At 59.3% G+C, this 57,671-nt stretch carries 44 protein-coding genes and 1 riboswitch; of the genes, 25 read left to right on the top strand and 19 right to left on the bottom strand.

Going from position 1 to position 57,671, the window contains the following annotated elements:
• Window positions 1–17: 17 nt before the first annotated feature.
• On the bottom strand, window positions 18–698 hold the full coding sequence (gene minC, locus EYB53_RS06805) for a septum site-determining protein MinC (RefSeq protein ID WP_135477454.1): 681 nt from the start codon (window positions 696–698) through the stop codon (window positions 18–20).
• Window positions 699–835: 137 nt separating this feature from the next.
• On the opposite strand from minC, the gene EYB53_RS06800 reads away from it, so the two are divergent.
• Window positions 836–1,285, top strand: a complete 450-nt coding sequence (locus EYB53_RS06800; RefSeq protein ID WP_097654635.1) for a hypothetical protein — start codon at window positions 836–838, stop codon at window positions 1,283–1,285.
• Window positions 1,286–1,298: 13 nt separating this feature from the next.
• Here EYB53_RS06800 and EYB53_RS06795 read toward each other — a convergent pair whose 3' ends face one another.
• Entirely contained in the window at window positions 1,299–1,757 is a 459-nt protein-coding gene (locus EYB53_RS06795) for a MarR family winged helix-turn-helix transcriptional regulator (RefSeq protein ID WP_135477453.1), read from the bottom strand.
• Between the two features lie 85 nt (window positions 1,758–1,842).
• Between EYB53_RS06795 and EYB53_RS06790 the strand changes: the two genes are divergently transcribed.
• Window positions 1,843–2,415, top strand: a complete 573-nt coding sequence (locus EYB53_RS06790; RefSeq protein WP_135477452.1) for a 5-formyltetrahydrofolate cyclo-ligase — start codon at window positions 1,843–1,845, stop codon at window positions 2,413–2,415.
• 339 nt (window positions 2,416–2,754) lie between these two features.
• Here the strand turns inward: EYB53_RS06790 and EYB53_RS06785 are convergent, their stop codons facing one another.
• The gene (locus tag EYB53_RS06785) at window positions 2,755–3,777 is read right to left on the bottom strand and encodes a TolB family protein (protein ID WP_135477451.1); all 1,023 of its coding nucleotides are present in this window, start codon (window positions 3,775–3,777) and stop codon (window positions 2,755–2,757) included.
• A 10-nt stretch (window positions 3,778–3,787) separates the two neighbouring features.
• Entirely contained in the window at window positions 3,788–4,753 is a 966-nt protein-coding gene (locus EYB53_RS06780) for a diacylglycerol/lipid kinase family protein (RefSeq protein ID WP_135477450.1), read from the bottom strand.
• A 164-nt stretch (window positions 4,754–4,917) separates the two neighbouring features.
• On the opposite strand from EYB53_RS06780, the gene EYB53_RS06775 reads away from it, so the two are divergent.
• The 4 genes from EYB53_RS06775 to EYB53_RS06760 are packed head-to-tail and all read left to right on the top strand — an operon-like array spanning window position 4,918 to window position 8,658.
• Complete coding sequence (locus EYB53_RS06775) at window positions 4,918–5,859, top strand: tyrosine recombinase (RefSeq protein ID WP_135477449.1); 942 nt, start codon at window positions 4,918–4,920, stop codon at window positions 5,857–5,859.
• A 3-nt stretch (window positions 5,860–5,862) separates the two neighbouring features.
• The gene (locus EYB53_RS06770) at window positions 5,863–7,506 is read left to right on the top strand and encodes a glycine--tRNA ligase (protein ID WP_135477448.1); all 1,644 of its coding nucleotides are present in this window, start codon (window positions 5,863–5,865) and stop codon (window positions 7,504–7,506) included.
• Between the two features lie 12 nt (window positions 7,507–7,518).
• Window positions 7,519–7,863: a hypothetical protein gene (locus EYB53_RS06765; RefSeq protein WP_135477447.1), complete on the top strand. Its 345-nt coding sequence runs from the start codon at window positions 7,519–7,521 to the stop codon at window positions 7,861–7,863.
• Between the two features lie 6 nt (window positions 7,864–7,869).
• A complete protein-coding gene (locus tag EYB53_RS06760; RefSeq protein WP_135477446.1) occupies window positions 7,870–8,658 on the top strand; it encodes a TlyA family RNA methyltransferase in 789 nt (262 codons plus the stop codon).
• Window positions 8,659–8,777: 119 nt separating this feature from the next.
• On the opposite strand, the gene EYB53_RS06755 is transcribed toward EYB53_RS06760, so the two are convergent.
• Together EYB53_RS06755 and EYB53_RS06750 are read right to left on the bottom strand one after the other, a co-directional pair.
• Window positions 8,778–9,368 carry a zinc ribbon domain-containing protein gene (locus EYB53_RS06755; RefSeq protein ID WP_135477445.1) on the bottom strand — a complete coding sequence of 197 codons (591 nt, stop codon included), beginning with the start codon at window positions 9,366–9,368 and terminating at the stop codon, window positions 8,778–8,780.
• Window positions 9,369–9,630: 262 nt separating this feature from the next.
• Entirely contained in the window at window positions 9,631–10,956 is a 1,326-nt protein-coding gene (locus EYB53_RS06750; protein ID WP_205712597.1) for a sugar ABC transporter substrate-binding protein, read from the bottom strand.
• 401 nt (window positions 10,957–11,357) lie between these two features.
• Here EYB53_RS06750 and EYB53_RS06745 point away from each other — a divergent pair, with 401 nt between their 5' ends.
• From EYB53_RS06745 to EYB53_RS06710, 8 genes are all read left to right on the top strand, one after another.
• Window positions 11,358–12,515, top strand: a complete 1,158-nt coding sequence (locus EYB53_RS06745) for a 6-phosphofructokinase (protein ID WP_135477443.1) — start codon at window positions 11,358–11,360, stop codon at window positions 12,513–12,515.
• A gap of 286 nt (window positions 12,516–12,801) precedes the next feature.
• Complete coding sequence (locus EYB53_RS06740) at window positions 12,802–13,641, top strand: ABC transporter permease (RefSeq protein ID WP_167857292.1); 840 nt, start codon at window positions 12,802–12,804, stop codon at window positions 13,639–13,641.
• Window positions 13,642–13,645: 4 nt separating this feature from the next.
• Complete coding sequence (locus EYB53_RS06735; protein ID WP_135477441.1) at window positions 13,646–14,431, top strand: ABC transporter ATP-binding protein; 786 nt, start codon at window positions 13,646–13,648, stop codon at window positions 14,429–14,431.
• A 4-nt stretch (window positions 14,432–14,435) separates the two neighbouring features.
• Window positions 14,436–15,254, top strand: coding sequence for an ABC transporter permease (locus EYB53_RS06730; RefSeq protein WP_135477440.1), 819 nt, complete (start codon window positions 14,436–14,438; stop codon window positions 15,252–15,254).
• A 121-nt stretch (window positions 15,255–15,375) separates the two neighbouring features.
• The gene (locus EYB53_RS06725; RefSeq protein WP_135477439.1) at window positions 15,376–16,443 is read left to right on the top strand and encodes an ABC transporter substrate-binding protein; all 1,068 of its coding nucleotides are present in this window, start codon (window positions 15,376–15,378) and stop codon (window positions 16,441–16,443) included.
• 131 nt (window positions 16,444–16,574) lie between these two features.
• Window positions 16,575–17,633, top strand: coding sequence for a TIGR03842 family LLM class F420-dependent oxidoreductase (locus EYB53_RS06720; protein ID WP_135477438.1), 1,059 nt, complete (start codon window positions 16,575–16,577; stop codon window positions 17,631–17,633).
• A 21-nt stretch (window positions 17,634–17,654) separates the two neighbouring features.
• Complete coding sequence (gene hydA, locus EYB53_RS06715; protein WP_135477437.1) at window positions 17,655–19,055, top strand: dihydropyrimidinase; 1,401 nt, start codon at window positions 17,655–17,657, stop codon at window positions 19,053–19,055.
• A gap of 16 nt (window positions 19,056–19,071) precedes the next feature.
• The gene (locus EYB53_RS06710) at window positions 19,072–20,328 is read left to right on the top strand and encodes a Zn-dependent hydrolase (RefSeq protein ID WP_135477436.1); all 1,257 of its coding nucleotides are present in this window, start codon (window positions 19,072–19,074) and stop codon (window positions 20,326–20,328) included.
• A gap of 319 nt (window positions 20,329–20,647) precedes the next feature.
• Here the strand turns inward: EYB53_RS06710 and EYB53_RS06705 are convergent, their stop codons facing one another.
• The 8 genes from EYB53_RS06705 to clpB form a co-directional block, all read right to left on the bottom strand.
• A complete protein-coding gene (locus EYB53_RS06705) occupies window positions 20,648–21,514 on the bottom strand; it encodes an LLM class F420-dependent oxidoreductase (RefSeq protein WP_135477435.1) in 867 nt (288 codons plus the stop codon).
• Window positions 21,515–21,526: 12 nt separating this feature from the next.
• Window positions 21,527–21,889: a hypothetical protein gene (locus tag EYB53_RS06700; RefSeq protein ID WP_135477434.1), complete on the bottom strand. Its 363-nt coding sequence runs from the start codon at window positions 21,887–21,889 to the stop codon at window positions 21,527–21,529.
• Window positions 21,890–21,902: 13 nt separating this feature from the next.
• On the bottom strand, window positions 21,903–22,517 hold the full coding sequence (gene recR, locus EYB53_RS06695) for a recombination mediator RecR (protein WP_135477433.1): 615 nt from the start codon (window positions 22,515–22,517) through the stop codon (window positions 21,903–21,905).
• A gap of 145 nt (window positions 22,518–22,662) precedes the next feature.
• The gene (locus tag EYB53_RS06690; RefSeq protein ID WP_135477432.1) at window positions 22,663–22,974 is read right to left on the bottom strand and encodes a YbaB/EbfC family nucleoid-associated protein; all 312 of its coding nucleotides are present in this window, start codon (window positions 22,972–22,974) and stop codon (window positions 22,663–22,665) included.
• Window positions 22,975–23,052: 78 nt separating this feature from the next.
• Window positions 23,053–24,135, bottom strand: a complete 1,083-nt coding sequence (locus EYB53_RS06685; RefSeq protein ID WP_135477431.1) for an ABC transporter substrate-binding protein — start codon at window positions 24,133–24,135, stop codon at window positions 23,053–23,055.
• Window positions 24,136–24,180: 45 nt separating this feature from the next.
• Window positions 24,181–24,996 carry an ABC transporter permease gene (locus EYB53_RS06680; RefSeq protein WP_254150939.1) on the bottom strand — a complete coding sequence of 272 codons (816 nt, stop codon included), beginning with the start codon at window positions 24,994–24,996 and terminating at the stop codon, window positions 24,181–24,183.
• Between the two features lie 314 nt (window positions 24,997–25,310).
• Window positions 25,311–25,435: riboswitch (FMN riboswitch) on the bottom strand.
• A gap of 268 nt (window positions 25,436–25,703) precedes the next feature.
• Window positions 25,704–26,363 carry a phosphate signaling complex protein PhoU gene (phoU, locus tag EYB53_RS06675; RefSeq protein WP_135477430.1) on the bottom strand — a complete coding sequence of 220 codons (660 nt, stop codon included), beginning with the start codon at window positions 26,361–26,363 and terminating at the stop codon, window positions 25,704–25,706.
• An 11-nt stretch (window positions 26,364–26,374) separates the two neighbouring features.
• Window positions 26,375–28,963 (bottom strand): ATP-dependent chaperone ClpB, encoded by a 2,589-nt coding sequence (gene clpB / locus EYB53_RS06670; protein ID WP_135477429.1) that lies wholly within the window; start codon window positions 28,961–28,963, stop codon window positions 26,375–26,377.
• Window positions 28,964–29,981: 1,018 nt separating this feature from the next.
• Here clpB and EYB53_RS06665 point away from each other — a divergent pair.
• Window positions 29,982–33,137, top strand: a complete 3,156-nt coding sequence (locus tag EYB53_RS06665; RefSeq protein ID WP_135477428.1) for an NACHT domain-containing protein — start codon at window positions 29,982–29,984, stop codon at window positions 33,135–33,137.
• Window positions 33,138–34,186: 1,049 nt separating this feature from the next.
• Here the strand turns inward: EYB53_RS06665 and EYB53_RS06660 are convergent.
• The 3 genes from EYB53_RS06660 to EYB53_RS06650 form a co-directional block, all read right to left on the bottom strand.
• Entirely contained in the window at window positions 34,187–34,393 is a 207-nt protein-coding gene (locus EYB53_RS06660) for a hypothetical protein (protein WP_135477427.1), read from the bottom strand.
• A gap of 119 nt (window positions 34,394–34,512) precedes the next feature.
• Complete coding sequence (locus EYB53_RS06655; RefSeq protein WP_135477426.1) at window positions 34,513–34,779, bottom strand: hypothetical protein; 267 nt, start codon at window positions 34,777–34,779, stop codon at window positions 34,513–34,515.
• A 749-nt stretch (window positions 34,780–35,528) separates the two neighbouring features.
• A complete protein-coding gene (locus tag EYB53_RS06650) occupies window positions 35,529–38,891 on the bottom strand; it encodes a type ISP restriction/modification enzyme (protein WP_135477425.1) in 3,363 nt (1,120 codons plus the stop codon).
• A gap of 229 nt (window positions 38,892–39,120) precedes the next feature.
• Here EYB53_RS06650 and bcp point away from each other — a divergent pair, with 229 nt between their 5' ends.
• From bcp to EYB53_RS06635, 3 genes are all read left to right on the top strand, one after another.
• Window positions 39,121–39,588, top strand: a complete 468-nt coding sequence (gene bcp / locus EYB53_RS06645; RefSeq protein WP_135477424.1) for a thioredoxin-dependent thiol peroxidase — start codon at window positions 39,121–39,123, stop codon at window positions 39,586–39,588.
• A gap of 174 nt (window positions 39,589–39,762) precedes the next feature.
• The gene (locus tag EYB53_RS06640) at window positions 39,763–40,422 is read left to right on the top strand and encodes a hypothetical protein (RefSeq protein WP_135477423.1); all 660 of its coding nucleotides are present in this window, start codon (window positions 39,763–39,765) and stop codon (window positions 40,420–40,422) included.
• A gap of 8 nt (window positions 40,423–40,430) precedes the next feature.
• Window positions 40,431–41,588 carry a glycosyltransferase gene (locus EYB53_RS06635; RefSeq protein ID WP_371879076.1) on the top strand — a complete coding sequence of 386 codons (1,158 nt, stop codon included), beginning with the start codon at window positions 40,431–40,433 and terminating at the stop codon, window positions 41,586–41,588.
• Between the two features lie 56 nt (window positions 41,589–41,644).
• Here the strand turns inward: EYB53_RS06635 and EYB53_RS06630 are convergent, their stop codons facing one another.
• Window positions 41,645–42,283, bottom strand: a complete 639-nt coding sequence (locus tag EYB53_RS06630; protein WP_135477421.1) for a 50S ribosomal protein L25 — start codon at window positions 42,281–42,283, stop codon at window positions 41,645–41,647.
• A gap of 197 nt (window positions 42,284–42,480) precedes the next feature.
• Between EYB53_RS06630 and pepF (EYB53_RS06625) the strand changes: the two genes are divergently transcribed.
• From pepF (EYB53_RS06625) to EYB53_RS06600, 6 genes are all read left to right on the top strand, one after another.
• Window positions 42,481–44,280, top strand: a complete 1,800-nt coding sequence (pepF, locus tag EYB53_RS06625; protein ID WP_135477420.1) for an oligoendopeptidase F — start codon at window positions 42,481–42,483, stop codon at window positions 44,278–44,280.
• 482 nt (window positions 44,281–44,762) lie between these two features.
• A complete protein-coding gene (pepF, locus tag EYB53_RS06620; protein ID WP_135477419.1) occupies window positions 44,763–46,574 on the top strand; it encodes an oligoendopeptidase F in 1,812 nt (603 codons plus the stop codon).
• Between the two features lie 54 nt (window positions 46,575–46,628).
• Window positions 46,629–47,531: a DMT family transporter gene (locus EYB53_RS06615; protein WP_135477418.1), complete on the top strand. Its 903-nt coding sequence runs from the start codon at window positions 46,629–46,631 to the stop codon at window positions 47,529–47,531.
• Window positions 47,532–47,630: 99 nt separating this feature from the next.
• Window positions 47,631–49,235 carry an acetate--CoA ligase gene (locus EYB53_RS06610; RefSeq protein WP_205712596.1) on the top strand — a complete coding sequence of 535 codons (1,605 nt, stop codon included), beginning with the start codon at window positions 47,631–47,633 and terminating at the stop codon, window positions 49,233–49,235.
• Between the two features lie 122 nt (window positions 49,236–49,357).
• Window positions 49,358–49,816, top strand: a complete 459-nt coding sequence (locus EYB53_RS06605; protein ID WP_135477416.1) for an FAS1-like dehydratase domain-containing protein — start codon at window positions 49,358–49,360, stop codon at window positions 49,814–49,816.
• Window positions 49,817–49,836: 20 nt separating this feature from the next.
• Window positions 49,837–50,250 carry a MaoC/PaaZ C-terminal domain-containing protein gene (locus EYB53_RS06600; protein WP_167857291.1) on the top strand — a complete coding sequence of 138 codons (414 nt, stop codon included), beginning with the start codon at window positions 49,837–49,839 and terminating at the stop codon, window positions 50,248–50,250.
• A 73-nt stretch (window positions 50,251–50,323) separates the two neighbouring features.
• Here the strand turns inward: EYB53_RS06600 and EYB53_RS06595 are convergent, their stop codons facing one another.
• Window positions 50,324–53,851 (bottom strand): galactose-binding domain-containing protein, encoded by a 3,528-nt coding sequence (locus tag EYB53_RS06595; RefSeq protein WP_135477414.1) that lies wholly within the window; start codon window positions 53,849–53,851, stop codon window positions 50,324–50,326.
• A 346-nt stretch (window positions 53,852–54,197) separates the two neighbouring features.
• On the opposite strand from EYB53_RS06595, the gene EYB53_RS06590 reads away from it, so the two are divergent.
• Window positions 54,198–57,599, top strand: a complete 3,402-nt coding sequence (locus EYB53_RS06590; RefSeq protein WP_135477413.1) for an ATP-binding protein — start codon at window positions 54,198–54,200, stop codon at window positions 57,597–57,599.
• Window positions 57,600–57,671 lie beyond the last annotated feature (72 nt).

The following is a 57,671-nucleotide window of genomic DNA, read 5'->3' as shown; positions in this document are numbered from 1 at the left end:
TCCTTCGACCTGACCCATTAGCGCTTATAGTTTTCCCACGACTCAACGACAATCTGATTATGCTCAATCCGTGCAACCTCGGGCACATGCGGCCCATTGCCCCGCGGAGGCGTTGTTGCGATCTGATCGGCGATGCGCAACTGAGTTGGTGACAACTCGAGGCCGCAGATGACCGCCTCGGCATTGCCGAGGGCTCCAGCGTGAACGAATCCGCGCAACCGCCCCCAGACGATCACGCTGCCCCCGGCAATCAATTCACCGCCGGGGTTGAGATCGCCAATCAGCGTAATATGCCCACTATGACGGAGCACCTGCCCCGAGCGCACCGTCCGGGTCAGCAGCAAGGCTTCGCTTTCGGGGGCAACGGAAGGGGTCCCTGGGGGCGGATCGGCATAGCGAGGCAAGGGACGGGCCGTGATCCCAATGGCACGAGCAGCATTGCGTGCTTCACGCGCATTGGCACTGAGCGCATCAGCGACGACACCATGATGTTGTAATAGGTTCAACAATTCACTCAACTGGATCTCATCAAGGGATCGTTCACCAAGTTCGAGGGTCAGGCGTGCGCCATTAAAAAAGGCCTGGTTCTGCGTCAACTGCTGTTCAAGCTGAACCAGCAGAGCAGGCCAATCAGCAGTGTCATCGAAGCGCATCCGTAAACCGTCGCGCCCACCTTTGATGCTAATCAGGTCGCTCATGAGCCCATTGCCTAATTTGAACGAAAGAAATTCTCTAAATTATAGCACAGATACCTACGCGATGATCTGCTAGCGTAATACCTCTGAACGCGCTATACTGTTAAGATACGCCGCGAGCAACCATCAGGAGGATACGCGTGTTACAGCCAGAGGATCTATCTCCGACGCTTGAGGGGTTTACCCAGCGCGAATATGATTTGTTGCGCCGTGAGCTTGCCGAAGCGCAACAGGCCGTGCGCGGGTTACGCCGTCAGCTCGACAAAGCTATTGCGGCGTTTGGTGAAGCGCAACGTGCTCACGCCAAGATGGTAGCGACCTTGACCGAGACGATGCGTGAAAATACGACGCTCACGAACGAACGCGACCTCTGGCGGGCACGTGCCCAGCGCCTGGCCTCGGGGGTAGCGCATGAGGCCGATTACGGCAAGCCGGTGATTGATATTACCGCGCTGGCAGGTCAAATCACAGAAGATGAAGTGAATGCTATCCGCAAAGCGATGGCGCGCCTCCATCATCCCGATGTTGGCGGCAATCCCGATCGTATGAAGGCATGGAACGCCGCCCTTGATCGCATTGGCAAGCTGTGATCGTCAGTCATTGCTAGGCGTTGTCGCTCAGATCACGATGCAAGTTCGTGCGTAGCTTCTCGAGCAACGACGCAAGCACCTCTTGTTCAGCCGGCTCCAGCAACCCCATCCGGCGCTCGACCGCTGTATTATGCAATGCCGAGGCCTTTGTACACAGCGCATGCCCTTCACTGGTCAAAAGAAGCCGCTGGGCACGGCGGTCGTCAGGGTCAGGGGTGCGCTGAACGAGGCCACTTGCCTCGAGGCGATCAACCAGACGCGTAATCGTGCTCTTGACACACAGCAACTCAGCGCCGATATCCGTCAGACGTCGACCCTGTTCGAGATCAAGCCGTTGCAGAACCGCAAATTCGAGTGGGGTAAGCCGGGTTACGGCGAGAACCCGCCGGTCACCGTCGTCAAGGAGAACATAGATATCGTGGATGAGGCGATGCTGCTGCAGGGCCAGCGACGCAAGGCTCAGTGGGGCCATAAGTAACCCTCTCATGTGCAATAGTTGCAAGTGCAAGTAAGTATAGAAGCGGAACGTGACAACGTCAAGAGATGATGTGTAAACCATGTACACAGACATTTCGGTGCAGAAACAACAACTTCGCCGCGTGATGCGCCAGCGTCGCGATGCGCTGGCGGCGCGTGACGTGCATACGCAGGCGCTCTGTGCGCACCTGGAACGCCTCCCTGCCTATCACGATGCCGCGACCTTGCATACCTTTCTCCCGATGCAGAGTGAACCTGACCTGCGCCCGCTGTTGCGGCAGGCGCTGGCCCAGGGCAAACGCGTTGCGGTCCCCGTCGTTGAGCCTGATGGCACCCTGACCAATAGTTGGCTCAGCAGCCTCGATCCCACGGCTTTTATCACTGGGCGTTTTGGGACACTCTACCCGACCATGCGGGAACCTGCCGAACCCGGGACATGGCAGCTCACCTTCGTGCCATTGCTTGCCTTTGATGCACAGGGTTACCGTCTCGGCTATGGCAAAGGTTATTATGATCGTCTGCTGGCGATGAGTCCTGGGTTGCATATCGGCATTGCTTTTGCCTGCCAGCAGGTGACGCAGGTACCCCGTGAACCCCACGATGTGCCAGTTGACCTGATCGTCACCGAAGCAGGGGTTTTTTCTCTGCTTTGACGCAAAGGCGCAAAGGGTGTTTAGAGCCAATACCTTGCAAAGAAGGCGGCTCTTTTGACGCAAAGGCGCAAAGGCGCAAAGGTTTTTGCGTAGGTGAGCGTAACCCTTCGCGTCTTCGCGCCTTCGCGTGAGCTTCTTTGAAAAGTATTGTGTTTAGAGCGCATCTAGACGCAATACCTTGCAAAGAAGGCGGCTCTTTTGACGCAAAGGCGCAAAGGCGCAAAGGTTTTTGCGTAGGTGAGCGTAACCCTTCGCGTCTTCGCGTCTTCGCGTGAGCTTCTTTGAAAAGTATTGCATCTAGACGCCAAACGGGCGATGGATAGCTGTTGGCAGGGGCGCTTATGGTGCCCAGGCGACGCCTGAGTCGACATCGAGGTGCATGCCTGTTGTAAGGCGCCGGGGCTCGCTGGCGACGAGCGCCCCCAGTTCCGAGAGACTGAGATCAGCGACCCAGAGGTCAAAGCCTGTTTCGCCGGGGGCGATGGCAAGAAAGGCGAGTTGGGTGCCCTCGGGAGCAAAGGCAGGGCTACGGGCGGTGCCAAGACTGGTGAGGCGTTGAGGAACGCCAACCCCGCCCGAGGGCAAGCCAAAGAGATCGGTGCCACCACCATCACGGGCGGTGAAGGCGAGCCAGAAGCCATCAGGGGAAAAAGCAGGATCATAGCTTGGCACCGGCGCCCCTGGCACGACGCGGGCTTCGCGGGTGGCGAGATCAAGCCGATAGAGTTGCTGCGCCCCCTGCGGCCCGAGGCCAGCCCGGGTAAAGACGAGCACCGCCCCATCAGGGCTAAAGGCACTGCGTCCAACATGGGCATTGCTATCGGCATAAAGGCTGGTGATTGGCCCGGGGCTAGCCGCAAGTAACGCGAGACTCAGGTTATAGTCGGCCGGCGGGTCACCCACGGGTGGGGCGGCCTGGGCTGCCACGACGATTTGCATTCCATTGGGGTGCCAGGCAGGATACCAGACCCACCGGCTTGCATAGACACGCCTGAGGCTGTTGGGTGGCTCGGTGGTGCCAAATTCGGTTAACTGGGCGAGCGGGCCGCCTTCGGCATCGATCAGCAGGAGATCGCTAAAGCTGTTGTGACGAACAACATAAGCGATGCGATCACCGTTGGGTGACCAGGCCGGATGCACGGCCTCACCTGACCCAAAGAGGGGCTGAGCCTCGTTGCCCTTCCACTGCCAGATGACCCCATCACGCACAAAAAGCAACCGTCCGGCCAACGTTTCGCCGCGCACCACACGCTCAGACGCCTCGCGGTTGGATCCGGCTGGCTCTGATGGTTGCGGATTATCGCCACAAGCGGTCAAGAGCAAGGCCAGTATGAGCAGAAGGAAGAAACTGTATCGTCGCATAGACGCAACCCTACCGTCGCACAAACCAACTGATAATCCAGGGCAACAGCCGACGGGCCTCACGATTCGTCAGGGGCGCAACCAGATCCTCGGGCAAATTGGGCGGCAAGAGGGCCATGAGTGCGCCAGGAACAACTTCAAAGGTCATCGGAGTCATCCCGATGGAATCGCCATCAACCTGTACCGGCATCCGCGGGCGCGAGGTTACCTCAATCGTACGGGCACGGTAATAGGCAATATCAGGATCCTGGCTATAGCTACGCAACAGAATCGCCCCCAGACGACGGAGGGCGCTCAGGCCATTGTAGCCTTTAATCACACAGACATCAAGCAGACCATCGTCAATACTAGCCCGATGGGTGATTTTGACCAGGCCGCCATAGAGTTGCGAATTGCCAATAACGATCATCAAGACCCGAGCCTTGAACGGGCGACCATCAAGATAGAGTTGGGTGCGCGCACCCCGGATACGAAAAGCCTCTTCGATGCCACGCACCACATAGGCCAGTGCGCCAAAGCGACGTTTTTCATCGGGCTTGACACCCGCAGTAATCGCGGCATCAAAGCCAATCCCGGCCATCAACAGAAAATAGTGTTCACCGGCACGTCCGAGGTCAATCGGGCGGGGCTTCCAACTCAACAGGGCCGTTGCGGCAGCCCGGGGTTGCAACGGCAACCCGAGTTCACGCGCCCAGACATTCATCGTGCCGAGCGGCAACGTCGCCAGCGCAGTCTGCGAACCAACGAGCCCATTGATTACCTCGTTGATGGTGCCATCACCACCGGCGGCGATCACCAGATGATAGCCCTGCTCTGCAGCCAGACGGGCCAAACGGCGACCATCCCCGGCCGCACGAGTTGGTTCAAGCACGACCCGCCAGCCTTGCTCACGCCAGACACTCGCCGCAACTTCCAGTTCGCGCTCGAGCGTTTCAGCCTGGCCAGCCGTCGGATTGAACACAAGCATTGTTTGCATAATACCATTAATGATAGAGGGCTTGAGACTCTGGCAGTATACCACACCCGGCGGTTGACACCCCATAGCCTTTGCGTTACCATACGCTCTACCCGCCTCCTCAAAGAACACCACGCATGTCCTGTATGGCTTTGTAGCAAATCTGACCAGCGGAAACAAGATGTATGCAAGCGTTGATTGATCAATTTCTCGCGTATCTGGCGACTGAGCGAGGCAAAGCTCCAAATACGATTTCGGCCTATCGCATTGATCTCGATCAACTTGTCGCGTATTTACAGGAACAAGACGTGAGGGCCTGGACTGACGTTACCCCTGATCATGTGATGGGATTTTCGATCTTTTTGCGTGAGCGTCGGTATGCCAACAGTACGGTGGCTCGACGTACCGCAGCAGTGAAAGCGTTTTTTGCGTATCTCGTGAGTCAGCACGTGATCGAGGTTGACCCCTCAACGGCAATTGACTCGCCAAAGGTTGATCGGTATACGCCAAAATCGCTCACCCTGTTCCAGGTTGATGAACTGCTCGAGTTGCCCCTGCGCTCGTCATCGTCTGAGGGGTTGCGTGATAAAGCCATGCTTGAGTTGCTTTATGCTACCGGGATGCGTGTGGGCGAACTGGTGGCGCTTGAGCTGCATGATCTGTCACTCGAAGCGCACACCGTACGCTGCGCGGGCCGTGGCGGGCGCGAGCGGGTCTTGCCCCTCAATGATACGGCCTTTGTTGCTGTCGAGGAGTACCTCGATAATGCGCGTTCGCAGTTGACGCGGTCAGACGGTGTGCGTGCGACGGCGCTCTTTGTGAATCACCGTGGCAAGCGGTTGACCCGTCAGGGCTTCTGGCTGATCCTCAAGGGGTATGCCGAAGAAATTGGGCTCTACGATCTGACTCCGCATATGCTGCGCCATTCGTTTGCCAGCCATATGCTTGCCAATGGGGCCGATCTGCGTGAAGTACAAGAGCGCCTGGGCCATGCATCACTTGCAACCACCCAGATCTATGCAATCATGCAGAGTGAGCAAGCTTCGTTGTCGCCGACGTTTGCTCAACTCAACGCGGCCTATCCCGCAGCCGAAGTTAAGGCAGATGCCGTTCAGGATGAGGATTAGTTTATGCCTGCTCTTTCGATGGATCAGATCGTCTCGCTCTGTAAGCGCCGGGGTTTTATTTTTCCGGGGAGCGAGATCTATGGCGGTCTCCAGGGAACTTATGATTTTGGGCCGCTGGGGGTTGAACTCAAGAATAATCTGATCGCTGACTGGTGGCGCACCAATGTCTATGCCCGCGATGATATGGAGGGGCTCGATGCGTCGATTCTGATGAATCGGCTGGTCTGGAAGTATTCCGGCCACGAGCAGACCTTCAATGATCCACTGGTTGATTGTCTGGTCTGCAAGGGTCGCTTTCGTGCCGATAAGCTTGCCGATGCGCGCTGTCTGTTGCACCCTGATCAGCGTCCTGGAACCTGCGAGGGCCGCTTTACCGAGCCACGCGATTTCAATATGATGTTCAAGACGGCTATCGGGCCGGTCGCTGATGATGAGGCGTTTGCCTATCTGCGCCCCGAGACAGCCCAGGGTATTTTTGCCAATTTTGCGAATGTGTTGACGACGACGAGCCGCAAGTTGCCCTTTGGCATTGCGCAGGTCGGCAAGGCGTTTCGCAATGAGATCAATCCGCGCAATTTCCTCTTCCGGGTGCGCGAGTTTGACCAGATGGAGATTGAGTTTTTTGTGTTGCCGGGTACCGATGAAGCCTGGCACGAGCACTGGCTCCAGGCACGCCTCGACTGGTGGGCCTCGGTCGGGGTGCCCCGCGAGCGCATTACGATCTATGATGTGCCGGCTGATGAGTTAGCCCACTATTCGAAACGTACCTATGATTTGATGTACGATTATCCCTCTATTGGCGTGCAAGAGATCGAGGGCATCGCGAATCGTACCGATTATGATCTCGGCTCGCATAGTAAGGATCAGGCGCAACTCAATCTGACGGCCCGTGTGAACGCAAATCACGATAGTACGGCGCGTCTGACCTACTATGATGCCGAGCGCAAGACGCACCTGGTGCCCTATGTGATCGAGCCTTCAGCCGGGGTTGGCCGTGGGTTGCTGGCGGTGCTCTGTGAAGCATATGCTGAGGAGATGACGAAGCCTCCTGCGCCCGAGCGCCTGACGGCGGTTGGTGAGGCGCTGGCGGCTTTTCTGAAGTCGGTCGGGCGCAATGAGAAGATGGGCCCGCAGCAACGCGATGACCTGCTTGAACAGGGCCAGGCCGTCGCCGCCGCGCTCCCCGAACGTTTGCCCGCCGTCGAGGCCTTGCTGGCGATGCCGGGGGCCGATCTGATTGATCTTGGCAAAAAGCTGCGCGGCCAGGCTCAGCCGCTGCTTGATGAACACTATCGCACGGTGCTCCATCTGCGCCCGCGGCTTGCCCCGGTGAAAGTGGCGGTCTTTCCGCTGAAACGGAACCATGAAAAGATCGTTACGACCGCACGGCAGATCCGTCGCCAACTTCAACTAGAAAATAACATGCGCACGGTATATGATGATACCGGAGCGATTGGCAAGCTCTATCGGCGTCAGGACGAAATCGGAACTCCGTTCTGCGTCACAGTTGATTTTGATACTATCGGCGAAGGCAAAGACGGCGCGCTGACGGGGACAGTTACCGTGCGTGATCGCGATACGATGGCCCAGGAACGGGTCGCTATCAGCGAATTGCAGGGCTATCTTGAGGCGAAATTGCGCAATTAAAGCGAGGTGCCTATGCAAGGTCGATTTACTATTCCTACACGCATTTACCTTGAACCCGCAGAACGTGAACGCTTGCTTGCACTGCTCCAACGTGAAGGACGTACCCTTGATGATCTGGTGACGGCACTGGTGACGGCGCATCTTGGGCACGTGCCTGAACCATCATCAGAGCAGCAAGAGCGTGCCGTTGGCGAGACGGTGGTTGGCGAATTGCACCAGCGGCGCACCGAGTTGCGCCGCTTGCGCTTCAAGTTGCACGATCCACACAATGAGCCGCCGCACTGGTTGCGCACGATGGTGAGTGAGCTCGAAGCCGAAATTGCCCGGCTCGAGGTGCTCCAGGATCGCTGGACATAACGACCAATGAAGCTCCGTCTTGATGCGCTGATGGTCGAGCGTGGCCTGGTCGAGAGCCGTAGCAAGGCGCAGGCGCTCGTGATGGCCGGGAGTGTTCGGGTTGATGGGCAACCCGCGAGCAAGCCTGGGATGCAGGTTGATGCGCGTTGCGCCGTTGAGGTCGTCGCTGCGCTGCCCTACGCGAGTCGTGGCGGCTACAAACTGGCGCATGCGCTCGATCAGTTCGGGCTTGACCCGGCTGGCCTGACCGCCCTCGATGCCGGTGCTTCGACAGGCGGTTTCACCGATGTCTTGCTGCAACGCGGGGCGCGCCTTGTCTATGCGGTTGACGTTGGCTATGGAATCCTTGAGTACCGGCTCCGTGCTGATGCGCGGGTGGTGACCTTGGAGCGCACGAATATCCGCTACCTGGAGGCGTTGCCCCCTGCGCCTGGGGCCGACGCTTCGCCCCGCGCGCCCCTGGCCGAGTGTGCGGTGGTTGACCTTGCCTTCATCTCGCTCAAGCTGGTTTTGCCATCGATCCAGCGCTTGATTACGCCGATTGCCTGGGTGGTGGTGCTGATCAAGCCCCAGTTTGAAGCCGGCCCTGCTCAGGTTGGCAAAGGCGGCGTGGTGCGCGATCCGGCGATCCATCGCAGTGTCATTCGCCAGGTACTCGGGGCGGCTAACGAACTCGGGCTCACCCCGTGTGGTCTGACCCGCTCGCCGATCACCGGGCCCGCCGGCAATCAGGAATTTCTTGCCTGGTTGCAACCTGGTGGGGAGCCGCTTGAGCTCGAAAAGATCGTGTTGTAGTGGCAATACCTGGCAAATAAAGTAGTTTTTTTGACGCAAAGGCGCAAAGGCGCAAAGGCGCAACGTTTTTGCGAACCACTCTGGGAAGTTGGGGAGTGCAGCAGCGATTTTGGCAGACATCACCGTGACTCAAAACGACGGCGGAGCCAATCAACGGCGACGGTCAGCGCAATCAAGACGAGGATGCCTGGCAAAAAGATCCGCGGGATGGTAAAAAGCAGAGCCAGACCAAAAAGCCAGATGATGCTATTGAGGCCATTGAAATAGCGCCCACGCAGGGCTTCACTAATAAAACTGGTGAGGCCAACAACGACCAGAATGCCCGGCCAGAACTGACGAGTAAAGAAGAGCAGGGCCAGGCCAATCAAGAAGACGACCGCGGCAATCGCATCAGTGGCCGGTTGTGCCCGTGGCTGCGCAGGTGGTTCTGGCGCAGCCAGATCGCGGGCAGGTTCAAGATCGATGATAGGTGGCGAACTGCGCGTCGGCATGGCGGCAGGATCACCGAGGCGTTGACCACAACGCACACAAAAGACCGCATACGGTGGATTGTTGGCCCCACATACCGCACACGTGATCACGTTGGGGGCGCTAGTCTTTGGCAACACAACGGTCGAACCGGTGACACCCGGTCGCTCGGTTGGGGTTCCACACTCAATACAAAAAGCCGCATCATCGGGCAGATCGGCACCACAGGCTTGACAACGCATAGGTTCCTCCGCAACATTCGGTCACACATGACCAGGTAGAACCACCGCAATCTTCTGGGAGAGTCGGCTCACGCAGCTTTACTCGCGACTCGGAGTGCCGACTTCGTAGTGCTGATTTCGGAGTGCCGACTTCAGTCGGCTGAGCCGGAAGCCGACTGAAGTCGGCACTACCATAGACCCGATGGACGATTGAATATTCATAAGTCGGCACTACGATGAGCGTAAACTGAAAAACTATCTAAAAATATATTCAAGAGCGTAGTTAAAAACGACTCAGACACGCTTCGGCCTCGCGTTGCATATTCAGCGGGGCCTGATTGACCTCAAGCGTACCGGCAAGGAGCCGGCCCATCCAGGCATTGATCCCATAGAGCGCACAACGGACGGCCTGTGTTGGCGGCAAGCCTGGCGCCTCGGTGGCGCGTCGGGCGGCGACGGCCAGCGCGGAATCGTCGCCATTGACGAGTTGCGCAAGCACGGCCTGTTGTGCAGGTAAGCGCCCGAGCTCACGGGCCAACTTGAATTGAACCTCGGGTTCGCTGAGCAGCGTCGCAAGCGTCGCGACATCGGCCAGGCGTGACGGCTCCAACCCGGTCGTAACCATCAGATAGGTGCCCCCAAGGGGTGCAAGCGGGGCCTTGCCAGTTGCGGGGACCATTGGTAACGGCGCAATGCCGAGTTCAAGGGTCTCGCTCACCGCACGATAGCGGGGCAAGGCCCAGTCACCATCAATTGCAAAAGCGGCATACTCCTGGGCAAAGAGGCGCTGCCCACGCGCATAGCTATCGCCATTGGTTGGGGCCGCCGTATACAACTCACGCATCAAGTTCAGAGTGGCCGTCATCGCAGGCGTATTGAGCGTAATCGTTGCGCCGGCAGGATCGGTTGGAGCGCCCCCAAACGCATGCAACCAGGGCAACACCCAGTGCGGATCAGTCCAGGCCATCACCAGACCAGCCGTCATTGGATTGCTTGCCGCTCGCGCACGGACAATCAACTCATCGCTGGTGGCTGGCGCTGCCTCGATCAACTCACGATTGTAGAGCAACAAAAGGCTATTGCGCGCCAGCACCGGAACACCCCAGAGCAGACCATCATAGGTTGCAGTGGTGAGCAACGCCGGCAGCGCCTCGATTGAACGCAGAGCGTCGGGAACCGGCTGCAGGTGACCATCAAGCAACAGACCAGCAAGATCCTCTTGATGCCCCCAGATCAGATCAGGTAACGGCTCGCCGCGTACCGACGCTGTCGCGATACTCAAACGTAGACCATCGGGCGGGCGCGGCACAACCTCGAGCTCAAGGTCGGCGCGTTGAGCGAGATCGGCGAAGAGCGCCTGTACCGTAGCGAGTGCGGGGCCTTCTTCAGCGACCCAAATCGAAAGCGCCGGAAGCGTGGGCGTCGGTGTCGGCGGTACACGCGTGGGCAACGGCGTCGCCGAAGGGCGAGGCACGAGCGTCGGTGTTGGCGACGGCTCACGCGCTTGATCCACCACAATCTCAGCTGATGGAGGAGGAGCACACCCGGTAGCGACCATCACCAGGAGCAGTGCGAGCAACAGCAACCAGATTGTACGCAAGCATTTCATACCCGTATTATAGTACAGTCTGCTGTCCCTCGTAGCCCAACCGCCCATGGCCTGCTTGCACCTGTGGCCTACGTAGAACCGCACATAACATGCTTGGCCCTGTGGCCGTAGGCCACAGGGCCAAGCATATATAATGATCTTAGCTTTGTTAATCACTACCTTGCGGAAAGCAATCTTAACCGCACAGCCGCTAGCAAAGGATTATGATAGACGGCACGAGACGCGTTTACATGCAAGTAGTTCAGCCATCTACCTGTTAGGAACCATCTCTACAATGGTGTAAAGGGATGTTCTGTGCTTACGATAACGTATCGAACGGTTACATGCAGCCTTCGGCCTAAGCATCGAGCATCAAGCAGTATCCGTGACAAGTGGTACGATAAGGCTATGAAGGAGTGACTATGCGCATCGGTATCCTCACCGGTGGTGGTGACGTGCCCGGTCTAAACCCATGTATTAAAGCAGTGGTCAACCGTGCAGCGGCAAATGGATGGGAAGTTGTTGGTATCCGTAAGGGATGGGCAGGGCTCCTCAACTACAACCCTGACGATCCGGATGGAAGCTCCGAATGGGTGCAACCGCTGACACCAGCACATGTTCGGACAATTGATCGTTCTGGTGGTACGCATCTGCACACCTCACGTACCAATCCAGCCAAAGTAAAACCATCGGCTATACCCGATTTTCTCCAGGGCAAATTCGAGCCAGCAGGTGAGAAGAAGCTCATTGACGCGACGCCCCATGTGCTACGGGTTCTCGAGCATCTCGGCGTTGACACACTTATCCCCATTGGTGGTGATGATACGCTGAGTTACGCCGCCCGGATGCATCAAGAGGGCATTCGGGTCATCGCGATTCCCAAGACAATGGACAATGATGTCTTTGGCACCGATTACTGTATCGGTTTTAGCACCGCAGTAACCCGCAGTGTCGAATTCATCAATGCTCTGCGTACCCCGGCAGGAAGCCACGAGCGGATCGCGGTGGTCGAACTCTTTGGGCGCAACAGTGGTGAAACGGCCCTTATTTCGGCTTACCTTGGTGATGCTGATCGGGCCTTGATCAGCGAAGTGCCCTTTGACATCGAGCGTGTCGCCAGTTTCATTATGGATGATCGGCGCAACAACCCGAGCAATTATGCCGTCCTCGTTATTTCTGAGGGTGCCAGTATGCTCGGCGGGCAGGTGGTCGAATATGGGCAGGAAGATGCCTATGGGCACCGCAAACTCGGTGGAATTGGAGAGATCGTCGGTGAAGCGCTCACCAAGATCACCGGGGTGGATATCCTCAATCAACAACTCGGCTACCTGATGCGTGCCGGTGCTCCCGACTCGCTTGATCGTATGGTGGCCGCCTCATTTGGCAACCTGGCGATCCAGCAGCTCGAAAAGGGACACGATGGCGTGATGGTTGCGCTGCAAAATGGGGTCTATACGACCGTGCTCGTCGACTCGAGTATTCGCGGGGTCAAGCGCGTTGACGTGCCTGAACTCTATGATACCGAGCAGTACAAACCGCATATTACCCACCTCGTCGGCAAGCCGATGTTCCTCTATTAAGCATTTGGTTGGGGGAACGTAAAAAAGCCAGCGTAGCTGGCTTTTTTACGTTCCCCCAACCAAATGCCGTCACCAGCTTTACACCTCCGTTGACAAATAGCGCTAGCGGCGCTACACTATACTTTAGCCCGGAACAAAAAGCCTATACCCCTCCCGCCGGTTCTTCGCGACGTTAGCGCCCCGGTGTGTGTAATGACCAGCCGTCGGCCTGGTGACAATGCTGTACCCGGCCACCCCCCAGGGTTGCATGTGTGTAGAAGCCTCATCCATCAGGTGGAGGTTGGCCTTGGCATATTCGGTTGCTCCTTCGTCTTCGGTGCGAGTGCGGACAGTCATGGTAACGGCAGGACGCCGGATGCTGCCGGTTATTGGGCTTGTCGCAGCGCTGCTTCTCATCTGGGAAGGCAGCAAACTGCTCTTTGGGATCTCTGATCAGCGCCTGCCCCACCTCGGCGATATTGTGGCGACAATGTTTACCCGTACACAGGGTGGCAATGGGCCGCTCTTGCTTGTACAGATGCTCATCAATGCCTGGGCCACTTTGCGGGTCGCAATGGGTGGCTTTTTCATTGGTGGGCTGCTCGGTTTTGGCCTGGCGCTCCTCTTTATGCGCATGCCGATCCTTGAACGCGGTTTGATGCCGTATGTTATTGGCTCGCAGACCGTGCCGATCCTCGCGATCGCCCCGATGGTCGTGGTGAGCCTCGGGCGGATGGGGGCCGAGCCGTGGGTCGCCAAGATCTTTGTCGCGGCCTACCTCACCTTTTTTCCGGTGACGATTGGCATGCTGCGTGGCCTGCGCTCGGCTTCCCCACAAAGCCTGGATCTCATGCGTTCGTATGCGGCCTCTTCGCTGCAGACCTTCTGGAAGTTGCGCTTGCCCGCTTCGCTCCCCTATCTCTTTGCCTCACTCAAGATTGCTGCGTCGGCAAGTGTTATTGGCGCGATCGTCGCCGAGTTGCCCTCGGGCAGCAGTGAAGGCATCGGGGTGATGATCCTGAATGCCGCTCAGTTCTATAATTCGCGTCCTCCGGCGCTCTACCTGGCGATTCTCGTCGCCGGGCTGATCGGCGTGGTTTTTTATGGTCTCGTTGCGCTCGCCGAGCGCCTGATTGTGAAGCGTTGAAGCAATGGATACACCAATTATTGAGTTCGAGCGGGTGTCGAAGATCTATCAGGGTGGCGCGGGGCCTGTCACAGCTTTGCACGATGTGACCCTGCGCATTGCCGCTGGTGAGTTTATTGCGCTCATTGGGCCGAGTGGCTGCGGCAAAAGTACGCTGATGCGGCTGATCGGCGATCTTGAGCAACCGAGCAATGGGACGGTACGCATCAAGGCCAAAACCCCCGACCAGGCCCGCCGTGATCGCGACTATGGCATTGTCTTCCAGTCGCCGGTACTCTACGATTGGCGTACGATCCGCAAGAACGTCGAACTGCCGCTTGAGATTATGGGGCGCCCCAAAGAGCAACGGCATCAACGGGCAATGGAACTGCTCAAACTGGTCGGCCTTGGGGATTTCGGTGATGCCTACCCTCATCAGTTATCAGGCGGCATGCAGCAACGTGCCTCGATTGCCCGCGCCCTCTCGTTTGCCCCGTCGATCCTGTTGATGGACGAGCCGTTTGGGGCGCTTGATGAGATTACCCGCGAACGGTTGCAACTCGAACTGCTCAGTATCTGGTGGGAGGCGGAACCGCGCCCGACGGTCATTTTTGTCACCCATAGCATTCCCGAAGCGGTCTTTCTCGCGGATCGGGTGGTCGTGATGTCACCGCGTCCGGGTCGAGTCCAACGGGTGGTTGAGGTCAACCTCGCCCGCCCGCGCGCCTTCGAGACCCGCGAAGATCCACAGTTTTTTGCCCTTGTCACCGAGGTGCGCGAGTGCCTCCGGGCAACGGAGACGGCAGGGTAAGCCTATGCAAGCAACGACGGTTTCAACCCCGGCAGTACGCAGCATCGACCAGGTCGCAAAGTGGTTTCATATGATCTGGCCGCCTGTCTTGACCTTTCTTGTGGCGATTGCCTTGTGGGAAGGGGCGGTCTGGCTGTTTGAGATCCCGATCTATCTTTTGCCAGCCCCCAGTCAGATTATGGCGACCTTTCTTGAACGCCCCTGGTTTTTGCTGGGCATTGGGATGGTGACGTTTAGCAATGCACTGATGGGTAGCGCCATCGGGTGCTCACTTGGGGTGCTGGTGGCGATCTTTTGTGTGCGCTGGACCTTTGTGGCTGATGGCTTGGTGCCGCTCGCCATTGCCGCAAGTGCTGTGCCCATTATTGCGCTCTCGCCCCTGATGGGCATCTGGCTCGGCAGCGTCAGCGCCGCCTCAAAGATCGGGGTGATCGCCGTGATGACCTTCTTTCCGACGCTCGTCAGCGTCTACGCCGGGCTTATTTCACCTCGCGCCGATGCGTTGCTCTTGATGCGGTCGTATGCGGCCCCCCAACGCGCTGTCTTTCTCAAGCTACGCATGCCTGCCGCGCTGCCCTTTCTCTTCAATGCCCTCAGAGTCTGCGCGACCCTGAGCATGATCGGTGCCGTGGTGGCCGAGTTTTTTGGCGGCCCTCGGAATGCACTTGGGGTCTATATCAAGACGCAGGCAGGGATTCTGCGCACACGTGAAGCATGGTCGGCGATTATGGTCGCCTGCCTCTATGGGCTGATCTTCTATCTCGTCATTGTCTTGATTGAACGTTGGGTTATGCCGTGGAAGCAACGGCATTCTGGGCAATGACGCTCGTGTGCAACGCAGCTTTCCTGGACAAACATACGTAGAGAAAGGAGGATCGTCGACTCCACCTGTTGGGTAGTGCGCTTTTATCGTGTGCAAATGTATCTTGAAGGAGGCTTTCGTTATGCCCATCGCGAAGCGTTTCGGTCTCTTGATGGTGATGATCATGGCTAGCCTAATCCTGGCAGCCTGTGGACAGACTCCCCCTGCGGCCCCCGCTGCACCAACCACCGAGACCGCCCCTGAACCCGCTGCCGAGCTTGATCCTGTCCGTCTGCAATTGAAGTGGGTGGCTCAGGCCCAGTTTGCGGGCTATTATGCCGCTCTTGACCAGGGCTTTTATACCGAAGAGGGGCTTGAGGTGACGATCAAGCCCGGTGGACCCGATATTGTGCCCGAGCAGGTGGTCGCAAGTGGGCAGGCCGAGTTTGGGATCAACTGGATGGCGAGTCTGCTGGCGACCCGTGAGCAGGGCGTGCCCCTCGTCAATATTGCGCAGATCTACACCCTCGCCGGGATGCGGCACCTGGCATGGGCCGATAGTGGCATTGCCTCGCCCGAGGATTTTGCCGGGCGCAATATCGCCGTCTGGTTTGGCGGCAACGAGTATAACCTGCTTGCCACGTTGAGCAAGTTCAATCTCAATCCCGATACCGACCTGACGCTTGTTCAGCAACCCTTTGATATGAACCTGCTGCTCAATCGCGAGGTTGACGCCGCCGCAGCTATGACCTACAACGAGCTCTATCAGGTCTTGAGTGCCGGGCATACGATCGAGGAACTGAATATCATTGACTACAACGAGCTTGGCACGGCGATGCCCGAGGATGGCATCTTTGCGAGCGAAACCTGGCTCACGGCTGATCCAGCCAACAAAGATATTGCGGCCCGCTTTGTGCGCGCTTCGATCAAGGGATGGGCCTATTGCCGCGACAATGTTGACTCGTGCGTGGATAGCGTGCTCAGCCAGGATAGCGGTGGGGTCATGACCCGCGAGGCCCAGACCTGGCAGATGAATGAGGTCAACAAGCTGATCTGGGGCGACCCAATTGATCCCAGTACTACGGTTGGCTTCCTCGAGCCTGCCCTCTTTGATTTTGCCGCTGCAACCGCGCTTGAATTCGGTGTCATCACCCAGCCCGCCGAGCCCGCCGCCTATACCCACGAAATCTGGGAGATGGCGTCACAATAGGCTCTGTTGAGGGCCGCAGGCCCCCAATCTTTCGCTTGTGCTGGTGAAAACGACCAGCAAAACGGGTCGTTTTTGCCAGCACAAGCATGTTTCTAGTATATTGTGCAATAACAAAACAAGTCGAGAAAACTATGGAATTTGCTATCACACTCAAGCTTGACATGCCGCCAACCCGCAGTGTGGCGTTGACAAAACAGGCTGAAGAGGCAGGGTTTCGGTACGCCTGGGTCTTTGACTCGCATGTGCTCTGGCAAGACCCATATCCATTGTTGACGTTGATGGCGCATAATACCCAACATATGCGCCTGGGCACCTGTGTGACCAATCCGGCTGTGCGGGATCTTACCGTGACGGCAAGTAGCCTCGCAACGCTGAATCTGATCTCGGGCGGACGCATGGATCTTGGCATTGGCCGCGGTGATAGCTCGCGGCGTGTCCTCGGCAAAAAACCGACGACGCTGGCCGACCTCGAAGTCGCAGCCCTCAAGATCCGTGCGCTCGCCACCGGACGCCCGGTGACCCACGAAGAACAGACGGTGCAATTGCCCTGGGCTTGCCAAGATACCTGTGGACCTACGTGCGAAGAACGGTGCCATCCGGAACCCTCGCTGCCCATCTGGATCGCAGCCTATGGGCCAAAAGCGTTGCATCTGACTGGACGCATTGCCGATGGGGTGATCTTGCAGTTTGCCGATCCGGCGTTGATCAAGTGGTGCCTCGGGTTCCTCCACGAGGGCGCCCGCGCCGCAGGACGCGATCCGGCGGCGATCAAGGTGATGGCCGCTGCTCCGGTCTGGGTGGCTGATGATCTGGCCTATGCACGCAATCAGGTGCGCTGGTTCCCCGCCCTCGTCTCGAACCATGTCGTTGATCTGCTCGCCCGCTATGACCAGACGATGTTGCCGCCTGAATTGACCCAGTATGTCAGTGCGCGGGCCGGCTATGATTATCAGAAGCATGCTGAAGTTGGCTCGAGCAATGCTGAGTTTGTGACGGACGATGTGGTTGATCGCTTCTGCATTGTTGGCCCGGTTGAAGAACATCGCCGCCGCCTGCACGAACTGGCTGCACTTGGTGTCCATCAGTTCAATATCTATCTGATGAGCGGCGAAGAAGAGGCCTGCCTTGAGGTCTACGGTAGCCAGATTGTGCCTGCATTTGGTTCGGCAAGCAAGTTGGTCGGATCCTGAAACTGAGCAAAGGAGCTAGGTGTGTCAACTGTGATCAAGGGTGGAACCGTGGTAACAGCGGGCGATACGTTTCCCGCTGATGTGTTGATCGAGGGTGAACAGATTGTGGCGCTCGGGCAGGGCCTGTCTGGTGACAAGGTGCTTGATGCGTCAGGGGCCTATGTGATCCCCGGTGGCATTGATGTGCATACCCATCTGGATATGCCCTTTGGTGGGACGGTCTCGTCGGATGATTTTTTCACTGGTCAACGGGCCGCTGCGTTTGGCGGGACAACGATGCATATTGACTTTTCGATCCAGCCCAAAGGCGCGTCGCTCCGTGAGACGCTTGATATCTGGCAGGCCAAGGCGACTGGCAAGGCGGTGATTGATTACGGCTTTCACGTCGCAATTACCGATCTCTCTGAGGCGTTACTGGAGGAGATGGCCCACTGTGCTGAGTATGGCGTCACGAGCGTCAAGCTCTTTATGGCGTACAAGGGTGCGTTGCAGGTTGATGATACAACGCTCTTCCGGGCGATGCAGCAGGCCGCCAAACATAAGTTGCTCATTATGGTGCATGCCGAAAACGGCGATGCGATTGATGTCCTGATCAAAGATGCGCTTGCAGCCGACAATCTTGCACCAAAGTACCACGCTCTGACCCGCCCGCCCGAGCTTGAAGCCGAGGCGACAGCGCGGGCAGTGCGTCTTGCCGAAGTGAGTGGTGCGCCGCTCTATGTCGTTCACCTGACCAATGCCGGTGCGCTTGAAGCAGTGCGTCTGGCGCGGGCGCGCGGCGGGGCCGGCCATATCTTCGCCGAAACCTGCACCCAGTATTTCTTTTTCACCAAAGATGATCTCGCCCGCGAGGGTTTCGAGGGGGCCAAGTGGGTCTGTTCGCCTCCGTTCCGCGAAAAACACGACCAGGCTGCGCTCTGGCAAGGTGTCGCCGACAACTCGCTGGAGGCCGTCTCGACTGATCACTGTCCCTTCTGGTTTGAAGGAGGGCAGGATGGCCGCACCCCCGGCAAAGAACTGGGCAAGGCCAGTTTTGCCCAGATCCCCAATGGCTGCCCTGGTATCGAAGAGCGGTTGATGCTGCTCTATACGCACGGCGTGCGTACCGGCAAGCTTTCGCTCAACCGTTGGGTCGAACTTTGCTCGACCAACCCGGCCCGACTGTTTGGCTGTTATCCGCAGAAAGGGGCCGTCGCGCCTGGCTCTGATGCCGATCTGGTCATCTGGGATCCCGAGGCGAAACGAACCCTCAGCGCCGCTACGCAGCACCAGCGCACCGACTACACCCTCTATGAGGGCTGGGAAGTTGTTGGCGCACCGCGTACCGTGCTTTCCCGAGGCCAGGTATTGGTTGACAATGGCGAGTGGCAGGGCGAAGCAGGTGCAGGACGGTTTGTGCATCGCCGCCCGTTTGGGCTGTAGATGAAGAGGAAGAAGCATGACAGGCGCAACGATTGATCCTGCCCGCACGATCGCCGAGTTGAAAGAATTGCGTGCGCTTACCGGTGATGAGAACGGTGCCCAGCGCGTCGCCTGGACCGAGACCTGGGCGCAGGCACGGGCGTGGCTCAAAGCAAAATTGGCCGAACTGCCGGTCACCGTTGAGACCGATGAGGCCGGCAATCTCTGGGCAACCCTGCCAGGCGCATCTGAACAGGCGCTGCTGATCGGCGGCCACATCGATTCGGTGCCCAATGGGGGTTGGCTCGATGGCTGTATGAATACGCTCGGTGGCCTTGAGGTAATGCGCCGTATGGCTGCTGAGGGTACGCCACCGGTCACGCTGCGCCTAGTTGACTGGGCCGACGAAGAGGGTGCCCGGTTTGGGCGGAGTCTGCTTGGCTCAAGCGCTTTTTCGGGCAACCTCGATCCGGCGAGTGTCGCCGATCTGCGCGACAAAGACGGCATCCGCCTAGTTGACGCGCTCGCCGCGCAGGGGGTGGATCTCTACCAGGCGAAGACCTGCGCAAGTCAGGCGGCCAATGCCGCCGCCTATCTTGAATTGCACATCGAACAGGGTCCCGTGCTCGAAAGTATGGGCCTGCCCGTCGGGGTTGTCATTGGCACCTTTGGCGTCGAGCGCCACGCGATCACCTTTACCGGCCAGGCGGCGCATGCAGGTTCGACGCCGATGGACAAACGGCGCGATGCCTTTGGTGCGGCGGCGAAGCTTGGCCTGGAAATTCGCGAAATCGCCAAGCGCCACGGTGGGGTCTGCACCGTCGGAAGCTGCATCACGAAACCGGGCATTGTGACCGCAGTTGTCGGTGAGTGCATAATCACACTTGATCAGCGCCACATGGAAGCCACGTCGCTCGCCGCTATGCTGCAAGAGGCGAAAGACGCCGCTGAGCGTTTTGCCGCCGAAGAGAAGTGTGGGGTCGCCTGGGAACGGATCTGGCAAATCGAGCCAATTCCCTTTCATCCTGATCTCATTGCGCTGGGGGAAGAAGCCGCCCGCGCCATCTGCGGGACGGTGCATCTCCTACCGAGCGGTCCGCTTCACGACGCCGCCGAAGTTGCCCGTTCCGGCATCCCCACGGTCATGATCTTTTCGCAGAGTCTCTACGGCATCTCGCATAATAAAATCGAAGACACTCGTGAAGAGGACATCGCCTCCTCGGTAGAAGTGCTGGATCGCCTGGCGAGTCTCGCGATGCAATGGATCGTTGGGCACGGGGCTAAGGAAGTTTGACGCAAAGGCGCGAAGGCGCAGAGTTTTTTGTGTAGGTGAGCGAACCCTTTGCGCCTTCGCGTGAGCTTATTTGCAAGGTATTGGGATCCCTGCGGAAACCTGCCAGGTGTGCGCTGCAGGGATCCCGGGGTACCGGAGGCATGTCCTGGCGCACACCTGGCAGGTTGGGGCTCTGCGGAAACCTGCCAGGTGTGCGCCACAGGGATCTTTGGGGTAGCGGAGCGGTGTCCCGGCGCCCACCTGGCAGGTTTGACGAGGATCGCCCGTCTACGGGAACGCCCTTGACCGCGCAGGTGAAACCCTTTGAAGGGGCGTGCCTCTAGAAACCAAGGCGTTCTTTGATCATCCGGAGACTTGCGATGTGGGCGTCGAGGCTCGTATGGCCGAGGCCCATTGTGTTGATGCAGAGGTGAGTGGCCCCGAGGTCTTGCCAGTCACGGACGAAGGTTTCCCATGTCGCTTCAGGGAGGCGGGCGAGGGAGAGTTGGGGTTCGAGGCCGATGGAGGCTGGATCGCGCCCGGCGGCCTGGATATAGCCGTGCAGGCGTTCGAGTTGGCCGCGGAGCGCGTCGTCCAGTGGGCGCCAGGGGAACCAGCCGTCGCCAAGCTGAGCCACGCGTTTGAGCGTCACTTCGCTGTAGCCACCGATCCAGATCGGGATGCTGCGCCGAGGGGGCAGCGGGTTGAGCCCGGCCTGGTTGATCGTGTGCCAGCGTCCGTGAAAATCAATGACCGGATCGGCCCAGAGTGCGCGCAGCAAGGCGATTTGCTCTTCGCTGCGCACCCCGCGATTGCCAAAATCCTCGTTCAGCCCTTCATACTCCACCGCATTCCAACCCACCCCGACCCCAAGCCGCAGCCGCCCACCACTGAGCAGGTCAACCTCGGCGGCCTGTTTGGCGACCAGGGCCGTCTGGCGTTGCGGCAGAATGATGACAGCCGTCACCAGTTCAATGGTTTTGGTCAGGCCAGCCAGATACCCAAAGAGCACAAAAGGCTCGTGAAAGAGCGACTCGCTCGAGTATGGCCCGGTCCAACCGGGACGGGTCGCCGTACTCGCCCCGAGGACATGGTCATAGATGACGAGATGGGTATAGCCCATGGCTTCGACGGCCTGGGCATAATCCCGCAGCGCGACCGGATCAGTCCCACTTTCGATCTGGGGAAAAACAGCACCTACCTTCATCACACCTACCCTTCAGACCTCAACCTGAATGCGTTCAACGAGCTCGGCAAGCGTGGCCCGCGCACCATCAAGACTTGCATCGGCATAGAGGCCGAGCACGGCAAAATACCCAGGGGTCACCAGCGAGGCCAGATAGGTCAACTCATCGGTTTCGACCGTCAGATCATAGACCCGCCCACTGCCAATCCGCTTGGAAGCAGCCCCGGCATTGGCGGCAAGGGTTGCCAATTCAAGCTCGGCGAGTTCAAGGTCAAACTCATCCTCATCATTGGCATAGACCATCTCGACCCCGAGGCCATCGGTCGCAACGACACCGGCAAAACGCGCACCCTCGACCGTCTCTAGAGCCTCATAGAGAATATCAAGCAGGCTCATGATCCAGGCTCCTTTACAATTCGCGGCGGCCTTCAAACGCCGAGCCGAGCGTATCGGGATCGGCCCATTCAAGATCACCACCCGTGGGCAAGCCACGCGCAGGGCGGGTGATACGGACGCCCAGGGAGGCAAGGTCTTTCAGCAAGAGAAAGGCGGTTGCTTCACCTTCGGTATTCGGATTCATCGCCAGAATGACCTCATCAATCGGCTCGCTCCGCACACGTGCGATCAGTTCATCGATCTTCAGATCCTCGCGATAGATGCCTTCAAGCGGGGCAATATGGCCGTGCAAGACATGGTAGAGGCCACGATAGGCCCCGGTACGCTCAATCGCCAGCACATCAAGGGGTTCCTCGACCACACAGATCTTGGACTGATCGCGGGTGGTGCTGGTACAGACGGCACACAACTCGCCAACCGTGATATTGTAACAGCGCCGACAGAGGGTCACCTGGGCACGCATCGCCAGGATCGCTTCAGCGAGGGTGCGGGTCTGCTCTGCTTCGGCACGCAACAAAAAAAACGTCAAACGCGACGCCGTTTTGGGCCCAATGCCGGGCAGCCGAGCCAACTCATCAATCAGCCGGGCCACCGGTTCTACGACTAGATTCTCGCTACGCGACGTCATGAGTGAGCTCCTGGGGGCTGATGCTCTGCACAGCGGCCCCTTCTGGCAAAGCTGTCAGCTTTGCCAGAAGGGGCGTACTCTGAGGATCGGCGTTTTCAACCTCAGTTTCGATGCAAAAAAGCCAGCGTAGCTGGCTTTTTTTGCCTTAAAAGAGACCAGGCATCCCCTTCATGCCGCCCATCAATGGCCCCATCCGCTTTTCGGCCATCTCCTGAGCCTTTTTGGAGGCATCGCTGAAGGCAGCCATGAGCAGATCCTGCAGCATCTCGACATCATCGGGATCAACGACTTCAGGCGAGATCGTAATGCCCTGTAGCTCACGGTGACCATTCATCTGCACCGTAATTGCGCCACCGCCGGCACTTCCGTCAACCATGGTAACACCAAGTTCTTCCTGGATCTTCTGCATCTCGCGCTGCATCTGCTGAGCCATCTGCTGTAGCTGGCGAGGATTCATAGATTCAACTCCTTCTCATGCGGGTCATCAAGGCACCTTGCTCTAGCTTACCACATAGCCCTTGTAGATGACAAGCGCTTAATAACCGCTCGCATCAGCGAGGGGCTTGATAAACTCGTTTGTAAAGGCCTCATCAACCTCAACCGGACCAGCCAGCAACTGAGCTTCGCGCATAAACTGCTCGGTTGCGACCCAGAGCTCACGATCGGTATAGCCAAGACCATTGGCCGTGGTCAGGTCGCTCGACCAAAACGGGAGACTCTCAAGCAACACCTGGCGCTGCACTTCAACATCCCCAAGCATCGCCTCGGGTACATAATCGAGACTCAGCTCAAAGGCCTCGTCAGGGTTGGCAAGGGTCGCCTGCAAACCGCGCATCGCGGCAGTGACAAAGCTCTGCACGAGTTCCGGCTCTTCTTGCAGCAACCGTTCGCTGACAATAATGCCATTGGCGGCCAGATCATAGACATCGGCGACGCGCAGCACATCAACCTCTTCGCCGAGTTGGCGCAGGATCACCGGCTCATTCATGGCATAGCCCATTGCGACCTGAACCTTATCTTCGAGCACCGCCTGTGCCTGGGTAAAGCCGATCTCTTGCACTTCAAAAGCCGACGCATCAAAATCATTGGCATAGCGCACGGCCAGCAACCCATAGAGGCTCTCACCGAAATTGCCCGGAATGCCAACCGTCTTGCCAAGCAGATCCTCGGGGCCTTGCAGGCCGGTTGAGGCTTTGGCAAAAAAGACAATCGGAAAAGCTTGGTAGAGGGTCAGCACCGTCTTGACCGGAAGCCCTTGCTGACGAGCAAGCAGGGTCGAGGTACCAGAGGCTGTTGCGAAGGCTACATCACCTTGCGGCCAGGTAGCGACACGCTGCACCACATCATTTTCAAAGTTATAGTCAAAAACGACTTCCAGGCCTTCCTCGGCAAAATAGCCTTTGGCGGCAGCGACATAGTAGGGTGCAAACTGAATATTGGGGATATAGGACATCGCCAGCGTCACGCGGCGCAATCCTTCTTCGGGAGCCGGAGCGGGCGCTTCGCTAGCCGACGGAGCAGTCGGTTCGGCAGTTGGCACCACCGGTGCCGCAGGCTGAGTACCACAGGCAACGAGCAGGAACGACAAGAGCAAGACGAAAATGGTTGCGTACTTCATAGTAAAAACTCGATCTCTCCCTAAACGAAACCAGAACCAGAGGAACTACTCGTAATCCCAGCGCATCAACCAGCGCTCGATGAGGGTTGCAACAAGATAAAAACTGAGCGTAATTGAAGCAAGGGTCAGCAGGGCAACAAAGATCAGCGGCGTATCAAAGAGGCCGCGGGCGATATTGATCAACGCCCCGAGCCCTTCGCGTCCAGCGACAAACTCACCCACAACAGCCCCGGTTGTTGCGAGGGCGAGACCGGTACGAATCCCACCAAAGAGTACTGGCACACTCAGCGGGGCTTCCACATAGCGTAAAATTTGCCAGCGACTTGCGCCACTGATCAGCGCCATCTCGCGGAGTTCACGGGGCACCGAGCGAATCGCAACAACGGTGGCAATCAGAATGGGCAAGAACGTGATCAGCGCCGCAATCAGCAACTTACTGGTGAGGCCCGGGCCAAACCAGAGGATTACAAGCGGGGCAACCGCGATGATCGGGATCGCCTGACTTGCCGCCAGCACCGGCGAGAGGGCGCGGTCGAGCCAGGGCAGATGCGCCAGGACATAGCCAAGCGTTAACGCAAGGACAAGCGCAATGCTAAACCCACCGAGGGCTTCGACCAGCGTCGCCGAGGTATGCTGCCAGAGCAGGCCGCTCTGGGCGGTAGCCACAAACCGCTCGGCCACGAGGGCCGGCCCTGGAAGAATGAACGGGCGATACCCGCCAAGCGTCACCAGGAGGTGCCAGAAGACCAACCCAATCATGACCGTCACTGGCAAGCCGACCCAGTGGAGGTCAGGGCTCCAGCGCGGCCAGGAACGTGTTGCGGGAGTCTTCCGCTGCATCGGCAATGTTTGTTGCATCATCAAGCTCCTCACTATCAGTGCCGGTGCCCCAAGGGAGACTGGTGGGAGCATGAAGCGAGGCCCACCCTGTTGCCCATTGAGCACAACCGACTTGATCGCACACAAAAACCCCCGAGTGCCATGCACTTCGGGGGGGAAACATCGACCAGACGCAGTGCCGAGTCGCCGACTCAGCCATACTGGCGGAAGGGAACTTGACTGATCTGCTCAGGGGCCGCTACGTTGACACGTAGCAGCCTTGATCAACGACATGGCACCAGCCAAGGACTGATCACGTCGTCATCAACACACAGCAGCGCAAGCACACCGCCTGTCTGGATCTTCTTTACATCCGGACTGTAACCGTCGGCCCCGGAGTTGCACCGGATCATGCGTGCCTCGCAACACGCTCGTGGGCTATACCACCGATCGGGAATTTCACCCTGCCCCGAAGATCGTTTGTGATTGGTAGCATACCATAGTCTGGCAAAAAAGGCCAGCATTGCTGGCCTTTTTTGTAGGGCGATTGCATCATACGAAACCGGATACAACGGGGCACCCGCAAGGGGTGCCCGTACCGGGGTGGGGCACCCCTTGCGGGTGCCCTTGCGGGTGCCCTTGCGGGTGCCCTTGCGGGTGCATACACGGAAGATGCAATCGCGAGGGCACCCGCGAGGGGTGCCCCTACACCGGGCCTGCCGCCAGGGGTGCCCTGGCGATTGCTCGTCTTAATTCAGGGTTTCAACACTGTTGGTCGCCAGGTAGATCACCCGCTCGCCAATGTTGGTGGCCCGATCAGCCGAACGTTCGAGCGCATGAATAATATCAAGCATATCGACGGCGGCTTCAAAGAGCACTGGATCCCCTTTGGCGATTGCGATGACCTCGGCGCGCAAGAGATCTTCTAACTCGTCAACCCGTTCGTCACTGGCTGCCAGACCATGTGCAAGATCGACATCTTGCAACAAGAACGCTTGCAAACTCGTATTGACCATTTGCAACGCGAGTCGTCCCATCTCCTGGGTTTGTGGAGGAGGCGTCATCAACGCTGGCCGACGGGTAGCCTGGCGAACCCGTTTGGCAATGCTATTGGCATAATCGCCAATGCGCTCGAGTTCGCCAGCGATTGCCGTCACGACGGCACAGAGGCGCAGGTCACTGGCGACAACGGGTTGCTGGGTTGCCAGCAGATGGATCGTCCGCTCTTCCAGGTTACGCCAGGCATCATCAATGCTGGCATCGTCATGAATAATCTGCGCCGCAATGGCAACATCCCAGGTTTCAAGGGCATAAATGGCGCGAAGCAAGGCCTGCTCGACCATGCTGCCCATACGCAGCAAGTCTTCACGCAGGCCAGCAATTTGATGTGCGTACCGCTCACGAATCATTCGCTCTCTCCTCACACCTTATGAAAGGTCATGGCATTATCAACACTATCAACGCGAATGGTATCGCCTTCGCGATACTCACCTTTTAGCAACTCAAGGGCCAGCGGGTTCTGCAAGCGCTGCTGAATAACCCGCTTGAGTGGCCGTGCCCCATAGACCGGATCGTACCCCTCGGCAGCTAGTTTTACCCGTGCTGCTTCGGTCAGTTCCAGTTTGAGTTTCCGATCTTCCAGCAACTTGCGGAGCCGTGCGAGCTGGATTTCAACAATCTGCCCAATATGCTCACGGCTGAGCGGCTGAAAGACAATCACATCGTCAATGCGGTTGAGAAACTCGGGCCGCAATTCACTCTGCAATTCGTCGAGCACAGCTTCACGGATCGTCGTCTGGGAGGCCTCGGACTGAGTCAACTCCTGGATCATGGCCGAGGCAATATTGCTCGTCATGATCACCACCGTATTCTTAAAGCTTACCACCCGTCCATGCCCATCGGTCAGACGGCCATCGTCAAGCACCTGCAACAGGATGTTAAAGACATCGGGATGCGCTTTTTCAACTTCATCAAACAGAATGACGGAATAGGGCTTGCGCCGCACGGCCTCGGTCAACTGGCCGCCTTCATCATACCCGACATAGCCAGGAGGCGCACCAATCAGACGAGAAACGGTGTGTTTTTCCATGTACTCTGACATGTCAATCCGCACCATTGATTGTTCGTCATCAAAGAGAAACTCGGCGAGCGCACGGGCCAGTTCGGTCTTGCCCACGCCTGTTGGGCCGAGGAAGAGGAACGAGCCAAGCGGACGATTGGGATCTTGCAGCCCGGCGCGGGCACGGCGTACCGCGTTGGCGACGGCAGAGACCGCTTCGTGCTGCCCAACAACCCGCTGGTGCAGGCGCGCTTCCATATTGATCAGTTTCTCGACCTCGCCTTCGAGCATCCTGCTGACGGGCACCCCCGTCCAGCGGGCAATAATCTCGGCGACATCCTGCTCGCGCACCTCCTGACGCAACATGCTTGAACCGCTCTCATCGAGTCTTGCTTCGAGCTCGGCTAGCTGGCGATCGAGCGTTGCCAGGGTGCCATACTGCAACTCAGCGGCACGGTTGTAGTCATACTGGCGTTGGGCCTGCTCGATCGAGGCCCGGGTCGCTTCGATCTGTTCTTTGAGCGCCTGGACTTGGTCAAGCTCTTGACGCTCACGTTGCAACTGCGCCTCGACGCCATTGCGCTGCTCACGCAGATTCGCCAGATCTTGCTCGAGCCGCTCAAGCCGCTCTTTGCTGGCGCGATCGGTCTCGCGCTTGAGCGCTTCGCGTTCAATCTCGAGCTGCATCATACGCCGCTTGAGATCGTCAAGTTCCTGCGGATCAGACGTAATCTCCATCCGCAAGCGAGCGGCGGCTTCGTCCATCAGGTCAATTGCCTTGTCAGGCAAGAAGCGATCCGAAATATAACGATCCGAGAGCACGGCAGCAGCCACGAGCGCGGCGTCGGTAATGCGCACGCCATGATGGGTCTCGTAGCGTTCTTTGAGGCCACGGAGAATGCTAATCGTATCCTCGACATCGGGTTGCTCGACGACCACAGGCTGAAACCGGCGTTCGAGGGCGGCATCCTTCTCGATATGTTTGCGATACTCATCCAGGGTCGTTGCGCCAACCATATGCAACTCACCGCGAGCAAGCATCGGCTTGAGCATATTGCCGGCATCCATCGCACCTTCAGCGGCACCGGCCCCCACCATCGTATGCAACTCATCAATAAAGAGGATGATATCCTCACGCTCCTGGATCTCTTTAAGCACCGCCTTGAGGCGCTCTTCGAATTCGCCGCGATACTTGGCACCGGCGATGAGCGCACCGAGATCCAGCGAGACCACGCGGCGATCACGGAGAGCCTCGGGTACATCGCCCCGGACAATGCGCTGGGCCAGGCCTTCAACAATCGCGGTCTTGCCAACACCCGGTTCGCCAATCAAAACCGGATTATTTTTGGTACGGCGGCTGAGGATCTGGATAACGCGCCGGATCTCCTCATCACGCCCGATCACCGGATCGAGCTTATTGCGCTGAGCCTGCTCGGTCAAATCGCGGCCATACTGTTCAAGGGCGGCATAGGTTCCCTCGGGGTTAGGCGACGTGACGCGCTGGGCCCCACGCACCTCGCGCAACGTCGCGAGCAGGGCATCACGGCGCAGCCCGGCCTGCTTGAGCAAGCGCTCGGCTCCGCCGCCCGCATGATCGAGCAGCGCGAGCAAGAGATGCTCGGTGCTGACATACTCATCGCCAAACCCGGCAAGTTCATCGTGGGCGCGCAGGATCACATTGCGCAACCGCGAGCTATACTGGGGTTGCACATTGCTACCGCTGACGCGGGGCAGACGCTGAATTTCGGCATTGGCCTGTTGTTTCAAGGCCCCAATCGGCAGACCGAGTTTTGCGAGCACCTGGGGCACCACCCCATCACCCTGATCAAGCAACGCATAGAGCAGATGCTCGGGCTGAACCTCGCTATTGCCCGAACGCTCGGCGGCATTCTGCGCAGCGATGATCGCCTCGGCAGATTTTTCGGTAAAACGATTTGTATTAAATGACATGATTCTTTTCTCCGTTATTTTCTCAGGGCTAAATGCTTGCAAGCGGCGCTTGCGGCATTGAGTCTGAAAGCACACCTTTGCCTTATCGTAGCACGGCGATGTTCTAGCAATGCTAACGCAGTGTTAGCATTGTGTTAAATTTTATCAGTTGTGACCATAATGATGATCGAAAGGCGGGGCAACGCATGCGTTGCCCCGCCTTGAGTTTCAGGTTTGTGACTGTACCCCCGATTCTGTTCGATGCCGCCATCTCTCTCTCTGCACAGGGCAGAGGCCCCTGGTAGCGCGCCGGGTGTTACCCGGTCTACCCCACAGGGCTGCGATGCGAGCGTGCGGGGTGGTACATACGTACTGGCGTACCGTGGCATGCCAATACTCCCACCGATGAGCCCGCCCCACGCACCTTGCTCCCCATCAACTGGCGCAGTCGCCTGGCCGCCGACATCGCTGCCGACGCCGTTGGGCTCTTACCCCAACCGTTTCAGCCCTTACCTGTGCCCTATTGGGCCATCGGCGGGATTGCTTGCTGTTGCCGTCTTGCGTCACCTGCAGGTCGCCCCACAGGTGCCCCCGCTTGCGGTTTCGCGGGGCAGCCTGCCGCCCGAAGGCGTGCAAGGAGTCGGGAAGTTCCTCTGGGTTGCCCCAGCGGCGGCCCATCACAAACTTGCTGGCTCTATTATAGCATGATGTGGCACCCCTCAGGGCTACGCGCCTTTGCGTGAAACAAACCCGTTTTTGACGCAAAGACGCAAGGGCGCAACGTCAGGGCGATTGTATCTTCCGTGTATGCATCCGCCAGGGCACCCGCAAGGGCACCCGCAAGGGGTGCCCCTACAGGCCGGGGGCCGGATCCGGTGTACGGGCACCCCTTGCGGGTGCCCTGATAGCGCGTCTTTTTGTATCCGGTTTCGTATGATGCAATTGCCCTGGGCGCAACGTTGCCTGCGGTGGATGGTGGTGGGGTATTGCGGTATGATTAGACTTGTTGGCTATCCATCTATCTATACCATGAGGCGCTATGCGACACGATCTGCGTTGGGTGCTGGTTGTGGTTTCCGTTCTGGTCGTGCTGGGGCTGGGCGCGACACTGGCGATGGCCCAGACGCAGGTACAGGGCGAAGCGCCGGTGCCGACGGTGACCAGTGAGCCGGTGGTGCCGACGGCTACGCGCACATCTGCTGAGCTGGTTGGCGCTGGTGAGATCACGACGACCTGGGCTGAGTTGTTGCAACGCTTTGGGTTCTGGGGTGCCGTGGGGGTGGTGCTTGTTGCTGCGGTTTTGTTTGTCCTGAAACGGTTTGTCGGCAAGGCTGGTGAGGGCCTCGGTGATTTTTTGTATCGGGTCTTTCTCGGGCGGTGGCTGAAGCGACGCGAAGAGACTATTGAAGCTAAAGATCAAAAAGCTGCGCAGGCAAAAGCTCGCCAGTCAGGGCTGACGGCCTATTTTGATTGGCTTGAAGAGGAGTTGAAGCATCTGCCCATCATTCCCATTCGGGCACGTGAGCGGCAAGAGCAGTTGCTGCTTGAGGATGTGTATGTGCCGTTGCGGGTGGTTGAACGTGGGCAGATCGAGGGCTTCCTCAAGCTGATTCGGGGTGAATTTGACCCTGAGGATGAGTATCGTGTGCGTCCAGAGGCCTACCAGGCGCTGGATCGTAGCCAGGGTGTCTATCGGATGTTGAGCGAGCCGGCGTTGCTGCAACAACAAGCGAAGACGCAATCACGTGAACGCGCGCGCCGGGGTGAGTCTGCTGATGAAGTGCTGGTTGAGCCAACAAGTACGCGCTTGCTGCTGATCGGTGATGCAGGCAGCGGCAAAACGACCACGCTGCAATATGGTGCCCTGGTGCTAGCCTGTGACTGCCGGGAAGACCGGGTGGACAAGGCACCTGAACTGCTTGATCTGCATGCGCCGACGCCCCTGGTGCCGTTTTATATTCGCCTGACGCTTGTTGCTACCTATGTGCGTGAGGCTTTCAAGCGCGCCCAGGGCGAGGCGTTGCCTGGACTACAGGGCGCACCGAGTAAATTGCTGCTTGATTGGCTTGATGGCTATATTTCGACCCAGATGCATAAACGAGGGGCGAGCCTGGCCGCTGATTTTTCGTCGCATCAGCTTACGAAGGGTGGGTGTTTGGTGATGCTGGACGGGCTGGATGAGACTGGGGATCGGCGTGAACGGGCTTATATGCAGCGCTTGATTGCCAATCTGATCCAGGATTATGGCAAGAATCGCTATCTTGTTGCCAGTCGCCCGTTTGAGGATCTGCAACTGCCAGGCTTTGATGAGCGCCATCTGAGCCCGCTCAAGCGTGACGAGATTGAACAATTGCTTGGTAACTGGTTTGGGGCGGTGCAAAAGACACGTTCACAGCGTGCCGTCGAGGTTGCCAATGATCACGTCGCGTATCTGGGTGGGCTGATTGATGCCAATGCGCGCCTCTTTGAAATGGCGACAAATCCCCTCTTGCTGACGAGCATGGCGCTGCTGGTTCATACCGGGGTCGGGTTGCCGCGTGAACGCGCCGAACTCTACAATCGCTTGATCTACCTGTTGCTGGATACCTGGCGCACGCAACAGATCACGGGTGGCCTGCCAGGCAATGACGAGGGCAAGACCCGTTATGGTGGCGAAGAGAGTGTGAAAGGGATTCGGCGCAGGCTTGAGGCGATCGCAGCGTGGATGCAAGCAGAGGGGCGGCGTGAGTTACGCCTGCGCGAGGTGCAAGCTATTTTGCGGCCTGTGTATCAGGCCTACAAACCCTGGGATAACGAAACAGCCGACGATTATATTGCCAACCTGATCGAGTCGCTCTCGCTTGAGAGTGGCCTGCTGCAGCGGCGTGACGGCGGGTTTAGCTTTGCCCACTATACGCTGCAAGAGTATTTGACGGCCCTGGCCTATGATGCCCGTGAGCGGGGCATCGAAGAGCTTTACCAGCACTGGACGAACCGGCGCTGGCGCGAGACCATCTTGCTGGCGGTGGGCAACTGGGCGACTGAGGGGCCGACAAAGAAGGCGCATCAACTGATCCAGCGCCTGCTGACAACGCGTGACGAAGCGATCAATGCCGTGCTGCTGGCCGCCGACGCGCTCTATGATGCCGATGTTGATCGCGTGGTCGAACTCGCCCCCCTGCGGAGTGAGACGCTCAAGCGGTTGCACAGCTATGCATTTGGCGAAGAAGTGCATCCTGACCCGGTCTTGCGCAACCGTGCCGCGATGATGCTTGACCGTTTTGGTGCCGACAATGAGCGGCCCGGGCTGGATCTGCGGCGCGAAGACTACTGGGCAGCCGTGATCAGTCCGGGCACGTTTCGTATGGGCGATAACGCGGGGCTATATGATGATGAAAAACCCGCGTTTGACTGCACGATCACCGCGAGCTACGCGCTGGCCCGTTTTCCAGTGACCAATCGCCAGTACCTTGTCTTTCTCGAGGCGCTGGCCGGGCGGGGAGAGGCTGAGGCGCTGGTCGCAGCCGAACGCTTGAAACCACGGCTGGCCCGCCACGACGAGGAGCCTGAACGTTTTCGACCTGGTACTTGGCCGGGTTCACGCTATCTGGCCGGCACGGGAAATCACCCGGTCAGAGGTGTCACCTGGTATGCGGCAACCGCGTTTGCCTGGTGGGCAAATGAATGGCTGCACCTCTGCGGCCTATTGCCGGCGCACGAGACGGTGCGGTTGCCCACAGAAGCCGAATGGGAGCGCGCAGCCGCCTATCCTGTGCGTTTGCCTGGTGGAACGAGCGCGGATGGGCGGCGTACCTACCCCTGGGGCGCGTGGCCAGACTTGACAAGTGCAGGAGCACCCCGTATAACTAACACCATACCAGCCAACCTTGATGCAAGCGGGATTGGCAGCACGTCAGTTGTCGGGCTCTTCCCACATGGACGGGCCGACTGTGAGGCGGAAGAACTGGCAGGCAATGTGTGGGAATGGTGTAGCACCCCGTACACCACGTATCCCTTCAAAGGCGAGATTAGGGCAGAAATGCTTTACAATGAGGGTAAAAAGGCAAGTGACGCATATGTTCTACGAGGCGGGTCGTACTACAACGATAAAGACCTCGCCCGGTGCGTTGTCCGCCTCGACATCTCCCCGCGCCTCGACGACGGCTACCTCGGTTTTCGTCTTGCCCGTTTGTTCTCCTCATCTTCGTCTTCTTGACTTTTTGTCTTTTTGTCTTTTTGACACTGTAAAGGGTTTTGTAACCAGTTGAGGCTGAACGAGGGTACATCTGGGGGTGCAGGGCGGGTTCCGTCACCAACGCTGCCCGGGGGCGCAGCAGCGATGCGAGGGGCCTGTTGTTGACGGGCGGGCCATGGGCTGCTGCGCCCCTACATTCGCACCCATGCATGCGCGCCTTTGCGTCAGATTCACCCTGTTTTTGACGCAACGCTGCGTGGGGGCGCAGCAGCGATGACAGGGGCCTGTTGTTGACGGGCGGGCCTATGGGCTGCTGCGCCCCTACACCCGGCCTTCCATCGCCCTGGTACCCGCCCCGTCGCCGTGATCACCCCACGATAGGGATCGGCCCCATCCATCCCCGTCGCCATCATCCCCCCCGGTGCCGGCACATGTAGGGGCGCAGCAGCCCCTGCGCATCGGTTCATCGCAACGCCACCTCCATCGCTGCTGCGCCCTACCGTGGGCATGGGATTGGTCTGATGGCCGTCATTCGCCCCGGTGCCCGCCCTGCCGTGGGCATGGATTGGCGCTGGAACAGAAGTTTTCTGATGTTGTGTCACCCTGAGTACGAAATGGCCCGCGGGCCAGTGGCACCGTGCTAACATTCAAGGATGTTATCAGGAGCGGAGCGAAGGGTCTCAGGCTTCCCCACGGCAGAGATGCTTCGCTGCGCTCCTCAGCAACAAAACCTCATGCGCGGAGCGCAACGGCGCCACGGTCATGCCGAACGGAGCCGCAGGCGCAGTGAGGAATCTGCACGGATCGGCATGGAAGACCCCTCACGTTCGTTCGGGGTGACAAGGGCGGCGTTCGAGGAATCTGCACGGATCGGCATGGAAGACCCCTCACGTTCGTTCGGGGTGACATGGGCGGGCCGGTGCAACACTCTGGTTGCTCACGGCATCACTGGCCCACAGGCCATTTGATACTCAGCATGACACAGCTGGGAGGATGTCAGCAAATGTACGTTCCAGACGGCTCAACGCATCGCCGTATGATACGCCCCAGTGCCCGGCTGTCTCAACCAGTCACAGATCCAGGCGTAGCTGCTGCGAGTCACCGTCTGGTTGCGTCAACCGTGGTGGTGGCACCCCATGCAGTGCGGCATCGAGGAGGTCAGCGATCGCGAGTTGCGTGGCCCAATGGCGCAGATACGCGGTATCGAGCGTGCTCTCCTGCGTGGCAAGCACCGACTGCACGTCGCTCCACTGGCGATCAAGTATGCCTTGCGACATGCGATACCATTCCAGTTTGATCAGAATAATATCTTCTGGGCTCACAAAGTAAGCGTGCCGCTCGGGATTGATTGCGACCGTCTGAGCAATACGCCGGGCGAATTGCGAGAAGCAAGACTTCAGTCGGCTGCATCAGCGCCCTCAGTCATTGGTCCATAGACTCGATCCGCCAGTTCCGCGCCCAGCCAGCGTGTCGCCAGGCGGCGCTGGAGTTGTGCCTCCGATTCGGTTGGATGGCGGCGGCGAAGGTCACTCAGCGCCAGGAGTTTGAGCGCCTCGTTCAACTCGTTGATCGCGTTTAGCTTCTGCCAGGGCGGAGTCGTCCGCCAGTGGTTGATCAGCAGAGCGGTGGTTGTCACTGAGCAATCCGTGCCATACGCTGCCATCGTTCATCTCCTCGTCTGGGTCATCAGACGGTGTGCCGAGTCGTGCGTGGTGCAATTATAGCATCCCAGGTACTATGTCTGCCGAAGAGCGTCACATTCACCCAGGGCTGATGCAAAGTCCCAGGAGGGTTAGATAAAGTCCGCAGATTACGCAGATTACGCAGATTACGCAGATGCGGACGCTCTCATCTGCGTAATCTGCGGACGATCGAAATGACTTTGCATTAGCACATCCACGCCGTTTTTGACACCAACGCTGCCTGGGGGCGCAGCAGCGATGCGCGGGGCCGGTTGTTGACGGGGGGGCCATGGGCTGCTGCGCCCCTACATTCGCGCCCCGTCGCCGTTATCCATTGCGGTGCCCGTTGCCGTGGGCATGGAATTGATCCGTTGCCGTCAACCACCCCGGTGCCCACATGTAGGGGCGCAGCAGCCCCTACGCATCGGTTGATCGCAACGTCACCTCCATCGCTGCTGCGCCCTGCCGTGGGCATGGGATCGGCCCATTTGCCGTCATTCGCCCCGGTGCTTCGCGCCTTTGCGTGAAACAAGCCCGTTTTTGACGCCAAGGCGCCACTGCCACCAACGCTGCCTGGGGGCGCAGCAGCGATGAGAGGGGCCGGTTGTTGACGGGGGGGCCATGGGCTGCTGCGCCCCTACATTCGCGTGAAACCTCCCCCAAACCTCCTCATCCCTCTGCGCCTCTGCGCCTCCGCGCCTCTGCGTTAAAACCCCTCCGCGCCTCTGCCTCACTTCCACCCATGCGTTGCCTCCGTCACTGCGCGGTAGTTGGCGTCGAGCGTGGGTTCCAGCAGTAGGATGGCGGCGATGCGCCGGGCGATGTCGCGGACTTCGCGGGCTTCGTCGATGCTGAGGCTGCGTCCGAGTAGCGGGCGTTCGCGGTAGCTGAGCCATTTTTTGAGCACTTGGTAGCCGCCGATGGTGTAGGCCCAGATGTTTGGCGGGATGTTGCGCCAGTAGACGCGGTCGTTCAGGTAGATGTCGAGCGTTGTTCCACCCGCAGCGAGGCCGAGTGCGGGACAGCTTTCGCCCTCGCTGGCGGCGCGTTCGACGACGCGGCCTTTGCCGGGCATGGTGATGCCGCCGCGTCCGGCGTAGCCCCAGCCTGCGGTGAGGTCGAGGTCGCCGGCGCTCGGGTTGATCTGCCCGCCTCCGATGATGCTTAGGATGCCGATGGGGCGCAGTTCGTCACGGGGTGCGCCGCTGGTGACGCCGGCTACCGGGTGTTCGCTGTCGAGCAGCGCTGCGATCTGTCGCCCGAGTTCCGCTGAAGTGAGCAGCGCTGCGCTCGTGGCTGGCAGCGGGATGCGCGGCCAGTCCCCTCGTAGAGCGTCACGATTCTCATTGCGATACTGTGATGAATGCAGGATTGCCAAGCAATGATAGAACAGGTGAGAAGCCGATAAGCTATGCTCAGAAATATATTTTCGAGCTGTCGTGCTAAGATTCACTGACTCCCCACCCGGGCTCTCGCTATCAAATAGCGGTGTCTTGAGGTACAACGGGAAACCCCTAGAGCCACTATCCATACAGTTCAAATCACTCAGGATGCGGATAGGCAAGGCAGGCTCAATCTCATCTTTCCGGGTTCGCCCTGTAGTGAACAGGAACACATTGCCCGCAAAAACGTGCGGGAAGTAGTCGCTACGCTTTTCATCCAGCAGCTTGGTTTCCGGCTCCCAATAGAGCCAGCGCACGTCAAACGGTCGGTAGCAGTAGCGCACGATGTTCTGGTGCAGGAAGCCGCGTTTGCAGAGGTAATCGCGGGTGGCGATGGGATCGAATCTGGCACCGGGCTCCATAACCCCAGGCGCAATCCGGGCCATTTCGGCGTGGCTGATCTGCGCGTCAAAGTACTGTCGCATGCGCTCGATCAGGCGCTCGCGGTCAATTGCCACCAGCACATCATCACGACTGGTCTTGACCCCAGGAAAGGAAGCGGGGAAGAGATTAGGCAGCAGCGGCCAGTTCAAGTAATCAGCCTGCACCTGCGCTGGCTGGAAGGGGAAGCCCAGCGGCGCGGGCGGGTCAAGCAGTTGATAGGCAGCGGTGGTGTCTGGCTTCGTGGCTGCGGTGTCCAATTCGGTGCGTTTTTCGCGGCCCCAGAAGTTGCGAAAGGCGATCGCTGCCTCTTTGGGCTGCGGCCCTCGTCGCACCATCAGCGCAATCGCCGTGCCGACCTGAATGCCTTCGCGGTTGAAGTCGGTCGAGAAGACGCTGGGATCGGGTTGGCCGTCGGGCGTCAGCTTGCCGGTGCGGTACTTGTCGCCGTTGAGCGAGTCGATCCAAATCCGGTCAAAGACCTCCAGGTAGCGCTCGCGCATGCCGGTGAACGAGAGTCCGTCGAGCCAGGAGTAGTTCGAGATGTAGCAGACGACGCCGCGCCGACTGGTTTCGACGATCTGGCGTTCGGCCATGCGAAAGAAGCGCACATAGAGGTCGTTGAGCCCCTGGCCCTGCGGTGCCGGGGCGCGCTTGGTCGTGCGATAGGCATGGGAGAGATCGCGCTCCTCTTCGATGCGCGCAATGCCGGCGTAGCCAGAGTAGGGCGGGTTGCCGAGGATGACCAGGATGGGCGCCCCACGTTTGATCTGCTCGGCCTGGTCGCGCTCGTCCTGGAGTTCGGGGAGACCGGGGAAGCGCAGCTGGACGGCCTGCTTCGGATCGTCCGGCGGCTCCCAGCCGGTGAGCGCGTTGGTCAAGTAGACGCCGACGCGCTCGTCGTCGGCGAGCGGCGCACCGAGTTGCTGCAGCAGCAAGCCAATCTGAAGGTGCGCAACGACAAAAGGCGCCGGCAGCAACTCAAAGCCAAAGACCCGGCTCAGCGCCGCGCGCTTGACATCCTGGCCCAGCAGCGCATCCTCGCCCCTGGCCCGCAGCGTCGCCGCAATCTGGCGCAGCACCTCGGCGACATACGCCCCGGTGCCGGTGCAAGGGTCGAGCACGATCACACTGGGGTCAGCCAGACCATCGGCCACCCCCAACTCGTCGCGCAGGGCGGCATCAACGCGGGCGACCATATAACGCACCACCTCGGGCGGCGTATACCAGACCCCCAGATCCTTGCGTAGCTCGGGGTCAAAAGCTTCGAGAAAGGGCTCGTAGAAGTACTGCACGGCATGGCCGGTATCGAAGCGAGCGAAAAACGCGCCCCGCTCGACCCGATTGAGCGCCGCGCCGGTCCAGTCCAGCACCTCCATCAAACCAAGCGGCCTAAGGCGCTGAGGCGTCGAAATCTGGCTAAAGAGCGCCTGGAGCACCGGGACGTGCAGGTAGTACTGCGCCAGACGCCAATCGAAGCTATCGCTGCGCTCAGGATCCTCGTGGTGCCAGAGCACCCAGGCCGAAAAGACGCCATAAAAGAGCGTCTGGATCAGCGTCGAGCGAAAGAAATGGTCGCCGCGCTGCTCGTTGAAGCTAATGCCAAGCGCCTCCTCCAGCGCCTTGCGCACCTGCTTGAGCGCAGGCAACTGCGAATGCTCAACGCGCATCCGGGCATCGCGGGCATACGAGGCGAGGAACCAAGCCACATCGGCGGGGCTCGTCAAAGGGGCGGCAGCAAGCAACACCCGCTTGAGATACTCAACCAAACGCTCGCGGTGGATCGCGGCAAACACCACCGGATCAGCAACCTGCGCCCAGAACTCCGCCTCGGTCGCCGCGAGGCGATAGCGCTCCTGGGGCAGCGGGCGACCGTGGGCATCGCGCCCAACGAGCACAAAATCGCGATAATTCGTCACCAGCACCTGACCATACCCGTCGAGGTACTTCTGAACCTGCGGACTACGGGCAATCGCCGCCACATCATCGCCGGCCCCCTTCACCTCAAGCACCCCACGGGCAGGCAGCGGCGCGGGAAAAGCATCGGAAGGCGCGTGGCGACCAATCTGATCAGCGGTAAAAAGACCGCCATCAGGGATGCCCGCACCGCGATTCTTCAGCGTCAGGACACAGCGCACCCGCGGGCGCAACTCAGCGCCGACCGCATTGAGCAGCGTACTAAGCGCCGGATAAAACGACGTCTCTTTGACCGCAGAGCCAGAAGAGCGAATATCACGGAGATCGCGGAGATAGGTGGCAACGATATCCATACACGGCCTCGGGGACACAGTGCGACGCCTTGGCAAGTATAGCATACCCCGTTTTTGACGCAAAGGCGCAACGTTTTTGACGCAAAGGCGCAGGGGCGCAAAGTTCTGTATTATAGATCTCTCTGCGCCTCTGCGCCTCTGCGCCTCTGCGTTAAAACCCCTCTGCGCCTCTGCTCCCGATTTCAGGTAAAATGGAGAGAGTCGGTCACAGTTTTACAAGGAGGGGACAATGTCTGAGCCGAAGGTTCAGGTCGGGGAGATGGCGCCCGACTTTGAGATTGTGAGTGAGACGGGTGAGCCGGTCAAGTTGTCGGATTTTCGTGGGAAGAAGGTGATCCTCTATTTCTATCCGAAAGATGATACGTCGGGCTGTACGACCCAGGCGTGTGGCTTTCGCGATACGTATCCGACGATTGAGGAGAAGAATGCAGTGGTGCTGGGTGTAAGCCCCGATGGCGTGAAGGCGCACCAGAAGTTCAAGACGAAACACAATCTGCCGTTTACGTTGCTCGTTGATGACCAGCATACGGTCGCCGAGGCGTATGGGGTGTGGGTTGAGAAGTCGATGTATGGCAAGAAGTATATGGGGATCGAGCGCTCACACTTTGTGATTGATGAAGCTGGTGTCGTGATCGAGGCCGCACGCAAGGTGAAGCCTGCTGAGAGTGTGACGAATGCCGTTGCGGCGTTGGGGTGAGGATGATTTGACGCAAAGGCGCAGAGGCGCAGAGGAAGAAGATGTGACGCAAAGGCGCAGAGGCGCAAAGTTTTTAGTGTAGGTGCGTTCGCTAACCCTTCGCGCCTTCGCGTGAGCTTCTGTGAATGGTATTGCGTTTAACGTGCAGCTGAAACCTGGGGTGAGGGCGATTTTATGGGCAAGAAGAAACGTGAGAAAGCGGGTGCTGAGGGTGGGCTTGCGGCCAGGCCCGTTGGCGGGATGGCGATTGCCCGCGATTGGCCGGTGTATGAGGCGTTGTTGTCGACGGGCTGGGAAAAACCAGGGGCTCTGACGACGATCCTCTTTGCGCGCCGTTCGCCTACATCGGGCAAAATCGCGGCGGCAAGTTTCCTGGTTGACCTTGGCTGCCTTGGGGTCAAGAGTGCGCAGGTCAAGTTGCACAAGGATGTCAACGAGTACAATGCTGGCCTGCGGGCACATATGCTCGGGGTGCGGCCAATGGAGCGAGCCGATCCCAATCTGGCCGCCAAGATTATCTTTACGGGCGTGAATTATGCCGCCAACCTAGGCTTCAAGCCTGACCCGATCTTTGCCCAGGCTGAGTTGCTGTTGCTGGCAACGTCACCCGAGACGTGTAGCGTTGAGGTGCCAACGGGAAGTGAGGAAGGCAAGCCCTTTTTTGTCAATGGTCCCTACGATAATGTGGAAAAGGTGATGGCGCAGTTGATGCGTGCGGTAGGAGTTGGGAACTTCCATTATGTGATCCAGGGTGATGCGACGGCGATGGATCTGCCGGATGAAGTTCGGGCGCAGTTAGTTCAGGAACCTGAACGTCCTCGCCTCGAAGGGTAGCGTGTCTGGTGTTCTTTTTTGCCCTTGCAAGTGGCCTGACGATCCTGTTGCTGGTGGGGTACTGGCGCGATTGGAGGCGGGTGCAACGCCAGCCTCGTTTTTGCGCACCTGCGCCGTTGCCCGCTGATGCGCCCCTGGTCTCGATTCTGATCCCGGCCCGCAATGAAGAGCGGGCGATCGGGCGGTCGGTCGCCGGGGCACTGGCACAAGATTATCCGCAGTTCGAGGTGGTCGTGGTTGACGATGGTTCGACCGATGGTACCGCTGCGCGTCTGGCCGAACTCGCCAACTCGAAGTTACGTGTGTTGGCGGGGCAACCGTTGCCAGCCGGGTGGGTCGGCAAATGCAATGCCTGTCAACAACTCGGCGAAACGGCCCATGGCGAGTGGTTGCTCTATCTTGATGCCGATACCGCGCCTGCGCCGCAACTCACCAGCGTCTTGATGAGCTACGCGACCGCCAAGAACCTGGATCTCGTCACCGTCCTGCCCTTGCTCGAACTTGGCACCTTCTGGGAGCGCGTGATCCTGCCGCCTTTTCTCGGCATGATCACCACGCTCTACCCACTCGAACGCTTTGAAGATCCGCAAGTACGACCCGATCAGGTTTTTGCCAACGGGCCGTGCATTCTGATCCGGCGCGAAGCCTACGAAGCGATTGGCGGGCATGGGGCGGTGCGCAACGAAGTCCTCGAAGATGTGCAGCTTGCGCAGGCACTACGCCGAGCGGGGTATCGGCTCGGGGGTGGCGAAGGTTTTGACTACCTGCGGGTACGGATGTACAACAATGGCCGCGAAGTCGCCGAGGGACTGATGAAGAACGCCGCCGCAGGCTACCGCAGCGGGGGCATGCGCTCGGGCTGGATCGCGCTACGGCAATTCATCCTCGCGCTGGGGCCTTACTGGATCTTGGCGAGCGGCGCCGCCCTCCTTGCCCTGGGATCAGACACCCTGGGATGGAGCATCCTCGCGTTAGGGCTAGGCAGCCTCGTGGTCAGCCTGCTTCTCTGGGGATGGCTCTACCGTCGGCTCTACCGGCTCAGCGGATGGTACGGCCTGCTCTGGCCCCTGGGGATGATGAGCTATCTTTTGATCGCGGGATGGGGCATGTGGCGGGTCGGCAGCGGGCGCGGGGTCGTCTGGAAAGGGCGGACATACACCGGATAGCAGGAAGCATTGGCGCAGCGCGGCCAACATTGCTGGCCGCGCTGCGCCGAACAGACCTACTCTTCGTCGCCGCTCCGTGGGCGACGGATCAATTCCGGCTCGGTAACAACCGCCGCTTCGTCCTCGGTCTCCGTTGTCGCACGGAGTTGGGTCAGCGAGAGGACAACGGCATCGGCGTTGGTAAGGACTTTGTAGGTCCCTGAGGCGGCCAGATCGCGGGCGTGGATGCTCTTATCCATCTGGTCGAGCACACTGATATCGACTTCGATGTGCTGCGGCAATTCAGCGGGCAACGCCTCGACCATCACCGTTGAGAGGGCATGATTGAGCAGCGCATCGCCACGGACAATCACGGGTGACTCACCAACCGCGATCACCGGAACTTCGACCTGGATCACACGCTTGAGGTCAACGGCCTTGAAATCAACGTGCAGAATATCGCGCTTGACCGGATGGCGCTGCACATCCTGAACAAAGACCGACATCAATTGACCATCAATGAAGAGGTCAATCAGCGACGTACGCCCGGCCTGGCGAAACATCAGATTGAAGGCTTTGCTATCGAGTTGAATGCTGACCGGCTCGATCCCACGGCCATACACCGTGGCGGGCAACAGGCCCTGGGTGCGCAGGTGCTTGACCTTTTTGCCAAGAACCATCCTCTTCTGGGCAGGGATCGTGTACTGTGTTCTCATCGTCGTGCTGTTCCTCATCTTGTGCATAGCCCATGCTTGCACAATACTCCCACAGCGAATAAGCAGAGGCGATGAGCGTGGGAAGCTCAGCGCCAGCACGTGATTATACCATAAACGCGCATTCAGGTTGAGCGGATTTGGTATAATGGGCAGATTACGTTTGCTACAGATGACTACTCATATGAATAAGGAAAGATATGGCAAAGACATTACCTGGCCGATCCGAAGTTGTACTTCAAGATACGTGGGATATTACTAGTGTTTATCCAGATATAACCGCATGGCATGCCGATGCCCAGCGTTTAGCGAGTGAATTGCCAAAACTAGCTGCGTATGCCGGGACGTTGGGTGACGCGCCGGCGACGTTGCTTGCGGCCTTGCAACATTTTGAGCAAGCTCAGGTGTTGATGGGGCGGCTGTTTGTCTATACGAGCATGAACTTTGATGTTGATACGACCAATCAAGCCGCCGCCGCCTTGCGCGATCAGGCGATCGGGCTCTATGCGCGGTTGGGGGCAACGACGGCGTTTGTTGAGCCTGAGTTGCTTGCGCTTGAGCCGACGCATCTCGACGGGATGATCGCGGCTGAGCCAGGGTTGGCGGTGTATCGGCACTTGATTGAGAACCTGCGCCGACGGGCGGCCCATGTGCGTTCGGGTGAAGTTGAGCAACTGCTCGCCCAGGCGGCAGAGCCACTGAGTGCGGCCTATAGTTCGTATCAAATGCTAGCCGAGGGTGATCTGCAGTTTGCCGATGCGCTTGATGCCCAGGGCGAACCGCATACCGTAACGACCAGCACGATTGAAGAATTGCTGCACAGCCCTGATCGCACCCTGCGCTACAATGCCTGGTGCAGCCATCAAGATGGTTTTTTGCGCTTCAAAAACTCAATCGGATCGATCTATGCTGGCAGCGTCAAAGGCGATGTGTTCAATGCCCGCGCCCGGCGCTACCCAAGCGCCCTTGACGCGAGCCTCTTTGCGAGCAATATTCCACGCACCGTCTATGAAAATGTGATTGACGCGTGCAACCGCCATCTGCCGATCTGGCACCGCTACTGGGCGATCCGGCGGCGGGCGCTGGGCCTTGAACAGATCGAGGCGTGCGATATCTTTGCGCCCCTTGGTCCGACGTTGCGGTACAGTTTTGACGAGGCCGTTGCGATCGTCACCCAGGCGGTCGCCCCACTTGGGGCCACCTACCAGACGACGGCCCAGGACGGACTAACGACGCAACGCTGGGTCGATGTCTATCCCAATCAGGGCAAGACGAGTGGGGCGTATTCGAGCGGAAGCTACGGCACGCACCCGTTTATCCTGCTCAACTTTGATGGCACACTGGTGAATGTCAGCACACTGGCCCACGAACTCGGCCACTCGATGCACACCTGGTACACGCAGCAGCACCAGCCACCGATCTATGCCGACTATGCGTTGTTTGTCGCCGAAGTCGCCTCGAATTTCAACCAGGCGCTGCTCCGCGGCCACCTGCTGGCGAAGCAACCCGGACGCGACGAAGAGATCGCGATTCTCGAAGAGGCAATGTCCAACTTCCATCGCTATCTCTTTTTAATGCCGATCCTTTCGCAATTTGAGCAGCACGTGCATGATCAGGCCGAAAAGGGGCAACCATTGACCGCGAGCGGCATGAACAGCGTCTTGAGTGACCTCTTTGCGCGCGGGTACGGGCCAGCCGTCAAGGTTGACCCCGAACGTGACGGCATTGTCTGGGCGCAGTTCCCGCATCTCTATGCCAACTTTTATGTGTATCAGTACGCCTCGGGCATTGCCGCAGCCAATGCGCTGGCGGTCGATGTGCTTGGTGGCGATCAGGAAGCGCAGGCGAAGTACCTGCGGTTCCTCGGCGCGGGCAGTTCGGTCTATCCCCTTGACGCACTCAAGATGGCCGGGATCGACATGACCTCCCCCGAGCCACTTGATCGCGCCTTCGCGGTGCTGGAAGGTTTTGTCAGTCGGTTGGAAGCCTTGGTGGGGTAGAGGGCTTATACCATTTACCGTTGAGGAGGCCGCATTGTCACCCTGAGCGAAGCGAAGGGTCTCGGGCGTCCCGACGGCACAGATGCTTCGCTGCGCTCCTCAGCAACAACATCTCATGCGCGGAGCGCAACGGCGCCACGGTCATGCCGAACGGAGCCGTAGGCGCCGTGAGGAATCTGCCCTGATCGGCATGGAAGACCCCTCACTCCGTTCGGGGTGACAAGGGCGGGCCTGGGCACCACCCTGGTTGCTCACGGCATCACTGGCCCGCGGGCCATAAGATACTCAGGGTGACAATGCGGCACCTTCAAGCAGAATTGGTATTAGGTGCACAACCTTGCAAAGAAGACAGGTTGTTTGACGCAAAGGTGCAGAGGCGCGAAGTACGGTAACGTACGCTGAAACCATAAGCTGGCACTCTTGTCTCGAAGGCAGCAGATCAGCAAACCGAGTTCACGGACTAATGAGGAGCATACATACACATGAGCATTGACACGCATAAAGTCCCGACCCGCAGTGAGGCGATCACTGAATATACATGGGATTTAAGTATCGTTTTTGGCGATGTCGAGACGTGGGAACGGGAATTGGCGGCGATTGAGGAGTTGGCGCGCAAGGTTGCGTCATTCCAGGGGAGCCTGGGGCAGAGTGGGGAGCACCTAGCTGAGGTGTTGCAACTGCGCGACGAGGCGGCGCAGCGGATCTATGCGCTCTATGTCTATGCGATGCACCGCAAAGACTCTGATGCGACTGATCCGGTTGGGCAGGCCTTGCAAGAGCGGGCCGGTTCGTTTGCGGCGCGGGTGATGGCCTCTATGGCCTATGTTGAACCAGAGATCTTGACGATTCCCGAGGAGGTCCTGGCGGGATGGGTGGCCGAGACTGAGACGCTGAAAATGTATGCGTACGAGTTTGAGAAGCTGAATCGGCAGCGGGCGCATATTCGTTCGGCTGAGGTTGAAGGCGTCCTGGCGCAGTTTAGTGATGTCACCCGGGCACCCTACGAAGTTTTCGAGATGCTTTCCGACTCGGATTTGACATTTCCGAGCATTACCGACGAAAACGGCGCGACGGTGCAGCTCTCGCACGCACGGTATGGGCGGTTTCTCGAGAGCAACCATCGGCAGGTGCGCCACGATGCCTTTAAGAGCTACTATGGTGCGTATCGGCCTTTCCGCAATACGATGGCAACGACGCTCGGGGCCTCCATCCGGACGCACGTGCTTGATGCGCGCATCCGCAACTATAGCTCGGCCCTGGCTTCGGCGCTCGATCCAAACGAGATCCCGCTGGAGGTCTACCACAATCTGCTCGCAACCGTCGAAGCCAATCTTGGCCTGAACCATCGCTACATGGAGATCCGCAAGCGGCTGATGGGCCTCGATGAGCTACGCATCTACGATCTCTATGCGCAGCCTGTGCCGACGCCCGAGTTGATCGTGCCCTACGACGAGGCGCGTGAGATGATGCTTGCGGCGTTTGCGCCCCTCGGCGACGAGTATGCGGCGGCATTGCAGAAGGCCTTTGGCAGTCGCTGGATTGATGTGTACGAAAACGTAGGCAAACGCAGTGGGGCCTACAGTGGTGGATCCTATAGCACACCACCGTATGTTTTGCTCAACTACCAGGATCGCTTGAACGATGCCTTTACGCTGGCCCACGAACTGGGCCATTCGATGCACTCCTTCTTTTCGCGGCGCAACCAGCCCTTCGTCTATGGTGGCTATACGATCTTTGTCGCCGAAGTCGCCTCGACCCTCAACGAAGCACTGCTGACCGACTATCTGCTCAAACACCGCGACGACGAGCAACTCCGGCGGATGTTGCTTGTCCAGCAGATCGAGGATATCCGGCGCACGATCATTCGGCAGACGATGTTTGCCAGCTTCGAACTGGACATGCACACCCGCGTCGAGGCAGGCGAGCCGCTCACCTCAGATGGGCTGAGCAAGCGTTACTATGATCTAGTCGCCCGGTATCACGGGCCAGCGGTAACGCTCGACGACGAGATCGCGTTTGAGTGGATGCGGATTCCTCACTTCTACTACAAATTCTATGTTTACCAGTATGCGACGGGGCTCTCGGCGGCACTCGCCCTGAGTCGGCAACTGATGAGCGAAGGGGCACCGGCGGTCGAACGCTACCTGGGCTTCTTGCGCGGCGGCTCGTCGCGTTCGCCGATCGAGTTGCTGCGTGGGGCCGGGGTGGATATGGCAACCCCCGCGCCAGTGCAGGCCGCGATGGAGACGTTTGGGCTGTTGTTGGAGCAGCTTGAACAGATGGATGGGGCGTGAGTTTTAACGCAGAGGCGCGGAGGCGCAGAGGAACAGAGGGAGCAAGAACATCATATGCAAGCGACCACGCCAGTTGAGCCAGGGGTTCGCCATCTTTCCGTTCCAGTCTACACCAGCCTTGCGCTCACCTTCTCGTTTCTCTGGTCGACGGGTTTTATTGCCGTCGCCTTTGCCTTGCGGAGTAGCCCACCGCTCTTTTTGATGGGCCTGCGGTTTGTCTTGTCGGGCGGTGTGTTGTTGCTCATCGTGATCTTCTTGCGGCGCTCGTTGCCACGCACGCTGCGCGATTGGCTTCGGCTCGGCGTGTTGGGGATCTTGAGCTTTGCCTTCTTTTTTGGCTTTACGGCGACTGCGCTGCAGGGCATTACCGCAGGCACGGGGGCGGTTCTGGCGAGCACCAATCCGTTGATGCTCGCCTTTGTCGCCCCGTTTTTGCTGGGCGAACGGCTCGGGTTACAGAAATTTTTTGGCCTCGCGCTGGCTTTTGTCAGCGTCGTCTTTCTGATGTCGGCACGGATGGGCACTGGCGAAAGCCCGTTCCATATGGCGCTGGTGCTCGTGGCCAATATCTCGATGGTGGCGGGCACGATCCTCTTCAAGCGCTGGGCTTTGCCATACGACCTGGCCGGGATGAATGCGATCCAGTTGCTCGTCGGCGGGGTTGCCTTGCTGATCCCCAGTTTTCTTTGGGAACCGGTTGACCAGGTGATCTGGGATACGAACTTCATTGTTGCGCTGATCTATATGTGCATTATGCTCTCGTGGGTCACCATGTTGCTCTACCTCTTCCTGGTGCGCCACGGTGATGCGAGTCGCGCCAATACGTTCCTCTTTCTTACCCCGGTCTTTGGCCTGGTACTGGGGGCCTTGCTGCTGGGCGACCCGCTGCGTCCGATTGATGCGCTTGGCGCAACCGGGGTAGCCCTGGGGATCTGGCTGGTGATGCGTTCACGCTAAACGAACTACTTGCAGAATAGAGCGGTCTGAAGTAGGATAACGTCATACCCCTGTGGAATGCCGCATGGCCCGATGGAGGGCCTGATCCGATGGAGGTCAATGGTGACGGTGGCAATCGATCTCGCAATGCCTGAGGATTTCAATTGGGCGTATGATGTGATTGACCGGTGGGCGGATGATCCACAGAAATTGGGCATGCATTGGGTGGGGCCGACAGGTGAAGAACGGCTGATTACCTTTGCGGAGTTTCGGGCACGCTCGCATCGCCTGGCGAACGGGCTTGAAGCGATGGGCTTGCAGCGCGGTGATCGAGTGCTGCTGATGCTGCCACGGGTTGCCGAGTGGTGGGAGAGCATCCTCGGGTTGATGAAGATGGGGGGCGTGCCGATGCCGGCCACCGTCTTGTTGACCCCAAAGGATAGCATCTATCGGATCAATATCGCCGAGGCGCGGGCGGTGATTACCGATGCCGATGGCGCGGCAAAGATCCAGGCGATTCGTGATCAATGCCCAACGCTTGAGTATCTGATTGTGGTTGGCCCGCCGGTTGAGGGCACAACCGGCTTTGAAGATCTGATCAGCGCGGGTGCGCCCGAGCGGGCGCGCATGCCGACGCCAGGCACCGATCCGGCGTTGATCTACTTTACCTCGGGCACCGTCGGCAACGCCAAAATGGTGCTGCATACCCACGCCTCGTATCCCATCGGCCATCGCATTACCGGCACCTACTGGCTCGACCTGAAACCCGACGATCTGCATTGGAATCTGTCGGATACCGGGTGGGCCAAAGCCGCCTGGAGTAGCCTCTTTGGGCCGTGGAATATGGGGGCGACGCTCTTTATCCACGATGGGCGCGGCAAATATAACGCCCACGAGACGCTGGAACTGTTGCAGCGCTATCCGATCACCTCGTTCTGTGCGGCCCCGACGATCTACCGACTGCTAGTGCAGGAAGATCTGAAAGCGTTTACCTTTTCGGCCCTTCGTTCGTGTGTCAGTGCCGGTGAGCCACTCAACCCCGAGGTGATTGATGTCTGGCGCGAGGCGACCGGGTTGACGGTACGCGATGGCTATGGGCAGACCGAGTCGGTTTTGTTGTGCGGCAACCCACCGGGCCAACCGATCCGCCCTGGCTCGATGGGCAAGCCGTTGCCGGGGATCGATCTGGCGATTATTGACGACGAGAACGAGCCGTTGCCCCCTGGCAAAGAGGGCGATCTGGCGGTACGGGTGCGCCCCGAGCGCCCGGTCGGGCTCTTCAAAGAATACTGGCGCAACCCGAATGGGACAGCGGCCTGTCACCGGGGTGACTGGTATGTCACCGGTGATCGGGCGTATGTTGACGAAGATGGCTACTACTGGTTTGTCGGACGGTCTGACGATGTGATCATCAGCGCAGGCTATCGCATCGGTCCATTTGAAGTCGAGAGTGCGCTGATCGAGCATCCGGCGGTGGCCGAGGCGGCGGTGGTCGCCAAACCTGACGCAGCCCGCGGCTCGATCGTCAAAGCGTATGTCGTACTGGTATCGAGTGCGCAACCATCAGAGGAGCTACAGCATGAACTCCAGGAATTTGTCAAGACCAATACGGCCCCTTACAAGTACCCCCGCGAAATCGAGTTTGTCCGTGACCTCCCCAAGACCATCAGTGGCAAAATTCGGCGGATCGAACTTAGGGCGCGGGCTGAACAGGAGAGTCAGTAGCGGCGTTGTGTCGCACGACGGGCTGACGATGTCAAACGGGGGCGTCGTTTTTCTTTCGGCACACGTACGCGGCTTGCGCGATCTGCGGACGATGCGTGATTTATCTGGTGTGGTGGAAAACGATGATTGATCCAGCCAACCTTGGGCGCACCTTTGGCCCCTACACCGTGACCGTCGAGCGTGAGCATATTCGGGCGCTAGCGGTAACGCTCGGCGAGACGGCAGCAATCTATCATTCGGTCGAAGCAGCGCAGGCAGATGGGTTGCCAGACCTGCCTGCGCCGCCAACGCTGGCGACGCGCTATGGCCTCTGGGCGAACCCCGCGTTGCTGGCCGAACTTGAGGCACTCGGCGCACCCTTGCCACGCCTCTTGCACGGCGAGCAGAGCTATGAGTACCATCTGCCGATCTTCGCGGGTGATGAATTGATCGCCGCACCCGAACTGGTGCAACTGGAACAGAAAAAGGGTAAGAGCGGGCCGTTTGAAGTGCTGACGCTCGAAACCTGCTGGTATAACGATCAGAGCGAACTGGTGCTGACCGACCAACTGGTCGTCGTTGTGCGTGGGGAAGAAGGGTGAGCAGAGAGGAGCAGAAGGCTGTGGCAGCATCCAGGCGACTCAAGGTTGGCGACGCGATCCCCGGCTTTACCGAAGGGCCGCTTGCCCCCGAATTGTTTGTCGCGTATGCGGCAGCGTCGGGTGATTATAACCCATTGCATACCGATCCGAGTTTTGCGCAGGCAGCGGGGCTTGACGGCGTGATTGCGCACGGCATGCTGGTGATGGGCATGCTCGGGCGTCTGGCGACCGACATCGCCGGACCAGGTGGGTTGCTCAATTTTCAGGTACGCTTTCGCGCCCCGACCCGCCCCGGCGAAACCTTGCACGTTGGCGGCACCATCACCCGTACCGAAAGCCTGCCCGACGAGCGCATCATGGTCACCGCCGAGCTCTGGGCTCGTGGCGATGGCGAGCAACTGAAGGCTGTCGGGACGATGATGGCATTGGTGTAGGCTTTCTTTTTGGACGTGCAACAAGCCAGCACATGCTGGCTTGTTGCGCGTCCAGAGCGTATTGACGCCGCCGCTAGCGGGAGATCAATGGCAGGTAGAGCCGCGGCTGGAGGCTAAAGACCGGGACGCCGGGCGGGGCAGGTTCGACGAGCGCGGCGTCGGTGCTGAGCGTAAAGGCGGTTGTGGCTTCCTGCGCCTGGGCCAGGTTGGTGCCCTGAGCAACGCTGCGGATGCGTACCGCGTAGTCGCCCGGTGGATCGTTGGGTGAAGTGACGAGGACAAAGACGAGTTCGCCGATGCTGCTCATACGGATCCGTGCGACCTGGCGAAAGTTTTCCTGCCCAGGGTAGCGCAATTCGATCAGGTTTTCGCTGTTGTCGGTAAAGCCGCGTGCGGTCAAGATCAGGCTACTGCCAGGGGCCACTGTATTGATGTCGGCTTCGACGATCGGCTGATTGGCGGTTGGCTGGCGGCAGAACGCGAGATTATTGCGGTTGAGCGAGGCGTTGGGCACAGTGTAGTCAACCACAATGAAGCGATGCAGGAAGCCAGTGCTCGACTCTTCGGTTACTTCATAATAGTAGGGCTGGAAACCGTATTCGCACTGGCCTGGCCCGAGGGCGACGCCACCCACGGTGGCCGGGAAGCCCTGCACGCCTCCACCGATCTCAAAGGCGGTGCCCCATTCAGTCGAGCGCACATCTTCGGTGAGCACACCCGAGGTATACTCGTAGCCCCCGCCAAAGACGACCTTGCCGCCGCCGGCGCTCACCTCGGCATCAAACTCGGCCCCGATGCTGACACTGTGACTCGTCGCGTCAGCCTGCGTCGTAAACGTTGTGCGCTCTTCGGTCAGTGACCAGGACGAAACCGGGTTGCCGACCGAGATGCGACGTGCCGCTAGCACACCGTAGTTGGCGCCATTCCAGAGCAAACGCCCACGCTGACGCACCTGTTCGATGCCTCCGGTCAGCGGGTTATAGAGGCTGACGGTAAAGTAGCCATCGTTGGGATCGCTGTCACTGACATTGATCGGGTAGCGATCAGGATCGACCTGGCGCTCGCCAAAGACTTGCACTTCGGCAAGCGAGAGATAGCCCGTCCCGGCGAGTTGCACCCGCACGTAGCGCCCAAAGATCGGCGCATTGTTCTGGTAGGTCTGGATATTGGTCACGCGCCCGCCCTGGCCCTCGGTAAAGAAGGTCGCCACGCGGGGATCGTCCTTGAGCACCGCAGGATCATTCGAGATAGTACGCAAATCGGTATCCGAGACAAAGACATAGAAATCACGCAACTGGGCGGCGCACGAAAGATCGTCGCAGCCCAGATTGTTGCGATTCCAGACCCGCACCGCGCCAAGTTCCTGCGTGAGACCAAGATCAACCTGCCACCAGGGGGCATCCTCAGCCTCGGTCTGCGTCACCGAGCCATTGGCAAAGATGGGATCGATGATGCCGTCAATGGCACGTGCGGCGGCTGCCTCGCTCACCGTGCTCGACTGTGCCACCGTCGCCCGACGGAAGAGGGCCAGATTCGCCCAGTCGCGGTTGAGCGGAATCCACTGGAGCGCCTGCGCATTGTTGGCTGGGCCAAAAAGACTGTTCCAGCGACTCACATCCGTCGCAAGCGAAGCATAGTCTTTGTACTCGCAGAAACGCATGCCCGCATCGAGTTCCTGGCCGTCCTGGACAACCCGGTAGTTGTAGCAGTCATACGTGGTACGCTCGATCGCCGCAAAACTGCCGGCATCATTCGTCCAGGCTTCCCGTGTTGTCTTGCCTTCGGTGGTACCGCCGCGATTCGTGACGCTGCCGGTATACTGATAGCCTGCGGTCACCCGCGCTGTAGCCGAAACTTTTGCTACAATAAAATCAGCCTCAAATCCAGCGCCAAAATAAGCACTGACTGCATGCGAGCTTGAAACCGTCAAGGCACGCTCGTCGGTCTGGGCAAAGCTCGTTGACTGCCCAATCGAGGCCAGACGGAGCCGATTGCCCTGCAGCCGTTGCCAATAGGGCGGAGCATGCACAACCGAGACAACATTGGGTTCTTGCACCGTCTTGCAGGTGATCGAACTGCCCTGCGGCTCGCCATAAAGCGCCTTGAGCGAGTCGTCGTTCCAATCGCCAAAGGCCAGGTCAATAAAGGTCGCATTCTGGCGACCAGCATCGCTCGCCGTCACCGTATCGCGTTCGGTCAGGGTTAGCGTCTCGGGTTGATAGGCAAGCGTCGTCACCTGCAATGCCTGATTGTTGAGGAAGGCCAGGCCAACCTCGTGCAGGCCGTCGCGGTCAAGATCGCCCGCCGCAAGCGCGAGCGGAAGACCGGGGCTTGGGGTCATCGCGATCGCAAAGCGGGCCAGTTCACGCGGGGTACCGGTGGCACCATCAAAAGCACGGACCGCAAGCTCATCGGGGGCAACTTCACCCACAAGGATCTCGGCACGCCCGCTGCCATCAAGATCGCCCGTAGCGAGCGTCAGGTTCGAGGTAGACTCCACGACAACCGTCGACGTCCCGCGTTGCACGATCTGTTCAACCTCGGGATTCTCAGCGGAGGCATTGAGCGAGAAGGTATGCACTGTGTACTGTGGGCTAAAGGGGCGCACATCAGGCTGATCGGTATCGGTCAGCAAAATGATCTCGTCTTTGTAGTCGCCTGAGCCCTGACTTGCGCCCGGGCCGGTTGTGAGGCGGCCATCAAGATCAGCGGCAGCCACGCGTACCAGGGTGGGAGTCCCCGTATTGAGGGTGAAATTCGCAACCTCGCGCAACCTGCTCTTGAAATTGGCACCACCATCAGGCCCGGTATAGTCGGGATCGTAACGCAGCACGATCACCTCGACTTCGCCGTCCTCTTTCTTCAAGGCCAGCATGATCTCGTCGTTGAAGCCATCGCCGTTGAGGTCGCCCACGGCCATCTGGAGATCAACAACATCTTTGCGGCCATCCTGGTCGGTACGCCAGGTCGCGAGCGGCACCTGACTATCGCGGAGCGGCTCGATAATGAAGACATTGAGCGAACCAATCGCTGTCCGACTTGCGAGCGCTAGGCGTTCGGTACGCCCAGGGGCGCGACTCAGCACACCCGAGGCGACTTGCAACAACGCATAATTCGAGACCAGCAGGCTCCGTTCGAGCACCGGCTGACCCTCTTCATGCACCAGCCAGCGCACGGTGCCATCGGCTCCGGTGTAGACCTGCACCAGTTGGGAGCGATCGCTCTCGAAGCGGAACTTGCCGGTCGTGCTGGCAAGGGCGCTGACATTTTGCGCATTGGCATTGGGTGTCTCGTCGATGGCCGGCCAGGATCCATCGCGAACGAGCGCGGTACCATCAGGATTCAGATCAAACCGATCATGCAGCACCCAGCCCTGGCGTCCCGCGCCCGCGCCGCGCATCCCCACAAAAATCTCTTGCTCGGAGCCAAGAATGATCGCACGGCCAAACGGCGAATTCGCGCAATCGAGCGGCTCCTGTGTCAGGGCAGGCGGGATTGCCCACGGATCATCGTCGTACTCTTGCTGAGCCGCCGCAGGCGGCACAGCGAGCAACGTGGCGAAAAAACCGATCAGGAGGAGAAAAAGAAGGATTCGTTTCACAGCTAGACTCCTTGCGTAGTGCTCTTGTATGCAGCGTAAATCGAACAAATTCATTAGTCTGTGAACTACATGTTCCGGTAGCGCCGCCGACCACGAATACTGATCACGAATAAACGAATATGGGCGTTGCAGTGCGGTATTCGTTTATTCGTGGCCCCAATTCGTGGACGGCTGAGGACGCCAGAAAACTTCATTCACAGACTACTCATCAATGGTGACTCACGATACCAGAGCGACTCTTAGCAAAACCTTAGCGGAGACCGATGAGCATGGTAAAATTTCTCTTAAGGTGGAGGGGCCTGCGGCCCATCCGCCTTAAGGGAAGCCTTCAGCACAACAGATATGTATGCAGACAGGTCTCAACATTCGTACGTTTGGTGGGCTCACGTTGCAGCGTGATGGTCAACCCCTGGGCGAGCTTGGGTCGCGCAAGGCCGAGGCGTTGCTTGTCTATCTGGCCTATGTCGGGCGTCCGGTGGCGCGCGAGATTGTGGCTGATCTGCTCTGGGGCGAAATGCTGAGCCCGGATCGCGCACGGGCTAATTTGAGTGTCTTGTTGACCGGGATGCGGCAGGTGCTCGGCCCCTATCTTGAGACGTCGCGCCGTGAGGTCGGCTTGAATCCGCAACTGCCGTGCTGGCTCGATGCGACGGAACTGATCCGGTTGCTCACCCCTGGGCGCGATCTGGTCGATCCTGCCCGCTACGAAGCCGGCCTGGCGCTCTATCGGGGCGAGTTTCTCCAGGGCTTTGCGGTGCGCGATACGCCGACGTTTGAGGCATGGGTGCTGGCTGAACAAGAGCACCTGCGTCGGCTCGTGCTGATGGCCCGCCGCGAGCTCACCCGGATCTACCTCGATCAGGGGGCGTATGCGCAGGGCATTCTCCACGCCGAGGCCTTGCTCGCCGATGAACCCTTTGACGACGAGGTGCAGCAACGCCTGATGCTCTTGCTGGCCCATCACGGGCAACTGCTCGCGGCGCTCGCAAGCTACGACCGCTACCAGAGCGTGCTGGAACGCGAACTTGGCGTGGCACCCTCTGCCGAGGTTGTCGCGCTCTACCAGCGGTTGCGATCCGGTGCTTTCACCCATACGCCGGTGCAAGCCATCCGTACCGAGCCAACCCCGCGCGCCCTAGTCGGCTTTCCCAACGAACCAACGAGCTTTATCGGGCGCGAGCAGGAATTGCAGTTGCTCGCCGAACGGCTCGCTGATCCGGCCTGCCGCCTGCTCACCCTGATTGGACCAGGTGGCATCGGCAAGACGCGCCTGGCAAGCCAGGCGGCGCTTGCGCATGCAGCGACGATGCGCGACGGGGCTGTTTTTGTTGCGCTCGCACCGCTTGAACAGAGCGACCAGGTACCGGCGGCGCTGGCGACAACGCTGGGCTGGCACCTTGATCCAACCAGGCCCGCTCTCGATCAGGTGCTTGATGGGCTGCGCGAGCGTCAGATGTTTGTCTTGCTCGACAATGCCGAGCACTTGTCCGAGCTTGCGCCTATCGTCAATGCGATCTTGCAGGCCGCCCCCGACGTACGGCTGCTCGTCACCTCACGTGAACCATTGCACTTACGGGCCGAGTGGCTCATTGACCTGGAAGGGCTGGCCTACCCCCGCGAGCTCACTATGCTGACGCCGCCGCAACTGGCGCGCTATAGCGCCGTGCAACTCTTTGTGCAGCGAGCGATCCAGGTCAGTGCCCGTTTTGAACTTGATGAACGCGAAGCCCCGGCGGTTGCAACGATCTGTCGTCTGGTCGAAGGCATGCCCCTGGGCATCGAGCTCGCCGCAGCCTGGGCCCGTGAATTGCCGTGCGCCACGATTGCCCAGGAAGTTGCGCGCAACACCGATTTTCTTGCCACCAGGCTGCACGATGTGCCTGCACGTCAGCGGAGCCTGCGGGCGATCTTCAACCATTCCTGGCAGTTGCTCAATGCCCACGAACGCGCCACGCTGACCGGGCTGGCGGTCTTCCGCGGAGGCTGTACGCTCGCCGCCGCCGAGGCGGTGCTGGGGCACCTGGTTGATACGCCCATACGCCCATTGTTACGGGCGCTGGTAGAAAAATCGCTAGTGCGGCAACGCGACGAACGGTACGAACTGCACGAATTGTTACGCCAGTTTGCCGGTGAACGGCTCGAAGCGAGCGGGGCCAGGGCGACCCGTGCGCATCATAGCACCTACTTCCTACAAACCCTGGCCGACGCGCTGCCCGCGTTGACCGGGCGCAATCCGCGCACGGTGACTGAAGGGTTACGCGCCGATCTGGCGAACCTGCGGCAAGCGTGGGAATGGGCCAGCGAGCACGGGCAGGCCGACGCCCTGGGGGCAGCTGCCGATGCGCTGGCGCTGCTTTATGAACGCCTGGGCTTTTTACGCGAAGGCGAAGGGCTCTTTCAGAGCGCGGCTGATCATCTGATGATGACAGCCCAGACCGCGCCGAGCGCATCTTTTGCCGCTGAGCGTGTCGCCGTCATCGCCCGTCTACGGGCCTATCAAGGGCGTTTCACCTCGCAACAGGGGCAACACGGCGCGGCGGTTCTTCTTTTTGGCAAGATCGAGGAACTGCTTCCCCTCACCGACCAACCCGCGCTTGCGGCACTGGTGGGGCGTTTTCGTGGCAACGCGCATGCTCGCCAAGGCGACTATGGCCTTGGTGAAGCATATCTGCGGCAGGCACTCGCCCATGCAGAGGCCGCAGGCTTGCCGCATATCGAGGCCGATTGCCGTTCGGGGCTTGGCTGGCTAGCCGAGATCCGCGGTGACTACGCCGAAGCCCGCGCCGCCTACGAAGCCTCGCTGCTGCTCGCACGGAGCCTCGGCGATGCGCAGCGCGAGAGCATTGCCCTCGCGAATCTCGGGGTGATCGCCGAAGAGCAAGGGCGCTGCACCGAAGCCCGCGAGGCGTACATGGCCGCACTGGCGATCGACCGGGCCATCGGCGATCGCCCCGGCGAAGGCATGGTGCTCAACAACCTTGGCGTCGTCGCCTACGACGAAGGGCATTACAGCGAAGCCAAAGAGTTCTTCACCGCTGCACTGAACCTGAGTCGCAGCACCGGTGATCGACGCAGCGAAGCAACGGCCCTGGTCAACCTGGGGCGCACGGCACGCGAACAGGGCGCGTATCAGCAGGCGCACACCCATTATCAGGCATCGCTAGAACTACGGCGAGCGATTGGCAACCGCCTCGGCGAAGCGCACAGCCTCAGCGGACTGGGTTTGCTCTTCCACCTGATGGGCGACCAGACGATAGCCGAACGCTACGTGCAAGAGGCCCTGGATCTGGCCCGCGTCCTTGGCGCACGCTCGATCATCGCGTACAGCCTCACCTATCTCGGTCACATCGCGCTGGCGCAGCAGAACGCCAACGCCGCCCTTGCGTTCTATCGTGAAGCACTGGAACTACGGCACGCGCTGCATCAACCAGCGCGCGCCATGCAAGCCCGCGCTGGCCTTGCGGTGGCCGCGCTGGTGAACGGCGATCGCACCGCCGCCCGCACCGCCATCGAGGCTCTGCTCGGCCACCTCGACGACAGCGCCTTGCACAGCAGCGAAGATCTGCTGCGCATCTTTGGTGCCTGCTGGCGCGTGCTCGACGCCCTGAACGACCCGCGGGCCACAGCCGTCGTCACGCAAGCTCGCCGTATCCTTGCGCAACGCGCCGCGATGATCACTGATCCCGTGTTGCGACGCTCGTACCTCGAAGACGTTGAGGTGCATCGCATGCTGGCAGCCGTGTCATGATGAGTATCAAATGGCCCGCGGGCCAGTGATGCCGTGAGAAACCAGGGTGTTGCCCAGGCCCGCCCATGTCAC

It is taken from the genome of Candidatus Chloroploca mongolica, assembly GCF_004762035.2.
Lineage (GTDB): Bacteria > Chloroflexota > Chloroflexia > Chloroflexales > Chloroflexaceae > Chloroploca > Chloroploca mongolica.
Note: the sequence above shows the minus strand (reverse complement) of the source record. Positions and strands in the feature narration are given on the sequence as shown.

Bases quoted from the DNA above. Each gene is read 5' to 3' on its own strand.
- EYB53_RS06660 (WP_135477427.1), bottom strand. From the start codon at position 34,393: ATGTCGCAAGGCATACTTGATCGCCAGTGGAGCGACGTGCAGTCGGTG.
- EYB53_RS06685 (WP_135477431.1), bottom strand. From the start codon at position 24,135: ATGAAGTACGCAACCATTTTCGTCTTGCTCTTGTCGTTCCTGCTCGTT.
- EYB53_RS06680 (WP_254150939.1), bottom strand. From the start codon at position 24,996: ATGATGCAACAAACATTGCCGATGCAGCGGAAGACTCCCGCAACACGT.
- EYB53_RS06615 (WP_135477418.1), top strand. From the start codon at position 46,629: ATGCAAGCGACCACGCCAGTTGAGCCAGGGGTTCGCCATCTTTCCGTT.
- EYB53_RS06785 (WP_135477451.1), bottom strand. From the start codon at position 3,777: ATGCGACGATACAGTTTCTTCCTTCTGCTCATACTGGCCTTGCTCTTG.
- EYB53_RS06770 (WP_135477448.1), top strand. From the start codon at position 5,863: ATGCCTGCTCTTTCGATGGATCAGATCGTCTCGCTCTGTAAGCGCCGG.
- EYB53_RS06765 (WP_135477447.1), top strand. From the start codon at position 7,519: ATGCAAGGTCGATTTACTATTCCTACACGCATTTACCTTGAACCCGCA.
- EYB53_RS06755 (WP_135477445.1), bottom strand. From the start codon at position 9,368: ATGCGTTGTCAAGCCTGTGGTGCCGATCTGCCCGATGATGCGGCTTTT.
- EYB53_RS06655 (WP_135477426.1), bottom strand. From the start codon at position 34,779: ATGGCAGCGTATGGCACGGATTGCTCAGTGACAACCACCGCTCTGCTG.
- pepF (WP_135477419.1), top strand. From the start codon at position 44,763: ATGAGCATTGACACGCATAAAGTCCCGACCCGCAGTGAGGCGATCACT.
- EYB53_RS06780 (WP_135477450.1), bottom strand. From the start codon at position 4,753: ATGCAAACAATGCTTGTGTTCAATCCGACGGCTGGCCAGGCTGAAACG.
- EYB53_RS06690 (WP_135477432.1), bottom strand. From the start codon at position 22,974: ATGAATCCTCGCCAGCTACAGCAGATGGCTCAGCAGATGCAGCGCGAG.
- EYB53_RS06665 (WP_135477428.1), top strand. From the start codon at position 29,982: ATGCGACACGATCTGCGTTGGGTGCTGGTTGTGGTTTCCGTTCTGGTC.
- EYB53_RS06760 (WP_135477446.1), top strand. From the start codon at position 7,870: ATGAAGCTCCGTCTTGATGCGCTGATGGTCGAGCGTGGCCTGGTCGAG.
- EYB53_RS06720 (WP_135477438.1), top strand. From the start codon at position 16,575: ATGGAATTTGCTATCACACTCAAGCTTGACATGCCGCCAACCCGCAGT.
- EYB53_RS06750 (WP_205712597.1), bottom strand. From the start codon at position 10,956: ATGAAATGCTTGCGTACAATCTGGTTGCTGTTGCTCGCACTGCTCCTG.
- clpB (WP_135477429.1), bottom strand. From the start codon at position 28,963: ATGTCATTTAATACAAATCGTTTTACCGAAAAATCTGCCGAGGCGATC.
- recR (WP_135477433.1), bottom strand. From the start codon at position 22,517: ATGACGTCGCGTAGCGAGAATCTAGTCGTAGAACCGGTGGCCCGGCTG.
- EYB53_RS06650 (WP_135477425.1), bottom strand. From the start codon at position 38,891: ATGGATATCGTTGCCACCTATCTCCGCGATCTCCGTGATATTCGCTCT.
- EYB53_RS06790 (WP_135477452.1), top strand. From the start codon at position 1,843: ATGTACACAGACATTTCGGTGCAGAAACAACAACTTCGCCGCGTGATG.
- EYB53_RS06725 (WP_135477439.1), top strand. From the start codon at position 15,376: ATGCCCATCGCGAAGCGTTTCGGTCTCTTGATGGTGATGATCATGGCT.
- EYB53_RS06735 (WP_135477441.1), top strand. From the start codon at position 13,646: ATGGATACACCAATTATTGAGTTCGAGCGGGTGTCGAAGATCTATCAG.
- EYB53_RS06640 (WP_135477423.1), top strand. From the start codon at position 39,763: ATGGGCAAGAAGAAACGTGAGAAAGCGGGTGCTGAGGGTGGGCTTGCG.
- pepF (WP_135477420.1), top strand. From the start codon at position 42,481: ATGGCAAAGACATTACCTGGCCGATCCGAAGTTGTACTTCAAGATACG.
- minC (WP_135477454.1), bottom strand. From the start codon at position 698: ATGAGCGACCTGATTAGCATCAAAGGTGGGCGCGACGGTTTACGGATG.
- EYB53_RS06775 (WP_135477449.1), top strand. From the start codon at position 4,918: ATGCAAGCGTTGATTGATCAATTTCTCGCGTATCTGGCGACTGAGCGA.
- EYB53_RS06730 (WP_135477440.1), top strand. From the start codon at position 14,436: ATGCAAGCAACGACGGTTTCAACCCCGGCAGTACGCAGCATCGACCAG.
- EYB53_RS06745 (WP_135477443.1), top strand. From the start codon at position 11,358: ATGCGCATCGGTATCCTCACCGGTGGTGGTGACGTGCCCGGTCTAAAC.
- EYB53_RS06700 (WP_135477434.1), bottom strand. From the start codon at position 21,889: ATGAGCCTGCTTGATATTCTCTATGAGGCTCTAGAGACGGTCGAGGGT.
- EYB53_RS06605 (WP_135477416.1), top strand. From the start codon at position 49,358: ATGATTGATCCAGCCAACCTTGGGCGCACCTTTGGCCCCTACACCGTG.
- EYB53_RS06705 (WP_135477435.1), bottom strand. From the start codon at position 21,514: ATGAAGGTAGGTGCTGTTTTTCCCCAGATCGAAAGTGGGACTGATCCG.
- phoU (WP_135477430.1), bottom strand. From the start codon at position 26,363: ATGATTCGTGAGCGGTACGCACATCAAATTGCTGGCCTGCGTGAAGAC.
- EYB53_RS06630 (WP_135477421.1), bottom strand. From the start codon at position 42,283: ATGAGAACACAGTACACGATCCCTGCCCAGAAGAGGATGGTTCTTGGC.
- EYB53_RS06610 (WP_205712596.1), top strand. From the start codon at position 47,631: ATGGTGACGGTGGCAATCGATCTCGCAATGCCTGAGGATTTCAATTGG.
- bcp (WP_135477424.1), top strand. From the start codon at position 39,121: ATGTCTGAGCCGAAGGTTCAGGTCGGGGAGATGGCGCCCGACTTTGAG.
- EYB53_RS06590 (WP_135477413.1), top strand. From the start codon at position 54,198: ATGCAGACAGGTCTCAACATTCGTACGTTTGGTGGGCTCACGTTGCAG.
- EYB53_RS06710 (WP_135477436.1), top strand. From the start codon at position 19,072: ATGACAGGCGCAACGATTGATCCTGCCCGCACGATCGCCGAGTTGAAA.
- EYB53_RS06795 (WP_135477453.1), bottom strand. From the start codon at position 1,757: ATGGCCCCACTGAGCCTTGCGTCGCTGGCCCTGCAGCAGCATCGCCTC.